The following is a 56,378-nucleotide window of genomic DNA, read 5'->3' as shown; positions in this document are numbered from 1 at the left end:
TTTGTTGGGCTGTTCTTCTTTTCATATGTCGAAAAAGCGCGGAAAGGCGCAAAAAGGTATTTTCAGGCAAAAGAAAAAAATCAGGGGTTGACTTTTTGTGATATGGCGAGTACAATTACTTTTAGCTATTGATGCTTTAAACCAATAAATCGTTTGCGGCCGATCAGCGTACCGCAAAAGGAGGAGAATATGAAACAATTCAGAAAAATGATCGCAGTGGTTCTGACGGTTGCGATGGCGGCTTCTTTGGGCGCGTGCGGGAACGGCGGCGCGGCTTCTTCATCCGCTGCGGCTTCTGCGGCCAATTCTGCCGAAGGCGGAAAGATGATCAATATCGGTGTGGCTCAGCTGCTGACTCACCCGGCGATGGATGCTTCTTTGAAGGGCTTTAAGGATGGCCTCGCCTCTCAGGGCTTTGAGGAAGGCAAAAACGTTACTTATGATATTCAAAACGCGCAGGGTGAGCAGTCGAACTGCATCACTATCGCGAATACTTTCGCGAATAAAAAGCCCGATCTGATCCTCGCAATCGCGACTCCGGCGGCGCAGGCCGTGGCGAAAGTAATTACAGATACCCCGGTGATGATTACGGCGGTGACAGATCCGGCGGATGCAAAGCTCGTGGCCAGCAATGAAAAGCCCGGCGGAAATGTTTCCGGCACCAGCGACAAAACGCCGGTGAAGGAGCAGATCGAAATGCTCAAGGAAATCGTGCCCGACGTACAGACGGTCGGCATCATGTATACCTCCAGCGAAACAAACAGCCAGCTGCAGGCCAAATGGGCCAAGGCAGCCTGCGAGGAGCTGGGCCTGAAGTATCAGGAGTTCACCATTTCGAACACGAATGAGATTCAGCAGGTCGCGCAGTCGATGGTCGGCAAGGTGCAGGCGGTTTACATCCCCACCGACAACATTCTGGCTTCCGGCATGAAGAACGTGGCTGCGGTCACCAATTCCGCAAAGCTGCCCCTGATCGTTGCTGAGGTCGGCCCGGTACAGAACGGCGGTCTTTGCACCGTGGGCATCAACTACGAAAAGCTCGGCTACCAGACCGGCCTGATGGCCGCGAAGGTGCTCAAGGGCGAGGCGAAGCCCGCCGACATGGCGATCGAATACCAGACCGAATACACCATTTCTTACAACAGCGCGGTTGCAAAGCAGCTGGGAATTACTCTCCCCGAGAGGATCCTCAAGGGCGAAGATGTAGCGGCGGCAAAATAATAAAGAAAAATCCGGTGCTTGTTGCCGGGTCAAGGCAGGCGGAACGCATTCCGCCTGCCTTTTTTTGTCTGTCTCATTGATGAAAAGCAGAGAAAATGCGAGGTTTCGCCTCCTTTGCGGAAGAAAGCGAGAAATCGGTACTTGACATTTTTTTCGGGGCAGAGTAAAATACAGCTATTGATTTGATGCTTTAAAACAATGAACGCTTCACTTAGATAAAGCGTCTTTGAGGAGGACGAATATGAAAATAAAAAACAAAATCGCCGCGACAGCGTTGGCTGCGGTGATGGCGATGTCTGTCACAGCCTGCGGGAATGCAGGCAGCGCCTCGTCTGCGGCTGCGGAGAATTCCGCTGCGGGCGGCAAAACGATCAGCGTCGGCGTGGCACAGCTGGTGACCCATCCTTCTCTGGATGCTTCGCTGAAAGGCTTTCAGCAGGCATTGACGGATGCGGGCTATGTGGAAGGACAAAACGTTATCTATGATGTGCAGAACGCGCAGGGCGAACAGGCCAACTGTGTGACAATCGCAAATACTTTGGCGAATAAAAAGCCGGATCTGATTCTGGCGATCGGTACTCCCGCCGCGCAGGCCGTGGCGAAGGTCATCACCGATACCCCGATTCTGATTACCGCCATCACTGATCCTGCGGATGCAAAGCTGGTGGCCAGCAATGAAAAGCCCGGCGGAAATGTTTCCGGCACCAGCGACAAAACGCCGGTGAAGGAACAGCTCGAAATGCTCAAAACGCTCGTCCCCGAACTGGAGACGGTGGGCTTTTTGTACAGCTCCAGCGAAACAAACAGCAAGCTGCAGATCGAGTGGGCCAAGGCGGCCTGCGACGAGCTTGGCCTGAAGTATAAGGATTTTACCGCTTCGAACTCCAACGAGGTGCAGCAGGTCACGCAGTCCATGGTTGGTAAGGTGCAGGGCGTGTATATTCCCACCGATAACCTGATGGCTTCGAACATGAAAAACGTGACTTCCGTCACCTCTGCAAACAAACTGCCGGTGGTGCCGGGCGCGATCGGTATGGTAACTGACGGCGGAACCTGCACGGTGGGCCTCAATTACGAAAAGCTTGGCTATCAGACCGGCCAAATGGCGATTAAGGTGCTGAAAGGCGAGGCAAAAGTTGGCGATATGCCCATCGAGTACCAGGATCAGCTGGATGTTTACTACAACAGCGAAGCGGCTGCCAAAATGGGCATGGTGCTTCCGGATTCCATCACCAAGAACGGTCAGGACGCCTTGGCTTCCGCCGCTTCTTCCCAGAAATAAAGGGTTGCAATCTCCCTTAAATTCGTTTACAATAATTAATTGAATGTTCCCGTGTTTTGCCTGCGCAAAATGCGGAGTTCAGGCGGTGGGGCGGCTCACCGCCTGAAACTGTTATTAATACACGGAATAGAGGAACGATATGGAGCTAATGAATTTACTGGGGGCCGTTCACGGCGCGGTGGCCCAGGGTGTTTTGTGGGGAATTATGACGCTCGGCGTTTACATTACCTTCCGGATTCTGGACTTTCCGGATCTGACGGTTGACGGTTCGTTCGCTACCGGCGGCGCGATTTCCGCCATTCTGACCGAGAGCGGGATGAACCCTTTTCTTACGTTGATTTTTTCGCTGATGGGCGGTATGCTCTGCGGATTTATTACCGGCTTTTTGAATACGAAAATGAAAATCCCGGGAATCCTCGCGGGGATTTTAACCATGACGGCGCTGTATTCGATCAATCTGCGCGTCATGCACGACAGGGCCAACGTCCCCCTGCTCGGTGTGGATACGGTGGACGTGCAGGTGGGTGGCTGGCTGCCCATGCTCTCCCGCTATAACGCGCAGCTTCTGCTGGGCGGCGTGGTCGCGGTTGCGATGATCTTCCTGCTTTACTGGTTTTTTGGAACCGAGCTGGGCAGTGCCATCCGGGCGACCGGCAACAATCCCCATATGGTGCGCTCGCTTGGTGTGAATACCGACACCATGGTCATTCTGGCTCTGGTGCTGTCAAACGGTCTTGTCGGCCTCTCCGGCGCTTTGGTGGCGCAGGTGCAGGGCTTCGGCGATGTGAGCATGGGCATCGGCACCATCGTAATCGGCCTTGCTTCCGTTATTATCGGCGAAGTGCTTCTGGGGCGCATCATGGGCTTCTTGCCGCGCCTGATCGCCATGATCGCTGGCTCGGTGGTTTACCGCATCATCATTGCCGTGGTTCTGTTCTACGGCCTGAAATCGCAGGATATGAAGCTGCTGTCCTCCATCGTGGTGGCGCTGGCACTGTTTACGCCTACCATGAGCAGAATGTTCCAGGATTCTATGGCTCGCCGCGCGGCGAACAGCCCGGGCAGAATGGTGCCCGACAAGGCTTTTGAGGACGCGATCGACGATTCGGACAAGGATCCTGACGAGCCGAACCAACAGGGTTAAGGAGGAATGGCAATGCTGAAACTGACAAATGTATGCCGTACCTTCAATAAGGGCACGGTCAATGAAAAAAGGGCGCTGGTCAATCTGAACCTTCACCTGAAGCCGGGCGATTTCGCCACGATCATTGGCGGAAACGGCGCGGGCAAAAGTACCCTGCTGAACCTGATCGCCGGGGTGTTCCCCTGTGACGGCGGCAAAATTGAGCTGGATGGGCAGGATATCACTTTCCTGCCGGAATTTAAACGCGCAAAGCTGCTGGGCCGTGTGTTTCAGGACCCGATGCGCGGCACGGCGGGCAGCATGTGGATTGAAGAGAACCTTGCGCTGGCCAACCGCCGCGGCCAAAGCCGCACGCTGCGCTGGGGCATTACGAAAGAGGAAAGAGCCGCCTACCGCGAACAGCTGAAGGTGCTGGAGCTTGGTCTGGAGGATCGCCTGAACAGTAAGGTGGGCCTGCTTTCCGGCGGTCAGCGTCAGGCGCTGACGCTTTTGATGGCGACGCTGCAAAAGCCGAAGCTGCTGCTGCTCGACGAGCACACCGCTGCGCTGGACCCCAAAACGGCGGCGACAGTTCTGCGCCTGACCGATGAGTTTATCAAGCGCGACAATTTGACCGCGCTGATGGTCACGCACAATATGAAGGACGCTCTGGCCTACGGCAACCGTATCATCATGATGAACGAGGGCCGTATCCTGTTCGATATTGAGGGCGAGGAAAAGAAAAACCTGACGGTGGAGGAGCTGCTCAAACGGTTCCAGTCTGCGCAGGGTGATGCGCTGGTGAACGACCGGATGCTGCTTTCCTGACCAATCTTTTCGCTTGTTTTTCAAAAAGGCTTGCTTTGCAGGCCTTTTTTTCTGTATGATGGAGAATATGAGGGGAGAGGGAAGCACAATGACAAAACTATTGCTTGGTACTATTTTTCTGTTTCTGGATTACAGCCTTCCGTTTGGGAATGGCGTGCTGGGGCTGCTGCCGGATTTTGTAGGGTACGCGCTGCTCTGGTTCGGCGCAAAGGAACTGGATTCGTACGGCGACCGATTTGAGGACACCCGCCTGTATTCGCTGATTCTGTTGCCTGTCACCGGCATCATTTACGTGCTGGACGCGCTGGGTGTGACGAATTTACTGGGGGTGTATGGTCTGCTGGCGCTGCGGGTTCTGATGACCTGCGCCGCACTGTTTGTTTCGTACTGTCTGATTTTTGCGATTAATCAGGTGGAGGTAAAGCTGCGCCGCCCGATGGATACGGTACAGCTGATGGATTCCTGGAGGGTTTCGGCTCTGTTTTTGGCGATGGCCTATGTTATGCTGCTGGTGTCATTCCTGGCCAGATTCAGTTCTATGGTGTTGCTGGCGGCAGGACTTTATTATGTTATCTGCTTTGCGAGGTCTTGGCTGAAGTACCTAAAAAAGTAATCGGACAGAAAAAAGCCCGTTCCGGCTGAAAGCCGGAACGGGCTTTTTGATTGTTCGTGGAGAGGCATTGCTCTGCCGCGCTCGGTTTATTGAATCGAGATTTCAGAAGAACTCGGCAGAGCCTTTGCGTTCTTCTTGGGCAAGGAAAGTGTTAAAATACCGTTTTCGTATCTTGCGCTGACTTCTTCGGGCCTTACATCACCGACATAGAAGCTGCGTGAGCAGGAGCCGCTGTAACGCTCCTGGCGGATATACTGGCCATCCTTATCTTTTTCTTCTTTGCTCATACCCTTTGAAGCGCTGATGGTCAGGTAATGATTGCTGAGATCCACATGGATTTCATCCTTCTGGAAACCGGGCAGGTCTACCGCCAGCTCATACGCCTGAGGCAGCTCCTTCACATCGGTTTTCATCAGATTCTGGCCGCGTCTGCCATACAGCGGGTTACGGCCGCCGAAGAGGCTTTTTTCAAACGGGTCTTCAAAAAAGTTATCAAATAGATTTTCACCAAAAAGGCTGGGCAACATAAATCATTCCTCCTATCAAATTCTGATCTTCATGCCCACTTAGAAGCTCTTGATTAGGATCTTCTTTCTTGGTACGTCTATACTATAATACGCAGAATTAGCACTGTCAACACGAGAGTGCTAATTTTAACAGAAAGTTTAATCTTCATGCGAAGAAAAGTCATATTTGGGCAGGCTTGCTCCTCAGGCAGGGCCGGGCCCTTCCTTTCTTGCGAAAAGAAAGGAAGCAAAGACTCGCCAAGGCTCCTCCCTTGGAAGGTCTTTGCCTACTTTCGCCCTTTCGCGAAAATAGGTGCTCGCCCCGGCACGAAGGGCAAGCACCGCACAACCAGAAATTCCCGTGCGGGAACCATATAGAAAAACGGTTCTCCCACAAAAATAAAATTGTGAAATAAAATCGCCCGGGGCAAGCTCTGTTGGAGAAGAACGAAATTCGTCAGCGGTTGCCGCCTGCATATTTGCCTGCATGGATATCCAACACCATACGGGCGGGGCCGGCCAGAGCGTCTTCCCGCCGGCAGCGCCATTTTTCGTGGGTGAGCCCCTCTACGGTGTTGCCGTCCTCAATCACATCTCCGCTGCGGTACAGGTAGGCGGCCAGATTATACAGGTAACCCGCCATATCGTTGGGGTCCAAATCCTTACAATGACATTGCAGGTCCGGCAGGCCGATGGGCGTGAGGCCGAGCGTGTCGAATACCATTTCGTCCGAGCTGTTGACGTTGAAGAAGCGTACATTTACACCGCCGTCTAAAAAATGAAGCTCTTTTGATTGCCAGCGGGTGTTCAGAAAATCCTCGCGCGTGGTAAGTCGCTGGCTGTGGGGCCAATAGATGCCGATGCACGCGGGGAACAGCTCCAGAATCAGGTCGGCATACTCCGCCATAATTTGAAAGCGCTCCATGACCGGCAGGTTTGCGGCAAGCATGTTGCTGGCCATAATGGAGTATCGGCACCGCGCAAGCCATTCCTCTTTATCGGGCAGGTCCCAGAATTGCGCGGTGATCTGTTCGTTCCACAGCTCTTGGTCAAATTTGTTCGCTCCATATAGAACCAGCTGGGAGGGAACGCTTTTCTCCTCCTTTGCGTAGTAGGCAGGATGCTCCCACAGGGCAGCCCCCAGCAGCTCACCGGGCTGCGCGGGCATCTTGGGATTTTCTGCGATCAGTTCCACCTCGCCGAAGGTTCGGGTGAGCGCGCCGCGGAATTCCTCCAAAGACGGCATCGTAACAGGAGCCTCAAAAAGCGGCATGAAAAAATAAACGGAATGCCAGTGGTCTACAAATGAATCGGTGCGGTTTTCCATGGGAATGTCAATCCTCTCTATATTTCTCATTCAGGGCGAGGGCGGTTTTCTGTTTTTCCTTATCTTTTAACAACAATTTCATTCTGTCCGTCCCTCGCTCATGGAGTAAAGTTCTGACACATACACCTGATTTGTTGACGATATCAAGGCCAATATCTTGTGATAAAATCTCTTCGAGGAACTTCATGCCTTCTTCTGTGTGTCGTTTCAGAAGCTCCAGGCAAAGGGAGAGCAGAGCGGAGTCTCCATATTTTTTATCCACATGGTTTAAATCAGCGCTGTGTTTGATTAATAACCGGGCGACTGGAATAGCGGCATCAAAATTGATATTTGCGGCGAGATAATGTAACTCATTGCAGCCGTCTTTCGAAATAATATTTATTTTCGCTCCTTCATCAAGCAGATATTTGGCGATGTCAAATTTTCTGCCGATCAATGCCTTCTGCAATAAACTGATTCCGTTCGCATCAGTCTGCTCAAGAACGTCACCTAAGCTTTGAGTCTGCATACTGAGTTTCTGATTTAAATCATCCAGTGAGCCAAATTGGGTGATGGTTCCATAATCTGCTTTCTGTAGATTCATAATTCAACTCCTGCGGCTTTTATGGCAAGGCAAAAGCCGCTCCTCAGGCGGGGGCGGCTTCGGAAGCTTTGTGGTTATTTTTTTTGCAAAATTTCTACGATTTCACCCTGGAAAATGTGGTGGTAATCCTTCTCGGGGTACCACTGGCCGTCGAGGGCAGGATCGATAAACCCGGCAGGGTCAAGCTTCTGGCAGTGCAGCTTGCGGCAGATCAGCACCAGCTTTGCTTCTTGAAAATACGGTGCTTTCGCGTCAAAGGCAGGGGTCAGCCCGCTCTCCTTTGCCTTGTCTACGTCGCGGCCTGAATGAGCGCCGCAGTAGGCCAGCGCTTTTTTGTAGGAGTCCTCGAAAAAGTTCAGGGCATAATATTCCTGTTCATTCACAAATTCCAGAGTGTACCGCTGCGGGCGAATATAGACACTGGCTACGTTTTTGCCCCAGAATACTCCCAGGGCTCCCCAGCTGGCGGTCATCATGTTATATTTCTGCTCGGTCCCTGCGGAAATCAGCATCCATTCTTTGCCGATCAGGGTGAAGGGGTTGATCGACAGGTCTTCCGGCTTGATTTTCTCCAACATTATCGTAACCTCCATTTTTGATTCGTTTCATTTTTATCATACCCACCATATGGAAAAAATGCAAGCGGATTTTGCGGTGCACGAGCCTGACATGGGAATTATTCATTCTATCCAAACGGGGCAAGCTTTTGGGTCAATCTTTGTCGCGAATGGATAAATTGAATAATTATGCAAAATGGGGTTGATTTTTTGAACTTAAAGCGTATAATTAAACACAAGACTTAGCGTGGAAAAAAGATTGATGAAAAAGGAGTGCTACTTATGGCAAAGCAAATCAAGAAAATTGTGCTGGCGTATTCCGGCGGCTTAGATACATCTGTCATCATCCCCTGGCTGAAGGAAAATTATGAGGACTGCGAGATCATCGCGGTGGCCGCGGATGTTGGTCAGGGCGACGGCGAGCTGGCCGGTCTGGAAGAAAAGGCGAGAAAAACCGGCGCTTCCAAGCTGTATATTGCAGACCTGAAAAAGACCTTTGTCGAGGATTACATCTGGCCGACCCTGAAGGCGAATGCGGTTTACGAGAGCAAATATCTGCTGGGCACTTCTTTTGCAAGACCCATCATCGCAAAGCGGCTCGTCGAGATCGCCAAGGCTGAGGGCGCGGACGCCATCTGCCACGGCTGCACCGGCAAGGGCAATGATCAGGTTCGGTTTGAGCTGACCATCAAGGCGCTGGCCCCTGAAATGACTGTTATCGCTCCGTGGAGAGTATGGGACATCAAATCCAGAGAAGAAGAGATCGAGTATGCGGAATCCCACAATATTCCGCTGAGCTTTACGAAGGAAACCAGCTATTCCAAGGATAAGAACCTGTGGCATCTGTCGCACGAGGGTCTTGATCTGGAAAACCCGGCAAATGAGCCGCACTACAATAAAGAAGGCTTTTTGGAGCTGGGCGTTTCGCCCGAGCAGGCCCCCGATGAGCCGACCTATATCACCCTTTCGTTTGAAAAGGGTGTGCCCACAAAGCTCAATGGCGAGGCGCTCGACGGCGTTGCGCTGATCGGGAAGCTGAACGAGCTGGGCGGCAAGAACGGCATCGGCATTGTCGATCTGGTGGAAAACCGGCTGGTCGGCATGAAATCCCGCGGTGTGTATGAAACTCCCGGCGGCGCGATCCTGTACCACGCGCACAACAAGCTGGAGGAGATCACGCTCGACAAAGAAACGTATCATTACAAGCAGGGAATCAGCTTGAAGTTTGCTGATATCGTGTACAACGGCCAGTGGTTCACTCCGCTGCGTCAGGCGCTTTCCGCCTTTGTGGACAGCACCCAGCAGTATGTGACCGGCGATGTGAAGCTCAAGCTGTACAAGGGCAACATCATCGATGCCGGCGTAACCTCTCCCTACTCCCTGTATGACGAAGAAGTCGCCACGTTCAGCGAGGATCAGGTTTACAACCAGGCGGATGCCACAGGCTTTATCAACCTGTTCGGTCTGCCGCTGAAGGTGATGGCGCAGAAGAGAAAATCATAATCCTGCCGGCTTCGGCGTGGGATTTGGCGGGAGGCGGACAACATTTTGTTCGCCCCCGTCTGCTTTTCAGAACAAAATGACGGAGGCAATCACATGAAGCTTTGGACAGGACGGTTCCAAAAAGAAGTTGACCCGAAAACAAATGATTTTAACTCTTCCATTTCCTTCGACAGCCGAATGGCGAAAGAAGATATCGAAGGCAGCATCGCCCATGCAACCATGCTGGGCACATGCGGCGTGATCGAGCAGCACGAGGCGGATGTCATCTGTGACGGCCTCATGGACATCTGGCAGGACATTGAGAGCGGCAAGCTTGCGATCGACCCGAATGCGGAGGATATTCACACCTTCGTGGAGGGCGAGCTGACTGCCCGCGTGGGCGACGCGGGCAAGCGCCTGCACACCGCCCGCAGCCGCAATGATCAGGTGGCGCTCGATCTGCGCTGCTACCTGAAAAAGGAATGCGGCGTGCTGCAGGCGCAGCTTCAGCAGCTGATCGAGGTGCTGTGCCGCAAGGCGATTTTGCACAGCGAGGACGTAATGCCCGGTTATACGCACATGCAGCGGGCGCAGCCGATCACCTTTGGGCACCACCTGATGGCCTATGCGGAGATGTTCCTGCGCGACGTAGAGCGCATCGGCGACGCGTACAAACGCATGGATGTGTTGCCGCTTGGCTCCGGCGCTCTGGCGGGGACGACTTACCCCTTAAACCGTGAGATGACTGCCCGTCTGCTGGGCTTTTCGGGCGTAAGCCAGAACAGTCTGGACGGTGTTGCCGACCGCGATTTCTGTGTAGAGCTGGCCGCGGCCGTGTCGCTCGCGATGGTGCACCTTTCCCGCTTTTCAGAGGAGATCATCCTCTGGTGCTCGTGGGAATTCAAGTTTGTAGAGCTGGATGACGCATTTTCTACCGGCTCAAGCATCATGCCGCAGAAGAAAAACCCGGATATTGCTGAACTGGTGCGCGGTAAATCGGGCCGTGTATTCGGCGATTTGATGACGCTGCTGACGATGCTCAAGGGTCTTCCCCTTGCGTACAACAAGGATATGCAGGAGGATAAGGAAGCCATTTTCGACGCCGTGGACACCCTAAAGCTTTGCCTGACGCCGTTCATCCCGATGATTGAAACGATGAAGGTGCTGCCGCAGAATATGCGCGCGGCGGCGGCCAGGGGCTTTATCAACGCGACAGACTGCGCGGATTATCTGGTGGGCAAGGGCCTGCCGTTCCGCGATGCCTATAAAATTACAGGCGCTCTGGTGGCCCAGTGCATCGCCGGGGGCGAGACGCTGGAGACCCTGCCCCTTTCGGAATACCAGAAAGCGTGCCCCGCGTTTGACGATGGCGTATATCAGGCCATTTCGCTTGAAACTTGTGTGGCAGGGCGAAAGGTAACAGGTGCGCCCGCCCCCGAAAATGTGCGGGCACAGGCGGAGCGGGTACTGAAGCTTTTGGAACAGGCAGGCTGAGCCTGCACGCACGTCGCGGGCGGGTTAAACCCGCTGATACGTTGTGGATCAGTTCGTAAAAAGAAAGTGTTCGTTTCCACGCGGAAACAATTTTGAGAAAAGTTGCTGAAAGAAAATCTGCGGGCCAACGAGAGCGCTCTGAAAATGCCCGCCGACGGACGAAAGCACGAAGCTGTTGATTTGCAATTGCCAGGAGAGTGGGCGTTTTCATTGGAGCGCCTTGCAGACAGCTTTTGTCTGCGCAATCAGGGGATGTTCCCCAAAACGGATTCCAAAGGTGTCCTTTGGCGAGCCTTTGCCTACTTTTGCCTCGCGGCGAAAGTAGGTGCCCGCCCCGGCATGAGGGGCAGGGCTGCGCCAGCAGAATTCCTACGCGGGAGAACTCGCAGAAAAAATTCGCTTTTAATAACAAAAAACAAGCCCGCTCCGGCATGAGGGCAAGGTTGCGCCAGCAGACAGGCTGGGCTTGCGGTCACATTGCGGGGAAGCCGCATCACATAAAGAAAAGCTCGTTCTATAAAATGCAAAGGTATCTGCTTTCTACAACAGAAAAATATAAAAAATAAAAAGAAATACCCATGAGGAGGAATGAAACATGATCAAAGCGGGAGTCATCGGCGCCACAGGTTATGCGGGGGCTGAACTCGTTCGTTTGCTGTTGGCCCACCCACAGGCGGAGCTTGCGGCTATCAGTTCAGTCAGCTTTACCGGGCAGGCACTCAGCGAGGTGTACCCGGCGTACCTTGGCCGATGTGACATGACCTGTACCGATCAGGAAGAGGTCATTGAAAAAAGCGATATGATTTTCGCCGCGCTCCCTCATGGGCTTTCCCAGGAGCTGGCGCAGCAGTGTCACGATAAGGGCCGTGCGTTTATTGACTTGGGCGCGGATTTCCGTCTGGAGGATGAGGCGGAATATACCGAGTGGTACGGCGGCGGTTTTTTGAGTAAGGAACTGCACAGCGAGGCGGCCTATGGCCTGCCGGAGCTGTTCCGCGAGAACATCAAAGGCAAGCGCCTGGTCGCGAACCCCGGCTGCTACACCACGGCGGTGCCGCTGGCGCTGGCCCCGGCGGTGAAAAATGGGCTGGTAGAGCTTTCGGGTATTATCGCGGACTGTAAGTCCGGTGTGACGGGCGCGGGCCGCAAGCCTGCCCAAAACACACACTATCCCGAGCTCAATGAGGGCTTTTCTGCCTATAAGGTAGCAAATCACCGTCACACTCCCGAAATGGAGCAGACCTTGTCGCACGTGGCGGGAGAAAAAATCCACTTGACCTTTGTGCCGCATCTGCTGCCGATCAACCGCGGCATTCTGGCTACCTGCTATGCTTCCCTCAAACCGGGGGTCACACAGGAGCAGCTCCGCGAGGCGTATGAAGAGGCGTATGCAAACGAACCGTTTCTCCGTCTTTTGCCAAAGGGCATGAGCGCGGATATCAAGAACGTGCGGTATTCGAACTTCTGCGATGTATCGCTGTTTACAGACCCGCGCTGCGGGCAGCTGGTTGCGATTTCGGCCATCGACAATATGGTCAAGGGCGCGGCCGGGCAGGCGGTGCAGAACATGAATCTGATTTTTGGCTTAGAAGAAACCGCCGGGCTCTTGATGATGCCCCCGGCATTTTAACACGGCAGAGCAGGAAAGGGGAAATCCAACATGAGTTTTGAATGGATTGAGGGCGGCGTAACAGCGGCCAAAGGGTTTTTGGCGGGCGGCGTTTACTGCGGTATCCGCAAAAATAAAACCAAGAGCGACCTCGCGATGATTTACAGCGAAACCCCCTGCTCGGCAGCGGGAGCGTACACCCAGAACCTTGTAAAAGGCGCGCCGGTGGTCGTCACAAAGAAAAATCTGGAAAACGGCATGGCGCAGGCAGTGATCTGCAACAGCGGCAACGCCAACACCTGCAACGCCGACGGCGAGGAAAAGGCAATGGAGATGTGCCGGATCACCGGAGAGGCACTCGGCATTCCGGCAGAGAATGTGATCGTCGCCTCCACGGGCGTGATCGGGCAGATTCTGCCGATCGAGCCGATCATATCCGGTGTGCCGGAGCTGGTCAAAACGCTTTCTCCCACGGGTTCCGATGCGGCGGCAGAGGCGATCATGACGACCGACCTCGCGAAGAAGCAGGTCGCGCTGAAAGTAACAGGCGCAGGAGTGGAATTTGTGATCGGCGGTATCGCGAAAGGCTCCGGTATGATTCATCCAAACATGGCGACAATGCTCGGCTTTCTGACGACCGACGCACAGATTGCCCCGGAGGTGCTCGCAAAAGCCCTGAGTCTTGCGGTGAACGATACTTTCAACATGGTGAGTGTGGACGGCGATACCTCTACGAACGACATGGTGTCGATTCTGGCCTCCGGAAAAGCGGAAAGCGCGAAGATCGAAGCGGATGGAGAAACCTTTGCGCTGTTTGCGCAGGGCTTGAAAGAAATCTGCACCGCGCTGGCCCGGATGATCGCGAAGGATGGCGAGGGCGCGACAAAGCTTCTGGTCTGCCATGTGGAGGGCGGCAAGGATGAAGCCGCCGCAAAGGCCGCCGCGAAGAGTGTGATTTGTTCCAGCCTGGTCAAGGCCGCTATGTTCGGCGCGGACGCCAACTGGGGGCGCGTGCTGTGCGCGATCGGCTATGCCGGTGTGCCGGTGGACATCGCGAAAGTGGACCTCGATTTCGAGTCCAAGGCGGGAACCATTGCGGTATGCCGCAACGGTGCGGGTATTGAATTCGACGAGGATGTGGCGAAGAAGATTCTGGTAGAGGATGAAATCAACATCAATGTGATGCTGCACGACGGCGATGCTGCGGCCACGGCCTACGGCTGCGATTTGACCTACGATTACGTCAAGATCAACGGAGATTACCGCTCCTGACCAAACGGAGGGCGGAATAAGGATGTGAACAGATGAAAATTTCGAACAGTGACAGAGCGCAGGTGCTGGTTCGGGCGTTGCCCTACATTCAAACGCACAAAGGCAAAACCGTGGTGGTCAAATACGGCGGCAACGCCATGGTGAACGAAGACCTGAAAGCGGCCGTGATGAGCGATATCGTGCTGATGCAGCTGGTGGGCATCCATGTGGTGCTGGTACATGGCGGCGGACCCGAAATCAGCGCGATGCTGAAAAAGATCGGCAAGGAAAGCCGGTTCGTCAACGGAATGCGCTACACCGACGAAGAAACGGTAGATATTGTGCAGATGGTGCTGGCCGGAAAGGTCAATAAGGACCTGGTACAGCTGCTTGAGCGCAACAACGGCCGCGCGGTGGGCCTGTGCGGGCTCGACGGCGGCATGATCAAGGTGCAGAAGCTGCAGGCCGAAGAAGACCTTGGCTTTGTGGGTGACATCACCCATGTGAACACCTCCGTGATCACCGACGTGACCGAGGCGGGCTATGTTCCGGTCATCGCGACGGTCGGCGCGGATGAAAACGGGACGGCGTATAACATCAACGCGGATGTGGCGGCGTCGCGTATCGCGGCGGCGCTGGGCGCGGAAAAGCTGATCCTGATGACGGACATCCGCGGTCTGCTGCGCGACAAAAACGACGAAGAAACCCTCATCCCTCAGGTGAACGTCAGCGACGTGCCGCGCCTGAAAAAAGAGGGCATCATCAGCGGCGGCATGATTCCGAAGATCGACTGCTGCGTGGAGGCGGTGCGGCGCGGTGTTCCCAGAGCGCATATCATCGACGGGCGCACGCCCCATTCCATATTGATCGAGCTGTTCTCCGATGAGGGGATCGGCACTATGTTTTATTAACGGATAGGAGGGAAATGAAATGCTGTTTCAAGAGGTGCAGAACCAGGAAAAGGAATACCTGATGTCTACCTACAACCGCTTTCCGGTTGCGCTGGCGAGCGGCTCGGGTGCCAAGGCTGTGGATACCGAGGGCAAAGAGTACATCGATTTTGGCAGCGGCATCGGCGTCAATTCGCTCGGCTACTGTGATCCGCAGTGGGTCAAAGCTGTTTCGGAGCAGGCTGCGACGCTGCAGCACATCTCAAACTTATACTACAGCCCCGTCAGCATTCAGCTCGGCGAGAAGCTGTGTGGGGCCAGCGGGTTTTCCAAGGCGTTCTTTGCAAACTCCGGCGCGGAAGCAAACGAAGGCGCGATCAAGCTGGCAAGAAAATACAGCAGCGACAAATACGGCGAGGGACGCGGTACGGTCATCACGCTGATTCAGTCGTTTCACGGCCGCACAATCACTACACTGACTGCGACCGGACAAGAGAAGCACCACCAGTATTTCACTCCCTTTACCCCGGGCTTCGCGTATGCGAAAGCGAATGATCTCGAAAGCGTCAAAGCGCTGGCAGACAAAACCGTGTGTGCCGTGATGCTGGAGATGATTCAGGGCGAGGGCGGTGTGCTGCCGCTCGGCAAGGAGTTCGTACAGGGCGTAGCCGCGTTCTGCAAAGAAAACGACATTCTTCTGCTGGTGGACGAGGTGCAGACGGGCATTGCCCGTACCGGCAGCTTCTTCAGCTTTGAGCAGTACGATATTCAGCCCGACGTGGTTTCGTGCGCCAAGGGCCTGGGCGGCGGCCTGCCGATCGGCGCGGTGCTCTGCACCGAGGCGCTGAAGGACGTACTCGGCCCCGGACACCACGGGACGACCTTCGGCGGAAATCCGGTTTGCGCGGCGGGTGGTCTGGCCGTGCTCGAGCGCGTAACCGCTCCCGGCTTCCTGGAGGAGGTTCAGAAAAAGGGCGCCTACCTGCGGGAACGCCTGCTGGCCATGCCCCAGATTGCCGGAGTGCGCGGCATGGGTATGATGCTGGGCGCATCGCTCAAACAGGGTGAGGCAGGCGTCATTGCAAAAGCGTGTGTGAAGAACGGGCTGCTGATCCTGACGGCACACGACGTACTGCGGCTGCTGCCTCCGCTCACGATTTCTTACGAAGAAATCGACAAGGGCATGCAAATCCTGCAAAAGACTCTCGAGGAGGAGCTTTCATGAAACACTTGCTGAAAATGCTTGATCTGTCTGCAGAGGAGATTACAGACATCCTCAACACGGCGGATCAACTAAAATATGAAAAGAAACACAATATTCCGCACCCGCGCCTTGCAGGCAAAACGCTGGGGATGATCTTCCAGAAGGCGTCTACCAGAACGCGCGTGTCGTTTGAAACCGGCATGTACCAGCTTGGCGGGTACCCGCTGTTCCTTTCGTCCAGCGATTTGCAGATCGGCCGCGGCGAGCCGGTGCAGGATACTGCCCGCGTGCTGTCGCGGTACCTCGACGGCATCATGATCCGCACCTATGAACAGTCTGAGGTGGAGGCTCTGGCGGAGTACGGCTCGATCCCGGTCATTAACGGCCTGACGGATTTTGCCCACCCCTGCCAGGTGCTGGCAGACCTGATGACGATCCGCGAGGCGCGCGGCCAGCTCGACGGCCTGAAGATGTGCTTTATTGGCGACGGAAACAACATGCTCAATTCGCTGGCAGTCGGCGGCCTCAAGATGGGGATGAAGGTTTCGGCGGCGTGCCCCAAGGGCTACGAGCCGGACGCGCGGGTGCTGGAATTCGCGAAGGGCAACCCGAATTTCTTCCTGACCGATAAGCCCGAAGAGGCGATCGCGGGAGCGGATGTTGTGATTACCGATGTCTGGTCTTCGATGGGTATGGAAGCGGAGAAAGAGAAGCGCCAGCGCGATTTTGCCGGGTACCAGATCAATTCGGAAAACCTGAAGCTGGCCGCGCCGGAGGCAATGGTCCTGCACTGCCTGCCCGCCCACCGCGGCGAAGAGATCACCGAAGAGGTGTTCGAAGCGCACGCAGATGAAATCTTTGAGGAAGCCGAGAACCGTCTGCACGCGCAGAAGGCGGTCTTAGTAAAGCTCTTGGGGTGATTTTGAACCTGCCGCCGCCCTGTGCGTTATGAATCAATCGAAAAAAGCGCCGTTCCTTTTGAGGAACGGCGCTTTTTGCAGGCTGGGCCCACACCATACATTGAGAGGGAGGAAATCATCAAACAGATTCAGTGGGTCAAAGCCCCTTTTTCATCAAAAGCAAGCGGTATTCAGAATGGCCAACAATAACTGGTTCTTCCGAATACTGTGTAAACTCTTTCTTTTTATAAAAGGCAATGGCCGGTAGATTCTTTTCCAACACGCCCAGTGTTAAGACTTTTTTACCGTGAGACGCAGCAAGCGTTTCCGCCTTCTTCATAAATTTTGAACCTGCTCCTCTGCCTTTAAAATGATTCAGAATATATAGCCTGTCGATCTCCAAAGCGTTTTGCTCCAGGATGTATTTCATATAGCCCACGGCTGAGCCGTCTTCCTCCAAAAACAAAAAATGGTTCGCGCCGTCTTCCAGCTCTTTTTTCAGATTTTCGCTGCTGTACTTGCTCATTACATACACTTCCACGTCGCTTCGATCAAGCAAATGATGAAATGCATCTGAGTATGCAGTCCGGCTTATCGTTTGCAGTTCCGTAAGATCAGCAATATCACAGCTTCTAAAACACTCCATTTATGATTCCTCCTGGTGAAACAGTGTCCTTTCATATTTTCAGTATATAACAAAATATTGGAAAAGAACAGAATTCCTCCTACAGAAAAAGATACAGTTGCTTTCGGCAAATTGCTCCGCGACATGTGTGCGGGTTTAACCCATGTGGTTACGGGATTGTTTCTTTACAGGAAATGGAAGGGACTGCTATAATCTAGACAAAACGGGCGGGTGGAACCCGCGGAAGAATGGAACCCTTTTAGGAACAGAAAGGAGCCGATCCCCGTGAGAACCAGAAGAAACCATCCGGTAGCTGTTTCAGCCGTTATGCTGGCAGCGGCAGCTTCCCTGCTGTTTACCGCCTGCTCTGCCGGCAGCGCCAGCCCTAAGACTGCTGCCGCTCAGAACATGGACTCGGTGGCCTCATCGGTCACAACCGCCGCAAAATCACAGGAGAACGCCGGCGTGGAGGGCGGCGGAACCGATCTTGGTGCCGCGCAGAAGGCGCTTTCCAACCAGAAGATCATAGAGCGGCTGAGTTACCGTATCGAAACGCTGGAGTTTGACCAATCGATTCAAACGCTGCAAGCGCTCACAGAGCAGCTTGGCGGCTACATTCAAGAATCCGGTGTGGACGGCGACGGTGCGCTGCAGAAAAATGACAGCCGCACGGCGCATTATGTACTGCGGATTCCACAGGAAAAGCTGAAGGTGTGGAAAGAAAAGTCCGGCACGATCGGTTCGGTGCTGAACGTTTCCAGCAGCAGCGAAAATATTACGGAAAGCTACTACGACACCGAGGCGCATTTGAGCGCTCTGAACACCCAGAGGGACCGCCTTCTGGAGCTGATGAAGAAGGCCGATAAAATGGCCGATATTGTGGAGCTGGAGAAGGCTCTGGCCGATGTGACCTACCAGATCGAACAGCTGACCGGCACCCTGCGCCAGTATGATTCGCTGGTGAATTACAGCACGGTTACGGTCGACCTGTTTGAAGTGAGCAAGGCGACGATTATCGACAAAACGCCCGTAACGCTCGGCGAAAAGATCTCGTACCAGTTCCGGCAGTCTCTGCGCTGGATGGGTGACGCGGGTGAGGGTGCGCTCGTCGTGGTGATCGGCGGTCTGCCGATCCTGCTGCTGCTTGCCGTCGTGGGCGGTATTGTCTGGCTGGTTGTGCGCCGGAAAAAGCGCCGTGCAAAACTTTCCGTTCCGGTGAACGGTGTGGATGACCCCGGCAATCCTCCGCAGCTTCCGCCGCAGGAATAAAACGAAATGATAACGGGGCTTACGGTCTCCATCCGAAACGGATGAGAGCGGCAAGCCCCGTTTTTATTCTTGCAATTCAGCGGCTACTGCGTCAGCACGCCGTTGTCTGAGAACAGCAGGATCAGAATATCGCGTTCAAATCCCTCGTTGGCGTCGATATAGACCAGCACCTGTTCCTTCTTTTCATCCTTGCTTTCACATAAAAATTCGTAGGTGGTCACTTCGTTGTATCCGGGGGTCGGGATAATGGCCAGCCGGCCCTCTTTTACCGTGAGGTAAGGGCTGACGTTCTTCTGCGCCTCGGCCATGGTCAGCGCTACCTTAGGCACCGCGCGGTTCGTATGGTTCATCACGTAGCCGGTCGCATCCACCTCGACAATTTCGCCGTTGTCCATCGCGACGGATACCTTGATCAGGTCGGGATAATACACCGTGCCTTGTATGGCGTACGCAAAGTTGATGGTGCATTTGCCGTCGTGCATGAAGTAATAGCTTTCTTTCATGCCGGTATAGCCGCGGGAATCCAGAAATTCCTTGGCTTTTTTCAGTGCCGCCTCGTAATTCAGGTTGTCGGTGCCGATGTCACGCGGATTCATCAGCCGCACAGGGATCCCGCCTGCCTTGGTGATGGATACGCGGATGTCGCCGTATAAAAAGTTGTACGCGGGCAGGCCGCCCTCGTTGTCTGTGGTGTGGGTCAGCTTCGACTGATCTACATTCAGGAATTTGGCCGCCAGTACCTGCGCGTTGCCCTGCGGCACCTCGGCCTTCCCTTCAATCAGTTTTGGCTTCTGTTGGCCGATATGGTCGGAGAACGGGCCATCATAAATCAGCTGGGGGTAATCCTCGAAATCCTTGGCGACGGATTCCAGCTTATCGCTGAACACCGGCTGCGATGCTCTCAGGCCCTTGACAAGAGATTCCGTTTCGCCGATTTTCAGGTCACCGGCAGAAAGCTCATCCTCTACCTGCGAAAGTCCCTGACGCAGCTTGGTTGCATATCCGCCAAGGCTTTGAATCTGTTCGTATTCATCCGTGCTGATTTTTTGCCCGGCGCTGATTTTGGCGGAAAGGGAAGTGGAGAAATCCCCTACCTGCGCCAGAAATTTGCTCATGTTGTCAAATTCGTCGCCCTTTAAAGGCAGGGCCGAAAGAGCGGCCTTCGCGCCGCTGGAATCGCGCATCAAACGCGCGGCCACGCCGTTCTGCTGCGTGGAAGTATTGGCATAAACCGCCTTGGTGAGCGTTGTTTCCAGGCTCGACACATAATCGCCCAAATCGCTGAGCGAACGACGGTAGCTGTATTCCAGGTCCGTGCGGTACCGGTTTGCAGTCCACCAGCCGCCGATGGCGGTGCCGGTCAGCAGCAGTACCAGCGCGGCGGCTACGCTGCCGATTTGAATTTTTCTTCTGCGGGTCATTTTCGTTCCCTCCGTTTCAGTATTTATTTTGAGCGAAGCGGCTCCAAATATGCGGACTTTGTGAAAGGTTTCGATAAGGCTCGCAGATAACAACCGATTTTGACAAATTGTAAACTTTTTTTATAAAAATGAGTTGACATAGAAAGCGCGTTTGCTATACTGAATAGGAATTCATTTCACGGGGGACAAGCCTGTTTTTCGTGTGCCGCAAAATGTGCCGCCGCATGCCGAACTACTTTTCACAGGTATGATTTTATGGTATAATTAAAAACTGAGTACTATCAGGTGATACAACGAAACAGAGCGGAGCGGTGAAATGGTAATCATGGGCATAGACCCGGGGTATGCGATCGTGGGATACGGCGTGGTAAGCGCGCGTTCGGGCAAATACCGCCCGATGGAATACGGCGCGATCACAACGCAGGCGGGCGAGGTGTTTGAAGACCGCCTGGTGTCGATCTACGATTCGATGTGCGCGGTTCTGGCGCACAACCGGCCGGATGCAGTCTCCATAGAAAAGCTGTATTTTACAAACAATAAAACAACCGCGATCGGCGTTGCGGAGGCCCGCGGAGTCATTCTGCTGGCGGTGCGCAAGGTCGGAGTACCGATATTTGAATATACGCCGCTTCAGGTAAAGCAGGCAGTAACAGGCTACGGACAGGCGAAAAAGCCGCAGGTGATGGAAATGACGCGAAAGCTTTTGTGCCTGACGGAGCTACCGAAGCCGGACGACACCGCGGATGCGCTTGCAATGGCGATCTGCCACGGACAGGCGGCAGGCTCGCCTTTGCGCCGCGCCATGCTGTCGGGAGGAATCAGATAAATGTTTTACAGTGTATCGGGCATCTTAATTCATGCAGAACCAAACCTTGCCGTGGTGGAATGCGGCGGCGTTGGCTTTAAGTGTTTTACCTCCATGAACACGCAGCGCTCTTTGCCGCAGATCGGCGAGAAGGTCCGTTTGTTCACGTACCTGAGCGTGCGTGAAGACGCACTCGATTTGTTCGGATTTTACACGATGACGGAGCTCAATTGCTTTAAAATGCTCACATCTGTCAGCGGTGTGGGCGCGAAGGTGGGCGTTTCGATTTTGTCGGAGCTTTCTCCGGAACAGGTTGCGCTCGCAGTGGCCTCGGGCGACAGCAAGGCGCTGTCCCGCGCCAGCGGCGTGGGCCCGAAGCTCGCGCAGCGCATCGCGCTGGAGCTCAAGGATAAAGTGAAAAAGATGGGTGTGGCAACCGTTTCTGCCGGGGACACCGCTGTGAATCCCGCGATCGGCAACGCGGCCGGTGCGGTCAGCGCACTGGCAGTGCTGGGCTGGTCGCCTACGGAGGCCGCACAGATCGTCGGCCGGTTCGACAGCAGCCTCCCTGTGGAGGAGCTGATCCGGCTGTCGCTGAAATCGATGGGAGGAGGACGATAAGACATGGAATTTTCCTTTGAAAACGAGCTGGATCTGGAAAACCGTGTCGTCGCCCCTGACTATAATCCCGAGGACGCGGAGGTAGAGAACCCCCTGCGCCCGCGCCAGCTTTCGGAATACATCGGCCAGCAGAAGGTCAAGGAAAATCTGGCGGTGTTCATGGAGGCGGCCAAACAGAGAAAAGAAACGCTGGACCATGTTTTGCTGTACGGCCCGCCGGGCCTTGGCAAGACAACGCTTGCGGGTATCATCGCGAATGAGATGGGCGTGGGGGTGCGCATCACCTCTGGCCCGGCGATTGAGAAGCCGGGCGATCTGGCGGCGATTTTGACGAACCTTTCCCCCGGCGACGTGCTGTTTATTGATGAGATTCACCGTCTGTCGCGCAGTGTGGAAGAAATTTTGTACCCTGCGATGGAGGATTTCGCGCTCGACATCATCACCGGGAAGGGGCAAATGGCGGCTTCTTACCACCTGCCGCTGCCGCCGTTTACGCTGGTGGGTGCGACAACACGTGCGGGGCAGCTTTCGGCGCCCCTGCGCGACCGCTTTGGCGTTGTGTTGCGGCTGGAGCTGTATTCGCCGGAGGAGCTTGCGCAGATCGTCACCCGCAGCGCCGGGATTCTCGGCATCCCCATTGAGCCGGAGGGCGCTCTGGAGCTGGCGTCCCGCTCCCGCGGCACGCCGCGTATCGCCAACCGCCTGCTGCGCCGTGTGCGCGATTTCGCGCAGGTGATCAGCGATGGGGTCATTACGGTTCAGGCGGCGCGGCGCGCGCTTGAAAGGCTTGAGGTGGATGAAATCGGCCTTGACGCGAACGACCGCCGCATGCTGCGCACGATGATCGAGTATTACCGGGGCGGCCCGGTGGGGCTGGATACGCTTGCCGCCGCCATCGGGGAGGAATCCGTTACGCTCGAGGATGTTTACGAGCCTTATCTCATTCAAATCGGCTTTTTGAGCCGTACACCGCGCGGGCGCTGTGTGACGCGGTCGGCGTATTTACATTTGGGCCTCACCCCGCCGGAGGATCTGACGGGTGCGCAGCAAAAGCTGTTTTAACGCGGGGCAATGACTAAGATTTGATCTGCCTTTTGGAAAGTGGCATTATTATAAAAACGATCGAATGATCGATGGGAGACGCAACATGGGAAGATTGTTTGGAACCGACGGCGCCAGAGGCGTCGCAAACGCAGATTTAACGTGTGAGCTGGCGATGAATATCGGCCGCGCCGCAGCGATGGTATTGGGTAAAGGCGGCAAGCGCCATCCGAAAATCCTGATCGGCAAGGACACGCGCATTTCCTCCGACATGCTTGAAAGCGCGCTGGCCGCGGGCCTTTGCAGCATCGGCGCGAATGTGGTGCATCTGGGCGTAGTGCCTACCCCTACGGTGGCCTACCTGGTGAAAAAGTATGGGGCCGACGCGGGTGTGATGATCTCCGCTTCGCACAACCCCTGCGAATTCAACGGCATCAAGATTTTCAGCAGCACCGGCTATAAGCTGCCCGACGCGCTTGAGGAGCAGATCGAGGCGATCGTGCTCGATCACGAGGAAAAGCCCCAGTTCCCCACCGGCGGCGAGGTCGGCTCTATTTCCGCCGCGCCCCAGGCACTGCGGGATTACATGGATCATGTGAAGAGTACGGTGCCGGAAAACGCCCTCAAAGGCCTGCGCGTTGCGCTGGACTGCGCGAACGGCTCCTCCGCGATGACCGCGCAGACGCTGTTTACCGAGCTGGGCGCGGAGTGCCACATGCTCTCCGACGCGCCGAACGGCGTGAACATCAACGACAACTGCGGCTCTACCCATATGGAGACGCTGATGCAATACGTGAAGGCGAATCATATGGACGCCGGTCTGGCGTTCGACGGCGACGCCGACCGCTGCCTTGCTGTGGATGAGCAGGGCCAACTGGTGGACGGCGATTTCCTGATGGCGATCTGCGCGCTCGACCTGAAATCGCAGGGCCGTCTGGCGAAAAGCGCCGCGGTCGGCACGATCATGACGAACATGGGCTTTATCCGTTTCTGCGAAGAAAACGGCATCAAGTTTGCGGCCACAAAGGTGGGCGACCGCTATGTGCTGGAAGAGATGCTGCAGGAGGGCTATAATTTCGGCGGCGAGCAGAGCGGGCATATCATTTTCCTCGACCACGCCACCACGGGCGATGGTCAAATGACCGGCGTACAGCTGCTGACGATCCTCAATCGCCGCAGGGCGCATTTGTCGAGCCTGGCGACGCTGATGGCCCGCTACCCGCAGGTGATGGTCAACGTGACTGTCAGCCGCGAGGGCAAGCTGCGCTTTTACACGGATGCCGAGGTCAATGAGGCGATTGAGCGCGCCAAGGCGCGTCTGGGCGCCAAAGGCCGCGTTGTGGTGCGTCCCTCCGGTACGGAGCCGCTGCTGCGCGTGATGATCGAAGGCGAAAATCACGACGAAATCAGCGCGCTGGCGCACGAGGTAGCCGATGTGGTGCGTGAGCGCCTGGCATAACGGAGGATTCATTTGAGAGCTGCAGACTGGAACGATTACGAATTGCTCGATGCTTCCGATGGGGAGCGGCTCGAGCGCTGGGGCGAGGTCATTCTGATCCGCCCCGACCCACAGATTATCTGGAAAACACCGCGCGAGCACCCGATGTGGAAGCGCGCCCACGCGCGCTACCTGCGCTCGAACACGGGTGGCGGGCGCTGGGAGGAATACCGCACGGTGCCGGGCATGTGGAAAATCAAATACCGCGAGCTGACGTTTCAGCTCAAGACAATGGGCTTTAAGCACACCGGCATTTTCCCCGAGCAGGCGGTCAATTGGGATTTTGTTGGGAAGAAAATCCGGGAGGCCGACCGGCCGGTGAAGGTGCTGAACCTGTTCGGCTACACGGGCGCGGCGACGCTGGCGTGTGCCTCAGCCGGTGCGGAGGTATGTCACGTGGATGCCTCCAAGGGCATGGTGGCATGGGCCAGGGAAAACGCGGCGGCCTCTGGCCTTTCGGACAAGCCCGTTCGCTGGCTGGTGGATGACTGCGTCAAGTTCGTGCAGCGCGAGCAGCGACGAGGCAATACCTACGACGGCATCATCATGGACCCGCCCTCCTATGGGCGCGGACCGGGCGGCGAGGTGTGGAAGCTCGAGGAGCAGCTGTACCCGCTGGTGCAGCTCTGCGTGCCGCTGCTTTCGAAAGATGCCCTGTTTTTTGTGTTGAATTCTTACACCACTGGGCTGTCCCCTTCAGTGATGGCATATTTGTTGGGAACCCTATTACAAACGCAGTTCGGCGGCTCCGTTTCGGCGGATGAAATCGGGCTCCCAGTTACACAGAGCGGTCTGGTGCTGCCCTGCGGCAATACGGCCATTTGGGCAGGTTAAACCTGCACATGCGTCGCGGAACGGCAAGCAGAGAAAACTATCTGTTCTCACGCGGAAACAACTTTGTGACAAGCTGCCGAAAGCACCTCTGCGAACCAACGAGAGCGCTCTGAAAATGATCGCTGGCAGGCTGAGCCTGCACGCGTGTCGCGGAACGGCAAGCAGAGATAACTATCTGTTCTCACGCGGAAACAACCTTGTGATAAGCTGCTGAAAGCACCTCTGCGAGCCAACGAGAGCGCTTTGAAAATGGCCGCCGCCGGACGGAAGCGGAGAGTTGCTTTTCTGCACTGATTAGGCGAGTGGGCATTTTCAATGAAACGCCTTTCCAGAGGCTGTCGTTTGCAATGTTAGGGACTGTTAGACAAGCGGATTCCAAAGGTGTCCTTTGGCGAATCTTTGCTTCCTTTCTTTTCGCAAGAAAGGAAGGGCCGGCCCCGGCCTGAGGGGCAAGCGGAAATCCTGCGGTTGGCCGCAAAAAGACCTTTTGCACATGGCAGAACAAGAAGCTATCTTCCCTGTTACGAGGGGCAAGCTAAGAAATTGATTGCGAGAAAAGAAGGCATGTCCTTCTTCAATGGAGCAAATATGGAATATCTCAAGGCGGAACATGTGTCGTTTTTTTACGATGCGGTGGAAGAAGGGGAGCAGGCGCAGCAGGTGCTGCGCGATGTTTCCATGAAAATCAGGAAGGGCGAGTTCGTCGCCCTTTTGGGGCATAACGGTTCAGGGAAATCCACCATGGCCAAGCACTTTAATGCCATGCTGCTGCCCAGCGGGGGGCGGGTGTATGTGGACGGAATGGACACGATGAACGAAAACCTAAAATATGAAATTCGCCGGCGCGTGGGGCTGGTGCTGCAAAATCCCGACAATCAGCTGGTGGCCAGCATTGTGGAGGAGGATGTGGCGTTCGGGCCGGAAAATCTGGGCATCCCTCCGGCGGAAATCCGCCAGCGGGTAGACGCGGCGCTGGAAGCCGTGGGAATGTCGGAATACGCTTCGCACTCCGCGCACAAGCTTTCCGGCGGGCAGAAGCAGCGCGTCGCCATCGCGGGAATCATCGCCATGCAGCCGGACTGCATCGTGCTCGACGAGCCGACCGCCATGCTCGACCCCCGCGGCCGCACAGAGGTTATGGAGACCATCCGCCGGTTAAACCGCGAGCGCGGCATCACGGTGGTGCTCATCACTCATTACATGGACGAGGCCGTGCAGGCCGACCGGGTGATCGTGATGGACAGCGGCGAAATTCTGCTGGAGGGCGCGCCCCGCGAGGTGTTCTCTCATGTGGAGCTGCTACGGCAGCACAGTCTGGACGTACCGCAGGCCACGGAGCTGCTGTACCGGCTGGGCAAGGCCGGCTGTACCGTGCCTGAGGGTGTTTTGAACGAAGAGGAATGTGTGGCCGCCCTGGAGCTGCTGCTGAACGAATAAACTTTTTGCACCGCTTAGAGTGCTGCAAGAAATTCGTTGATCCGCGAAACGGAGGAACAAAACGGCATGGTCATATTGGAAACAAAAGAGTTAACATACCGGTACGGTGTGGGCACCCCACTGGAGCAGGTTGCGGTGGACAACGTAAATATCTCGATTCGCCGGGGCGAGTTTCTGGGTGTGATCGGTCACACCGGCTCGGGAAAATCGACGCTGATTCAGCAGCTCAACGGCCTGATGCGCCCGACCTCGGGACAGGTGCTATTAAACGGGAACGACATCTGGGCCGAACCTAAGAAAATCCGCGCGGTGCGTTTTCAGATAGGGCTGGTGTTCCAGTACCCCGAATACCAGCTGTTTGAGGAAACCGTGTTCCGCGACATTTGCTTTGGCCCGCGCAACATGGGGCTTTCGGAGGAAGAGATTAAGGAACGCGCGCTCGGCGCGGCGGAGTTCGTCGGCCTTAAAACGGAGCTGTTGGAAAAATCCCCATTCGAGCTTTCGGGCGGTGAGAAGCGCCGCGCGGCGATTGCCGGCGTGGTCGCCATGGACCCCGAGGTGCTGATTCTGGACGAGCCCGCCGCGGGACTGGACCCGCAGGGACGCGACCAGCTGCTTGACCAAATCCGCAGCTACCATCAGCAGCGCGGCAACACGGTGCTTCTGGTATCGCACAGCATGGAGGATATTGCCCGCGTGGCAGACCGCGCGCTGGTGATGAACCGCGGAAAAGCCGCGATGCTCGACACCGTGCAGCAGGTCTTTTCACGCCGCAGCGAGCTTGAAAACATGGGCCTGCGCGTGCCGCAGATCACAAAAATCATGAGTCTGCTGCGTGCCAAGGGCTACCCCGTAAACGAGGGCGCGCTCACAGTGGACGAGGCGCTGCGCGATTTGCTGCCGCTGCTGCGGGAAAGGGGGTGCGTGCGATGATCCGGGATATTACGCTCGGCCAGTATTTTCCGGGGAAATCCCTTGTTCACCGCATGGATGCCCGCGTAAAGATCGTACTGACCTTTGTCTTTATCATTTTCATTTTTATCGCGAATAATCTGCCCGCCATGCTGCTGATGGTGGGAATGGTGCTGAGCGCCATGCTGCTTTCGGGCATTTCAGTGCGCCAGTATCTCAAAAGCCTCAAGGCCGTGATCATTGTAGTGGCGCTTACATCGGTGCTGAACCTGTTTTACGGCAGCGGCGATATTCTGGTGCAGTGGGGCTTTTTAACCATTCGTACCGGCGGTGTGATCAACTGCATATTTATCGCGGTGCGCATTATCAGCCTCATCCTGTTCAGCTCGGTGCTGACGTTCACGACATCCCCGACCGATCTGACCGACGCGCTCGAGCGCATTATGAAGCCGCTGAAGGTCTTTCACGTGAAGGTGCACGAGATCGCGATGATGATGACGATCGCGCTTCGCTTTGTGCCGACGCTGCTGGAGGAAACCGATAAGATCATGAGCGCGCAGAAGGCGCGCGGAGCCGATATGGAGAGCGGCGGGGCCATCCAGCGGGCCAAAGCGCTGATCCCGATTCTGATCCCGCTGTTTGTGTCGTCGTTCCGCCGCGCTTATGAGCTGGCGATGGCGATGGAGTGCCGCTGCTACCGCGGCGGCGAGGGCCGCACGAAAATGAAGAGCCTGCATATGACAACTCTGGATGGGTGGGCGATTGCGGTCTCTTCCGCCGCGTGCGTTGGTGTGGCGCTTTGCGTGATGCTGCTGCCCAGCCTGTTTTAACGGGAGGGAGGCGCCATGCGGAACATTCTTTTCAACATCAGCTATGACGGGTCTGCCTACCACGGGTGGCAGGTGCAGAACAACGCCATTTCGGTGCAGGAGGTCTTTCAGCAGGCGATGCTTCAGGTAGTGGGCTGTGTGCCGGACGTAAAGGCCTGCAGCCGAACCGATACCGGCGTGCATGCCCGGCAGTTCTGCATCAGTGCGAAGATCGAACGAAACATCCCGTGCGAGCGGCTTACGCCCGCGATGAATCATTTTCTGCCGCCGGATGTCGCGGTGCTTTCCTGCCGCGAAGTGCCGATGGACTTTCACGCACGCTATTCGTGCCGGGGCAAGGAGTACGTCTACCAGATCTGGAACGCCCCGGTACGCGACCCGTTTTTGTATGGTTACGCCCTGCACTACTGGTACCCCATGGATTTGGAGAAGCTCAACCGCGCGGCCGCGCATTATTTAGGCACGCACGATTTTACCTCGTTCTGCACGATCGACGCGCGCGACGCCGGCAATATGGTTCGCACCGTTACCAAGGCCGAGGTGAGCCGCGAGGGAGACATGGTACGCTTTACCGTGGCAGCGAACGGCTTTTTGTACCACATGGTACGCATTATGGCGGGCACGCTGCTGCGCGTGGCCCAGGGAAAATTCGAGCCGGAGCAGATTCCGCAGATTCTGGAGCAACGCAACCGCCACATAGCGGGGCCGACAGCTCCGCCCGGCGGTCTGTACCTGAACCGTGTTTTTTACGATGAGGAAGTGATGGGATGACCCGAAAAACCAGGGGAAAGCGCTTTGTAGACGACGAGAGCGATCTGGAGGAGCTGGGCCGCGAGGGAAATCCGAATGCCCGGGAACGCCGGGAGAGAGTCGTATTCCCGCAGATGCCCCGCTGGCTGTACCGCGTGATTCTGATTCTGCTGATTTCGGTGGCGGGCCTGCTCGTGTGGTTCAACCGCGACAACCTGTCACCGCAGAATATCGGCGGATGGATTCAGTCGAAGGTGGTGGGCATGGGTATGGGCGACGGCTACCCTGCCGCGCTCGACAACGGCCGCAACGTGGCGCCCGGCAATTTTTTTGCCGCGGACAAAAATGTGGCAGTGGTCAGCGATACCTCGGTCACCGTGCTCAATTCCACCGCCAAGGAGCTGGTGCGCCGCCAGCACAGCTTTTCAAATCCCGTGGCAAAGGTCTGGGGCCAGCGCGTGCTGGTGTATAATCTGGGCGGCACGGGCTATCAGGTGGAGAGTATCTCCAAGGCGGGGGAACGCCGTATTGCGGACGCGGAAATTCTCGCCGGCGCGATTGCCGGCAACGGACGTGTGGCTCTGGCGACGGAAAGCCAGGGGTACTACTCCCGCATGACGGTATACGGGGAAAACGGCAAGGCGTTTTATACTTACGATTTTTCGGAATATTACATTACCCATATTGCTTTGAACCGAAGCGGTACGAGAGCCGCCGTGGCCGGGGTGGCCGCAAAAAACGGCGCGATGGTCTCCGTGGTGTACCTATTCGATTTCGGCAGCCCGAAGCCGGTGTCGCAGCTTGTGTATCAGGACAATCTGGTGCTTTCGCTCGACTACGGGCAGAACGGCGTCATTGTTGCGGTGGGCGACCAGCTCACGAGCATTATTTCAGAAAACGGCGGGAAAACGGATTACAGCTACGGCTCGCAGAGCTATCTCGGCAGCGCGGTCGACAACGGCCGTACGGCGCTTCTGCTTTCCCCTTACGCCAACGCGGATTCCGCCAGCCTGGTGCTGCTCGATGTGAAGGGCAAGCAGGCGGCTTCGGTGCCGCTGGGGCAGAACGCAGGGGGAGTATCGCTGTACGGCGATACCGCCGCGGTGCTGCTTACTGATGAAACGATTCGCGCCTACACCGCGTCCGGCGGCGCGCTGAAGGGCACATGCAGCGCAGGAAAAGATGCCCGCGCGCTCACGCTGCGGGACGAAAGCTCTGTGTATGTTCTGGGCTTCAGCGAAATCCGCCTGGAGCATTTTGCCGCGCAGGAGGGGCAGAATACGGCACAGAACGCCGCTGGGGGCGCAGCCTCCGGTTCCTGAACGAACGGCGCTTTCCCCCGGCCTTTGGCAGGGGAGAAGGAGCCGTTTTTTGCTCTTTTCAGCCAAAGGAATATTTACACTTTGTTTTTTTTCTCACCTTGCCGTAATATTTGCTTTGTGATATATTATTAGAGAGTAATTTCACTCCAAAAGCGGCTTTGCATCAAAATGGGAATTCTCCCCTGCCGAAGGCAGAGGAAGAATGCAATCGCTTTTTGAAAGAGGAAGGTCAGAAGAGAAAAGGCTCGCTCGGCGGGTTTTAAAATTTGGGAGGTTACCTGTGAGTTTCATTGATTTAATACTGATTGCGATCCTCACCTGGTTCACGATTGTAGGCTGTGAAAAAGGGTTAATCCGTTCTCTGGCCGGGTTTGTCGGCTATGTGATCGCCTCGATTGCGGCGGCTGTGATCGGCCGTATGGCGGCGGGCGCTTTGTACCAAAATTTTATTTACGACAATCTGGTGGGGAAAATTACAGAGACCCTGCAAAGTACGGCGGGTCAGGGAGCGGAGCAAAAGGTACAGGCTCTTCAGGATTCTCTGCCGGCCTTTCTTCGAACCGGCCTTTCCGGCGACGGCTTTTTGTCGGCGCTTGACAGCTCGATCGAAAAGGCCGCGCCGCAGATTGCAAATTTGCTGTCCCCCTCGGTCATCGGTTTTACACGGCTGGTGATTACGGTGGTTTTATTTTCCGCACTCTATTTTGTCGTACGTATTCTGGTGCGCATGATCGGTTCGGCGTTCCGCCTGCCGATTCTTCGCCAGATCGACATGATGGCCGGCGGCGTAGTCGGCTTCTTCAGCGGCTGCGCAATCGTGCTGCTGCTCTGCATGCTGCTGCAGCTCGCCCTGCCCATGATGAAGGACGGACTGTTCGGCGTTACGCAGGAAGGGCTCAAGTCCTCATGGGTTTACCAGACACTTTATGAAAAAAGCCCGGTTAATTTCCTATTCCCTGAGGAATAATGGGGGATAGCCCAGAGGCAGATGGGAGTGGAGAAATGAGGGACATCAATAAGAATATCACGGTTCCGAATGCGCTTTCTGTTTTTCGGATTCTGCTGATTCCGCCATTTGTATTGTATTTTTTGGCGCAGCAGTGGCGCGCTGCCGGAGTCGTGCTGGTGGTATCCGGCCTGACGGATCTGGTGGACGGTTATATTGCCCGCCATTTTAACCAGATCACCGAGCTGGGCAAGCTGCTCGACCCGCTGGCGGATAAGCTGACGCAGGCTGCCGTGGCGGTTTGCATGGCCATTGCGGAGCCGGTTCTGGTACCGTTTCTGGCGGTGTTCGTCATCAAAGAGACATTGATGATCATAGCGGCCTGTGTGCTGCTCAAACGAAAAAAACGCCCCACGGCCGCAAAGTGGTACGGCAAAGTGGCCACAACGATGTTTTACGTTTCGTTTGCGGTTATTTATGTGCTGAAAGGCTTTTTTGAATACGAAAACTTTTACCTTACCATTACGCTGTTATCGGCAACCGTCGGAATGATGGTTTACGCCTTTCTTCGATATTTTAAGATTTTCTGGACGACGCTTCACTCAGAGGACCCCAAGGATATAGTTGACCTGGAGCTGAAGGCCAGACGCACCATTTCCCGCAAGCAGGGATGACGGTGCGGGTTTGCCCCAATTTCGCCGCAGGGCAGCACCTCCAAAATCACCCGTAGCGGCAGCGGAGGAAAGAATTCACAAGATGATTTGTTCAAGATGCAAAAAACGCCCGGCCGTTGTGTTTGTTGCCTCCAGTGCAGACGCAAAGGATGCCAGAGGATATTGCCTCAAATGTGCCAGAGAGATGGGGATTCAGCCTGTAAAGGACATGATGAACCAGATGGGCATTACAGAGGATCAGTTGGAGACAATGGAAGATCAGCTCGATGAGATGATGGGTGGACTGGCGGAGACCTCCGGCGATGGCGACAGTGACGGCGATGGCTTTGTGCCCGGCGGCGCGGCTACGTTCCCGCTCATTCAAAGCATGTTCGGCGGCAATAAGGCCGCCCCGGAATCCACCGGGGAAACGACCCAGACCGCGGAGCACAAAAAACCCGAAAGCAAGAAGAAACGCCGCAATATCGACACGTACTGCACCGATCTGACGAAGCGGGCCAGAAACCACGAGATCGACCGCATTGTGGGCCGCGACCAGGAGATCGCCCGCGTGATTCAGATTCTGTGCCGCAGAACAAAGAATAATCCCTGTCTGATCGGCGAGCCCGGCGTCGGCAAAACCGCGATCGCGGAGGGACTTGCCATTCGCATTGCGGAAGGCAATGTGCCTGCCCGCCTTCGCAAGAAAGAAATCCACCTGCTCGACCTTACCGCGCTGGTGGCCGGCACACAGTTCCGCGGCCAGTTTGAAAGCCGCATCAAGGGGCTGGTGGATGAGGTCAAGGCCGACGGCGACGTGATTCTGTTCGTCGACGAGGTGCATAATCTGGTTGGTACCGGCGACGCCGAGGGTTCCATGAACGCCGCCAATATTTTAAAGCCCGCTCTTTCCCGCGGCGAAATTCAGGTGATCGGCGCGACCACCTTTACCGAGTACCGCAAGTACATTGAAAAGGACAGCGCACTCGAGAGGCGCTTTCAGCCCGTGAAGATCGGCGAGCCGTCCGTAGAGCAGACGACGCAGGTCCTGCTGGGCATCAAGAGCTATTACGAGGACTTTCACCGCGTACATGTGCCGGATGATGTCATCCGCCGTGCGGTGATCCTTTCCGAACGATATATCAACGACCGCTTTTTGCCCGACAAGGCGATCGACCTGCTGGATGAAGCGTGCGCCAGTGCTGCGCTTCGCAACCAGAAGATGGCGGACTATGATGCCGCTGTGTTCCGTCTGGATTCCCTGCGCCAGCAGGAAACCGACCTGACTGCCGACGGGGTGGATCCGGACTATGAAAAGCTGGCACAGGTGCGCTACGAAATCGCCAGCTTGGAGGAAAAGACCCATCAGCTGATGCCCGAAGCGCTCGGCGCGGATGTTGGGGTCGAGGATTTGGCCCATGTGATCGAGCTGTGGACGGGAATCCCCGCCAGCCGCGTGCAGGAAAGCGAGCTGAAGAAGCTTGCGGGGCTTGAAGAGCTTCTCAACAAAAAGGTGATCGGGCAGGAGGAAGCCGTTTCCGCCGTGGCTGCGGCCATCCGCCGCAGCAGGGTGCAGATCAGCCCGCGCCGCCGCCCGGCTTCGTTCATCTTCGTCGGCCCGACCGGCGTGGGAAAAACCGAGTTGGCCAAGGTGATTTCGAAAGAGCTGTTCGACACGCCTGAAACGCTCATTCGGCTCGATATGTCCGAGTTTATGGAGAAGCACTCCGTTTCGCGCATCATCGGCTCGCCGCCCGGCTATGTGGGCTACGACGAGGCAGGCCAGGTGACCGAGAAGGTTCGCCGCCGCCCGTATTCCGTGCTGTTATTTGACGAAATCGAAAAGGCGCATCCTGACGTGATGAATATTCTGCTCCAGATTCTGGACGAAGGACGGATCACCGACGCGCAGGGACGCACTGTCAATTTCGAGAACACGATCATTGTGATGACTTCGAACGCGGGCAGCGAAAAACGCGAGGGTGCGCTCGGCTTTGCCAAGACGGACGCCGACGTGAGCCGCGAAAAAACGATGAAGGCGCTTTCCGAATTCCTGCGGCCCGAATTCTTGAGCCGTGTGGATGAAGTGATCGTATTCCGCTCGCTGAACGCGGAGGATTACAAGAAGATCGCCGCGCTGATGCTCGGCGAATATACCGCAGCCCTCACGGAGCGTGGGATTCGGTTTGCTTACGACGAAAAGGCCGTGAAGTGGCTGGCGGAGCATGCCGTTGGCGGTAAGAGCGGCGCGCGTGACCTGCGCAATCTGATCCGCCGCAAGGTGGAAGACCGCATCACGGCAGAGATTGTGGAGCACAGCGATTCGTCCTTGTCGGGAATTGCCGTAACGGAAGAAAATGACGAAATAAAATTGCAAATAATTTGATGCTTATCTTGACAATTTGTCTTGGAGCGTGTTATAATTCATAACGTCGCTTTGATTGCGGGTGTAGTTCAGTGGTAGAACTCCAGCCTTCCAAGCTGGTCGTGTGGGTTCGATTCCCATCACCCGCTCCAAGACATTCGCGCCAATAGCTCAGCAGGATAGAGCAACTGCCTTCTAAGCAGTAGGCCAGGGGTTCGAATCCCTTTTGGCGCGCCATATATGGTGGATGTAGCTTAGCTGGTTAAAGCGCCAGTTTGTGGCACTGGAGATCGTGGGTTCGAATCCCATCTTCCACCCCACTAAAGAAGGCGAGGCAAAGATGAAAATTTTTGCCTCGTTCTTATTACCATTTTTAATCTGTAATGGGCTGTAGCCAAGCGGTAAGGCAACGGACTTTGACTCCGTCATTGCGATGGTTCGAATCCATCCAGCCCAGCCACCAGCCAGAAGCTGGACACAAGTTGCGCACTCACGTTTTGTGGGTGCGTTTTGTTTTGTACCCGGGAACAGGCTATATACAAATAGGCAGTTACTCCATTGAAAAGATCGTCGGTTTTTGCCGACGATCTTTTGCTTTTCTGGTCTATATGTGAGCCTTCTATTTGAGTAATTCGTCGTATGATGTTCCGAGTACATCACGAATTCCGCGAAGCTGTGTTGCGTAGATATGTTGTATCCCCCGCTCGATTTTTACGAGAGTTTCCCGCGTCATCTCAACGTTGGAAAGTTGAAGTTGACGGATCAGTTCTGTTTGACCGATCTTCTTTTTTAGTCTGATCTCTCTGATGTTTCGGCCGATATGAATTTCATCCTGCTTGATCTTTTGATTGCTCATCATTATGCCCTCCACATTGAACTGGTTTTAGTCCATTTATCTTGATTGTAGAAGAAACAAATGATATAATGGGACTAATTTGGGTCCAGTTAAAATGAGTGAGGTGAATATGCTTGAAAAAGGTTACCATAATGATGGATGATTTTTTATACCAATTTTATAAAAAGATCGGAGAAAATGCCGGCGGTATAAAGCCGGAGCAAGTGATAGTGGATTCCCTGTTCAAACTCGCAGGTGAGTTATCGGTGAATGCTCTAAATGAGAAAGATCATCTGAAGTCAAAGAGATAAAATCGCCACTAACTCTAAAAAAGAGTCTGAACATAGTTTGCGTTCAGACTCTTTTTTGCAGACGTTTTTATAATAGAAATATAAAAATGCTGATTTTTTCGGCTCCGAAGCTCATGCGGCGAATTCCATCGCATGAGCTTCCTCTCTGTTATTGTATGGATCAAAATAGTTTAGCGATTCCGGCTTTTGTTTTCTTATGAAATTCGTTAACGGTTCAAAAGCCACACGCCAAGAGTTAAATAGCCCGCCAGACTGCCCCAGAGAAAGTAGGGAATCTGTAGAAAGCCCGCGGATTTTCGACAGGCAAAGAACAGGAAGATCATTGCCTCAATGACAGACCACAGGCACGAAATCCAAATAACGGACCAAAAGAAAGCCTGCAGGCGGAAAAACAGAAATGGCCAGAAAAAATTCATCAATAGCTGAACGGCATATAAGATCAACGACGGTTTTCTGTACTTGCTGTCTGAAACAAAGACCAGATAGGCGGAAATTCCCATCAGCGCATACAGAATGGGCCAAACCACGGGGAACATCCATCCGGGAGGAGCAAAAGGCGGCTGATTCAGGGTTCGGTACAGCGCGATGCCGTCTCTGGTAAATAATCCGGCCAGGAATCCTGTTCCCATGCTGATGATGATACTTATGATCAGCGCTTTCCATTGGATCGATTTTCTTGAATACATGGATGTTGTTCCTTTCCCGCTTGATACAGCCTTTTCAGACTATTATGGCACAAAACAAAAATCAAATTCCATCTCGGTTCAATCTGTCTAAAAAGCCAAAACAAAAAAGCGATTCTTTTTTTCCACTGCGTTCTATGATATACTGATTTTTATCGATATAGAAAAACCAAAAACCTGTAGTGTAAATCGGCGCGCTTCCCGAACAGTGCCGTTTGCTATCACAGGGATGGGAAAGGGGATTATGAAGATGATATTCCGAAATGGGGAGCGTTCCGACAGTGTGGAGTTGATTGAAATGCGAGTGGAATACCTGAAAGAAGATTGGGGAACTCTGACGGAGGAACAGGAAACGGCGATCAGAAAACAACTGCCGGATTACATGGAACGTCATCTGGGAGGGAATCTGACCGCCTATGTGGCTGAAGAAAACGGGCGTTTGGCTGGTACGGTGCTGATGATGGTTGTGGAAAAGCTCGCGGGGCCGTCTGCGATCAACGGCAAAACCGGAACTCTGATGAACGTTTATGTTCGCCCTGAGTACCGTAAGCTGGGTCTGGGTGCGAAGTTGGTCACCATGGCGCTGGAGGATGCTCGGCGGAAAGAACTGTGCCATGTCGACCTTCATGCAACGGTGCAGGGGAAGAAATTGTATGAATACCTTGGGTTCCAAAAGTCGGAATCGCACTATACCCCTATGGTGTTCGAGCTGTAAGAAGAGCACACCGGATGCTGCGTGAAAGAGAGGCGTTTGCTGCCGCCCGTTTGTTTCAGGGACTCTTTCGCGCGGCTTTTTGCGGCCTTTATAAAAATGATGGCAGACGGTTGACACGGCGGTAAGGATGTAGTAATATAGAACATGCTAATTCATATATGATTACTACGATATAAATGGAACTCTTTTCCGGGAACGCCGTATCATAGAAAAAGTATCTCAAAATATTTTTTCAAAGATTTGATATGACATATGAGGAAGGAATCAGATTTTGGATTTTGAGTTTATCAGACAAAATGTGCCCATGTATCAGACGGCGGCTCTGCTGACACTGCGAATCGCGCTGTGGGGCGTTTTATTTTCGTTTTTGCTTGGGCTGTTCTGCAGCCTGATTCAATATTATAAAGTACCCGTGCTGCGCCGGATCGTCGGCGTATACATCGAACTTTCACGCAATACGCCGCTGCTGGTTCAGCTGTTTTTTCTGTATTTCGGCCTGCCAAAGCTGGGCGTTGTCATCAGCTCTGAAAGCTGTGCCGTGATCGGGCTGGCGTTTCTGGGCGGCAGCTATATGGCAGAGGCATTTCGCAGCGGACTCGAATCTGTGGAGAAGGGCCAGCTGGAGGCCGGGCTCAGCATTGGGCTGGAGCATTCGCAGATCATCCGCTATGTGGTGCTGCCGCAGGCGCTCTCCGTTTCGGTTCCGGCGCTGTGCGCGAACGTGATTTTTTTGATCAAGGAGACATCAGTGTTCAGCGTGGTGGCTCTGGCAGATTTGATGTATGTTGCGAAGGATTTGATTGGCCTGTACTACAAGACGGATGAGGCGCTGTTTTTGCTCGTGACCTCGTATCTCATCATTCTGCTGCCGATTTCGATTGCCTCTTCGCTTTTGGAAAGGAGGCTGCGCTATGCAGGATTTGGGAATTAGCATTCTGCTCGACGGGCGCAATCTTATCCGATTGCTCGAGGGCCTTTGGGTCACGGTGCGCATTGCGCTGCTTTCCGTGGCGATATCGATGGCGCTGGGCGTTCTGCTCGGCATGGTGATGACGCTGAAAAATCCGATTACGAAGGCACTTTCGCGTGTGTACCTTGAAACGGTGCGCATTATGCCGCAGCTGGTGCTGCTGTTCCTGGTGTATTTCGGCGTGACGAAAACATTTGGAATCCATCTTTCGGGCGAGGTCTCCGCGATCATCGTGTTCGTGTTCTGGGGAACGGCAGAGATGGGCGACCTGGTGCGCGGCGCGCTGATTTCGATCCCGAAGCACCAGTACGAAAGCGGCCGGGCGCTCGGCCTGACCGGCGTGCAGATTTACCGTTACATTATTATCCCGCAAACAATCCGGCGGCTGCTGCCGCTTGCAATCAACCTGGCCACCCGTATGGTCAAAACCACCTCTTTGATCGTGCTGATCGGTGTGGTAGAGGTGCTCAAGGTAGGTCAGCAGATCATAGAGGCAAACCGTTACACGGCGCCCAGCGCGGCTTTGTGGATTTACGGTGCGATTTTCTTCCTGTATTTTCTGGTGTGTTTCCCCATTTCGCGTCTGGCGGGAAGACTGGAAAAAAGATGGCAGGACTAAGAGGAGTGCAACAGATGGAGAAAACAGATGCTTTGCTGGAAATTCGGCATCTTAAAAAGGATTACGGTTCCGCCGATGTGCTGCGGGATGTTTCGCTGACAGTCAGCCGCGGCGAGGTCGTTGTGGTGATCGGGCCCTCCGGCTGCGGCAAAAGCACCCTGCTGCGATGTATCAACGGGCTGGAGCCCATCCAGTCCGGTGAGATTTTGCTCGGCGGGCAGGTGCTGACAGACGGCACCGCCAAGTGGAGCCAGGTACGGCAGAAAATCGGCATGGTATTTCAGAGCTACGAGCTGTTTCCCCATATGACGGTGATGGAAAATGTTTTGCTCGGTCCCCTCAAAGTACAGGGGCGGAAGAGAGAAGAAGCCGAAAAAATGGCGGAAACCTTGTTGGAACGTGTGGGCCTTCTGGAGAAGAAGAGTTCCTTTCCTCGTCAGCTTTCGGGCGGGCAGAAGCAGAGAGTCGCGATTGTGCGCGCTCTGATGATGCAGCCGGAAATCATGCTGTTTGACGAAGTGACGGCGGCCCTCGACCCCGAAATGGTGCGCGAGGTGCTCGACGTGATGCTGGAGCTTGCAAAGGGCGGGATGACCATGGTGATCGTCACGCACGAGATGCAGTTTGCCAGGGCGATCGCCGACCGTGTGATCTTTATGGACGCCGGTGAGATCGTGGAATCCGGGGAGCCGGAAGAGTTCTTTACGAAGCCGAAAACAGAACGGCTTCAGCGTTTTTTAAATATTTTTACTTTTGAGTAACTGGAAAGAGGGATTATTGATGAAAAACAGAATCAAAGCTTTATCGCTCGCACTCGCATTGACATTGTCCGTTGGCCTGCTTGCGGGCTGCTCTTCGAACAACGCGGCCTCCTCCGGCACGGATGCTTCTTCCGCCGCGCAGGGCACCGGCAGCAGCACGGCCCGCTCCGTGGCTGAAATCAAGAAGAGCGGCAAGGTTGTCATCGGCGTATTCAGCGACAAAAACCCCTTCGGCTATGTGGATGCAAACGGCAAGTATCAGGGCTATGACGTTTACTTTGCGGAGCGCATCGCAAAGGATCTGGGCGTTGAGCCGGAATATGTTTCTCTGGAGCCCGCCAGCCGTGTGGAATACCTGAAAACCGGCAAGGTTGACATTGTGCTTGCCAACTTTACTGTAACCAAAGATCGTGCTGAGGCGGTCGATTTTGCACTGCCCTACATGAAGGTCGCTTTGGGCGTTGTCAGCCCCGAAAAGAACCTGATCACCGATGTGAAGCAGCTCGCCGGCAAAAAGCTGATCGTTGCGAAGGGAACGACCGCAGAGACTTACTTTACTGCTAACCATCCCGAGATCAATCTGGTGAAGTTTGACCAGTATACCGAAACCTATAACGCCCTGCTCGACGGGCGCGGCGATGCGTTCTCCACCGACAATACGGAGGTTCTGGCCTGGGCGCTGCAGAATCCCGGCTTTAAGGTTGGCATTGAGAGTCTCGGCGACGTCGACACCATTGCTCCTGCCGTACAGAAGGGCAACAAGGAGCTGCTCGACTGGCTGAATGAGGAAATCAAGACGCTGGGCAAAGAGAACTTCTTCCACAAGGACTTTGAAGAGACCCTGAAGCCCGTTTACGGCGATGCGGTTGCTCCTGAGAACCTGGTGGTTGAGGGCGGAGAAGTGAAATAAGCTTCTATTCTAAACAAATAGTTCAGGTGACCTGCGGCGAAGTGTTTCTTCGGCGCAGGTTCTTTTTATCCTGCTTTTGCCGGCGCAGATTCAATTCGCCGGGCGAAGCCAGCCCTGCGCGGGTGGGATCGATTGGCGGAAAATACATCATAATTGCTTATGAATCAAAGAACGTCAGATTTGAGGATGTACCTGAAAACACATAAAAGCTTAAAAAAGCCAGATTATATGATTCTAAAACACTAAAATGAAAGGAATTTGACAAGAAAGTGGAGTGGGAACCTTGATTCATCAAGAATACAATAATAATCAATTTTTGCTGATGATAAGGGGATAGACGAATATAAGACGCGCCGAGATTGGAATGAAAAAGCTTCTGTGCTAAAATAGGCGGGTGTTAGTAACATCTGTCGCGGGCACGGCCCGCTGGGAAAAAGGGGAGTTTTTATGGATAAATTCAGATCCTGGACAGGAACGTTCCTGCTGGCCATATTGGCGGGGATCAGCATCGGTATCGGCTGTGTGATATATATGACACAGGAAAATGCGGTGATAGGGTCCTTTCTGTTTTCGGTTGGGTTGATGACGGTTTTGGTATTCCGGTGGAATCTGTTTACCGGGAAAATGGCGTATATTTCATACCGCGATCCGCAGAAGGTGCTCTGGCTGATTTTGATCTGGCTTGGGAACCTGCTGGGAACCTTTTTGTTGAGTGTGGTCATGTCCGTCACGCGCCAGGGGGCGAAGCTGCACGAAAAGGCGGTGCATCTGGCGGAGATCAAGCTGGGCGACAATCTGCTCAGCCTGTTTATCCTGGGAATTTTCTGCGGCCTTTTGATGTATGTGGCGGTGGAGGGCTACCGCAGCAATCCGCACCCCGTGGGAAAATACCTGGGGATCATTTTCAGCGTGATGGTCTTTATCCTCAGCGGCTTTGAGCACTGCGTCGCCGATATGTTCTATTTTTGGATGGCTGGCGTGCTGGGGGATGGACTTCTCAGCCTGGTGGTGATCACGCTTGGCAATGTGGTCGGCGGGGCCGGCTGCGCCGCGCTGCACCGTTTGAGCGGCCGGCTGATTGAAGAGCCGGAGCCGGCCAAGGCGGAATAGCCGCCCCTTGCATTTGCGGGAGCAAACTGCTATACTCAATTTAACAAAATTTTCCACCGGGTAAGCACCTCCGGTGGAAAAAATGAAAAGCCATGCGTTTTCAGAGTGTTGCCATAAGAATACAAGTCAGGGTACCGAGCATAAAACTCTGGTACCCTGAAATATTCTTACGATAAAAAACACTGGTGTTCGCGCACGGCTTTTTTCATAACAAGAATTAGCGGTCTCTCGCCGCTGTTGACGAGGGAGCCAAGTGTTTGACCAGGAGAGGAGAGAGAGTTTATGGATCGCCCGGTATCGCTTTTGGCCGGAGCCCCCGACCATCATCCGGATTTTTCGTATTTTACAGATCAGGAGCTTTCCTTTGCGCAGGCATTTCACCGCTCGATGCCTCAGTATGAGGAAACGCCATTGGTCTCTCTGCGCGGTTTGGCGCAAAGACTGGGAGTCAAAAATATTTTTGTGAAGGATGAATCCAAACGATTTGGATTGAACGCGTTTAAGGGGCTTGGGGCTTCTTTTGCGATCGCCCGGCTTTTGTGGGAGGATTTGGGCTACACCGGCGCGCCGGATTACGCTGTTCTGACAACGCCGGAGGCCAGAGAACGGGCGCGTGATCGCATCTTTGTGACTGCGACCGACGGAAACCATGGCAAAAGCGTGGCGTGGGCAGCTTCTGTGTTTGGCTGCCGGGCCAGAGTATATATGCCGAAGGGCTCAAAGGAAAGCCGCGTACAGGCGATCCGTGCAATCAACGACACGCCGGTTGAGGTTACCGAACTGAATTATGACGACGCGGTGCGTCTTGCGGCGAAGTGGGCCAAAGAGAACGGTCAGACTCTGGTGCAGGATACCGGAACAGCGGAGTACGCGAAAATCCCGCGCGATATCGCGCTGGGGTATACCACCATGGCATCGGAAGCGCTGGAGCAAATGCGGGTTCAGGGTGAAGCAGCACCGACTCACGTGTTCCTGCAGGCGGGCGTCGGCTCTATGGCGGGAGGCGTTCTCGCTTATCTGGAGCAAAAACTGACCGCAAATCCTCCGTATACTGTCATTGTGGAGCCAGATACGGTGGCCTGCATTTTTGAATCGGTGAAAACCGGCGGCGGCAATCCCGTCGCGATCGGCGGGAACCCGGAAACGATCATGGCGGGCCTGAACTGCGGCGAGCCGAATCCGCTCACCTGGCCGGTGCTGCGCGATTTTGCGTCGTGCTATGCCGCCTGCCCCGACTGGGTGACCGAGCTTGGCATGCGCACACTGGCGTATCCGCATAACGGGGACGGGAAGGTGATCTCCGGGGAATCGGGCGCCGTGGGGCTCGGTTTGCTCGTGCATTTGTGCCTTGCTCCAGAAATGCACGCCGAACGTCAGCGCATGGGTCTGGATGAAAATGCGACCGTTTTGCTGTTCAGTACCGAGGGCAACACAGACCCCGAGGCTTACCGCAGAATTGTGGAAGCAGCGGGCAGTAAATAAGAATCATTCTTTGGCGCGGCCTTTTGCGGCCGCGCCATTTTCTGATTTAGAACGTTACTCTGTCGATTTCAGAAAGTTTTTTAACAAATAATCTGCTCCAAGCTTGAAATTTCATCAAAATTTGTGTAAAATATATTGGACAATATCAATTCGATATGCTTGATTGATCCAGAGTCATCTGGAAAACTGATAAAGTGAGGGAGCATCATGTCAAATAGACTGTTTCAGGGAGTTATTCACCAAATGCGCGACGCGATTGACAGAACGATCGGCGTCATTGACGAGACCTCGGTTATTATTGCCTGCAGCGAGCTGGGTCGTATCGGTGAAGTGAACGAAAGCATTACTCCGGACACCATTGCTTCGCCCAATCCCTTTGTGGTAGGAGGATATACCTACAAGTCTTTTGGCAGCCGCCCCCGCCCGGAATACGCTGTATTCGTTTCGGGCAGCGACAGCGAAGCGATGAAGTATGTAAACCTGCTCTCGATTTCGCTGAGCAGCATCAAACAGTATTACGACGAGAAATACGACCGCAGCAATTTCATCAAGAACGTGATTCTCGACAACATACTGCCCGGGGATATTTACCTCAAGGCCCGCGAGCTGCACTTCAATTCGGATGTAAGCCGCGTGTGTATGCTGATTAAGATTTCGAACAAATCCGATATTTCGGCCTACGATGTGATTCAGAACCTGTTCCCCGACAAGAACAAGGATTTCATTATCAACATCAACGAAACGGATATCGCGCTGATCAAAGAGATCCGCACCGGCATTGAGCCGAAGGATCTGGATAAGCTGGCCAGCTCGATTGTAGACACGCTTTCGAGCGAATTCTACACCCACTGCGTTGTGGGTATCGGCACCATTGTTGTCGGCATTAAAGATCTGGCGCGCTCCTTCAAGGAAGCGCAGGTCGCGCTTGAGGTTGGCAAGGTGTTCGACACCGAAAAATCCATCGTCAGCTACGACAATCTGGGCATTGCCCGTTTGATCTATCAGCTGCCCACCACCTTATGTGAAATGTTCCTCAAGGAGGTATTCAAGCGCGGCTCGATCGAATCGCTTGACCATGAGACACTGTTCACGATTCAGCGCTTCTTCGAAAACAACCTGAACGTTTCCGAAACGTCGCGCAAGCTGTTCGTTCACCGCAACACGCTCGTTTATCGCTTGGAAAAAATCAAAAAAATCACCGGGCTGGATCTGCGCGAGTTCGAGGACGCGATTGTGTTTAAGGTAGCTCTGATGGTCAAGAAATATCTTTCCTCGAATCCGGTAAAATTTTGACGGAAAAGAATAAAAATATTACAGAAAAATTACAAATTTATTCTTTTAGAGAACAATAAATCTTTCGCCCATTGGTATTATGTAAACATACCAATGGGTGTTGATTTTTAGGGAGAAATCGTGCCGTTTTCTGGAGGCGTTTTGGTGCGCCCGGCGGCATTTCGCACGGGGAAATTTATTTTTTGGAGCGATGACATTGATAGAATTTGTAGATGTTTTTAAAACATATGGGAATGGTACAGAAGCGCTCCGGGGCGTGAATCTGAAAGTGGAAAAAGGCGAATTCGTTTTTATTGTGGGTTCTTCCGGGGCGGGCAAAAGCACCTTTTTAAAGCTGATTACCTGTGAGGAAGCTCCGAACAGCGGCGAGATCATCGTCAACGGCAGAAAGCTTTCTACCGTGAAGAGAAGGGACATCCCCTATGTGCGCCGCACGATGGGAATGGTGTTCCAGGATTTTCGCCTGATCGATAAAATGACGGTGTTTGACAACGTGGCGTTTGCCATGCACGTGGTGGGAGCTTCTCAAAGAGAGATCAAAAAGCGTGTGCCGTACATATTGAACCTTGTGGGGCTGAAAGAAAAAATCAATTGCCGCCCGAAAGAGCTCTCCGGTGGAGAGCAGCAGAGGGTGGGGCTTGCGCGCGCGCTGGTGAACAACCCCAGCATGATTATTGCGGACGAGCCTACCGGCAACATTGACCCGGCCCTTTCGTTTGAAATCGTGGGCCTTTTAAGTGAAATCAACCGCAGGGGCACCACCGTGCTGATGGTCACGCACGAACACCGGCTCGTGAAGCATTTTCGCCGCCGCGTGGTGGAAATTCACGACGGGCTGGTTGTGGCCGACAGCTGCAATCTTGCTTTGGAGGTACCCGATGAGAATTAGCAGTGTCAAGTATTTACTGAAGGAGGGCGTCAAGAACGTCTGGGTCAACCGCATGATGGCCTTTGCCTCCATTGGCGTTCTGGTGGCATGCCTGCTGATGACGGGAGCGGCCACGCTGTTTTCGATGAACCTGAACATGGCCATGCAGACGCTGCAAAACGATAACTCCGTTACCGTGTACATGGCGAATGATCTGCCCACACTCAAATCGGTGCAGGTGGGCGAGGAGATCAAAAAGCTCGACAATGTGGAAGACTGCGAGTTTGTTCCAAAGGGTGAGGCGCTGGAGGCGCTGATGAAATCCATGGGCGACGACGGCAGCGTGTTCAGCAGCCTTTTAGGCGATGACAATCCCCTGAACGATGTGTTCAAGGTAAAGATGAAAGACCTTTCCCAGTATCAGGAAACCGCAAAGAAGATCAGCTCGCTGGAAGGGGTCTATAAGGTCCGCGATTATTCCGATGTGGCTGCAAAGCTGACAAGCCTTGACCGTCTTGTGACAACGGCCGGCTTCTGGATCGTGCTGATCCTGAGCCTGGTTTCGGTGTTCATCCTTTCCAACACCATTCGGATTACGATGTTCTCGCGCCGATTGGAGATCAGCGTGATGAAATCCGTGGGTGCGACGAACAGCTTCGTTCGAGTGCCGTTCGTTGTGGAGGGAATTCTGATCGGGCTGTTTTCGGGCCTTTTGGCCAGCGGCCTGCTGGCGCTGATCTACGATAAAACCCTGAAAACCATTACGGGCATTGTCCCCTTTTTCCAGCCGCTGCCGCTCGGGAATGTGATGGGACAGATCGTATTGTTGTTTATTGCCGCGGGCGCCCTGTTCGGCGCGTTGGGCGGCGGTATTTCCATCGGTAAATATCTGAAGGGAGGAAATTCCATTGGCTGGTAAAGGCAGGCGTTCGATTCTGGCACTTGCGCTGGCGGTGATTGTCGTTTTTTCATGTGTTCCGCCGGGGGTGCAGGCCAGCTCCACGATCAATCAGCTGCAGCAAAAGCAGAGCCAGCTGAAAAAGCAGCAGGAGGCTACTGCGGCCAAGCTCAAACAGCTGAAGGCAGACAAGGCCAAGCAGCAGGAGTATAAGAACACGCTGGATACTCAGGTGCAGACCGTGCAGAGCCAGATCGACACGCTGAACGATCAGGTGGCCGCGCTGGATGCGGACATCAAAGAGAAAGAATCGCAAATTGCGGAAAAGCAGAAGAGCATCGACGCCAACATTGAGCAGCTCAAGCAGCGCGTGCGCGCCATTTATCTGCTGGGGGAATCCTCTCAGCTTGAAATGATCCTCGGTGCGCAGGATGTGATGGATTTTCTCGATAAAACCGAGCTGGTGCGCTCCATTTCGCAGCATGACCAGCAGGTGATTCAGACGCTGAAAACCGATATGGCCTCGATCAAAACGCAGAAAGAGCAGATCGAACAGAACCGGCAGAGCGTGGCGCAGGCCAAAAAGGAACTGGACACCAAAAACTCGGAGCTCTCGGGCCTGCTGGCGGAAAGCTCGCGTGTTTTGACAGAGATTTCGGCCAATGTGGTCAGCACCAATTCGGAAAATAACCGCCTGGCTGCCGAACGCAAAAAGGTGGATGCCGAGGTCGACCAGTGGTACAAGGATTATTACGCCAGCATTAAGGATAATAATAAGGACAATCAGGCCAGCGGCGGCTACGTCAGCAAGGGGCAGTTTACCTGGCCGCTTCCAGGTTATACTAAGATCACTGCCTACTGGGGCGATAACCGCGGACACAAAGGCATCGACATCGCCGGCTCCGGCGTTTACGGCAAGCCGATCGTTGCGGCGGATAACGGCAAGGTCATCCTTGCGGTTCAAAGCGGCTGGGGCGGCGGCTACGGCCTTTGCGCGTACATCGACCACGGCGGCGGATATTCCACCCGCTACGGACATATGAGCAAAATCATTGTAAAGACCGGCGACGTGGTCAAAAAGGGACAGACCATCGGTTATGTGGGCAGCACCGGCGATTCCACCGGGCCGCACCTGCATTTTGAGATCCGCGTGAACGGTGTTGCGCAGAACCCGATGAAATGGTTCAGCTAAACGAAAACAGGCGGTTGATTTCTTCCCCGGCCTTTGGCCGGGGAAGAAATCGCTGTTTCCACGCCCAAGGCGGGGGACGGAATCGCCGTGTTTAGGGAAGATCACGTTGAAAGCGATTGGACGATAACAAAAAGATAGAGGGAAGCATATGAGCAAAAAAGTGTCGCTCGGCGCGGCAGCAGCGATGTCTTTGGTGGCAGCCGCCATTACGGTTTCTCTGACGTATACCTTTGCGATGGGGCGCTTTAATGAAAAAGTGGCCGATGTGAACGAACGCCAGGCCATGTATACAAAGCTGAGTGAAATCGACCAGAAGGTACGGCAGGATTATATCGGAAAAATTGGGGAAACTGAGCTGAACGACGGCATTGCAGCCGGTTATATGGCTGGGCTGGGCGATTCCGGTGCGAAATATCTTTCCGCGGAAAAATATAAGAACTATCTCAGCTCCACCTCTAAAAAGGCGGTGGGCGTCGGCATTCGCACCATTCAGGACGCCGACGGAAACATGGAAGTCATTGAAGTGCTGCCCAACTCGCCGGCCAGCAAGGCCGGCCTGCAAAAGGGCGATGTGATTCTTTCGCTCGACGGCAAAGAGGTGATCCGCCTGAGCTACGGCGAGGCCGTGAACAAGCTCGACGGCACCGTGGGTACTACGGTAAAACTCGGCCTGCTGCGCAAGACGACGGCAGACGGCAAAACCACGACCAACAAGATGGATGTGACCGTCACCCGCGCCGAATACCAGCGCGTAACGGTCTCTTCGTCCGTCATCAACGGCAACGTCGGCTATATTGCGATCTCGGAATTCCAGAGTTCTACAAAGGATCAGTTTGTTTCGGCGATCAATACCCTCACTGAGAAAAAGGTGGCGGGGCTTGTGATCGACCTGCGCAACAACTCCGGCGGCAGCGAAGAGGTGATGGCCTCCGTGCTCGACGAGTTCCTGCCGGCAGTGAGCCTGGTGAGCTATGCGGACAGAAACGGCAAGATCACGGTGGAGTACAGCTCGAAATCCGGCGAGATCAACCTGCCGATCAGCGTGGTGGTAGGCTCCAGCACGTATGGCGCGGCGGAAATTTTTGCTGCGGATATCAAGGACTATAAAAAGGGAAAACTGATTGGTGAAAAAACTGCGGGCCACGGCACCAAGGAGGACATGATCCCCTTGTCGGACGGTTCGGCAATTCAGCTTTCCGTTGGCAATTACACCCGCATTGACGGAAAGACCTTCAACGGTGTCGGTGTGGATGTCGACATGGCGATTGAGATGACCCAGGAGCAGAAGGATCTGCTGCTGCGCCGCTCGCTCACCACGCTGGAGGATCCGCAGATTCAGGCGGCTGTCACCGCTTTGGTGACGCAGGGCGCGGACGTGCAGCAGATTCCGGGCACCGACAGCGGCAACCTGGAAGACGGTGCTTCCAGCGCAGCGTCCGGCTCGCCGTCTTCCGCGGCGGCCTCCAAATAGGCGTTGACAGACGCATACTTGTTCACTATAATAGATGTATTGCGAAGTATAGTCAGACAAAGCATGACGATTCTTCCCTCGCGGGGGAAGAATCGAGCCCTTTTTATGTTGTATGGCTATAGATTCACTCTGAAAAAGGTGGTAAACAGCTGATGGCAAAGCAGGTCATTTTAACCCAGGAGGGACTTGAAGCCCTCGAGCAGGAGTTGGAATATTTAAAATCGGTAAAACGAAAAGAAGTTGCCGAAAAAATCAAGGTAGCTTTGTCTTTCGGAGATTTGTCCGAAAACAGCGAATATGATGAAGCGAAAAACGATCAGGCGATCATGGAAGCACGCATCGCCGACATTGAGGTGATGCTCAAAAACGTGGTCGTGATCGATGAAGATGAGCTGGGCAACGAAAATATCCACATTGGCTCCAAGGTGGAGGTTCGTGTCACTCCTGAGGGAAGAGACTCATCGATCAAGGAATATAAAATTGTCGGTTCCAACGAAGCGAATCCCTTGCAGGGAAAAATTTCGGATGAATCCGCGGTCGGCAAGGCCCTACTGGGCCACGGCGTGGGCGACAAGGTTGAGGTGGAGGTTCCGGCCGGAATCATCCATTACGAGATTCTTGCGATTTCGAAATAACGGATTCCGAAAAGAACGAAACGGCGCGGGGCGGGAGTGAAAATTTTCACCCTGCCCCGTTTTTGCACAAGAATGTGAATCTGCGATCACAAAGTGAAACACCGTTGTGTTTGCGGCTTTATGGAACGCGGGTTTATATCAGAAGACCGCCGTGCGGCGGAGGAATACAGAAAACAGGGAGAGTAGGATAGTGATGAGCGATAAGACAAAGGAGCCTGTGGAGCAGGAGCAGCAGGACATCAGCGAGCTGCTTCAGATTCGCCGGGACAAGCTGACTGCACTGCAGCAGGCGGGCAAGGACCCGTTTGAAATTACGGTCTGCGACCGCAACGCGTTCGCGCAGGATATTCGCGACCGGTTCGAAGAGATTGAGGGCCAGGATGTTGTGATTGCCGGCCGCATCATGAGCTGGCGCGACATGGGCAAGGCCAGCTTTATGGATATTCAGGACCGCACGGGCAGAATCCAGGTCTACCTGAAAATAGACGACATTGGTGAGGAAGCTTATCATGGCCTGCAGAACTGGGACATTGGCGACCTTGCGAGCGTTTCCGGCTTTGTGTTCCGCACCCGCAGAGGCGAAATTTCCGTCCATGCGAAGAGTATCACGCTGTTGGGAAAATCCCTGCTGCCGCTGCCGGATAAATTCCACGGCCTGAAAGATACCGACCTGCGGTACCGCCAGCGCTATGTGGATTTGATCGTAAATCCCGAGGTGAAGAGCACCTTTGAAAAGCGCAGCCGTGTGATCGCGACGATCCGCCGCATTCTGGACGAACGCGGCTACGTGGAGGTGGAGACCCCCGTTCTGAACCTGATCCCCGGCGGCGCGGCGGCCCGCCCGTTCATCACCCACCACAACACGCTCGACCTCGATTTGTACCTGCGCATTGCGCCGGAGCTGTATTTAAAGCGCCTGATCGTCGGCGGGATGGAAAAGGTATACGAGATTGGCCGTCTGTTCCGAAATGAGGGAATGGACGTAAAGCACAACCCTGAATTTACAACCATCGAGCTGTATGAGGCGTATACCGATTACCACGGCATGATGGATTTGACTGAGCGCCTCATCAATGCCTGCGCCAAAGAGGTGTGCGGCACGGAGGAGATCACCTATCAGGGTGAGGAAGTCAGCCTGAAGCTGCCGTTCTGCCGCATGACGATGAACGACGCGATCAAGCAGTACACCGGCGTGGATTTCCTGTCGTTCAAGGGCGATACGGTCCGCGCGCTGGAAGAGGCGAAGAAGTTCCACTTTGAAACAAAGGCCACCGACTCCTGGGGCGATATTATGAATCTGTTCTTTGAGGAGAAGGTAGAGGGCGAGCTGGTACAGCCGACCTTCATTTACGATTACCCGGTAGAGGTTTCTCCGCTGACAAAGCGCAAGAAGGATGTGCCGGAGCTGGTGGAACGCTTTGAGCTGTTCGCCACCCGCCGCGAATTCGCAAATGCGTATTCCGAGCTGAACGACCCGGTTGATCAGCGCGAACGCTTTATGCGCCAGATGCAGCTCAGAGAGGCCGGCGATGAAGAGGCGAATATGATCGATGAGGATTTCCTCACCGCTCTGGAATACGGTATGCCCCCCACGGGCGGCATGGGCATGGGCATCGACCGCCTGGTGATGCTTTTGACTGACAGCGCGTCGATCCGCGACGTGCTTTTGTTCCCGACTATGAAACCCAGGGAGTGAGATTCACTTGGCAAGGGACCGGTATCTGTGGAACGCGGGGGAAGAGACCATCCACCAGGACGGTGAGACGGCACATCCCCAAACCCCCAAGGGAAAATGGGAGAATTTTTGGTACTACCATAAATTTCACCTGCTGATCGGGCTGATCGTCATCGCTCTGATTTACAGCTTTGTGTATGAGCTGACGACAAAGGAAGAACCGGATTACCAGATCGGTGTTCTGACGGAAACCAAGTTTTCGGACGAGGCCGCCGCCGTGCTGGAGCAAAAGATTGCCCAGTACGGGGAGGATCTGAACGGGGATGGCCGCGTGATCGTGCGCGTGAATCCCTATTTCATCGTCATGGAGGAAGGGAAGGAAGTCAGCGATCCCTCTTTACAGATGGCGAGTGTGGCCAAGTTCCTGTCGGATTTGGAAACAGGCGACAGCATGATCTTTCTGACAGATGACACGAGCTTTCAGGGGCACCAGAAATCCCGGGAGATGTTCTCGAATCTGGACGGTACTGTGCCGGAAGTCGGAGCGGGGCAGAACGAGACCGCCATGCGGCTGCCCTGGAAGGACGCAAAGCCGTTGTCCACTCTTGTCACCGAAGCGGATTTGAGTATGCTGGACGTTGACAGCCGCCAAAAGGTGATGCAGCAGCTCGACGGGCTGGGCATTTCCCTGCGGGTCTTCAGCGGAACTCCCCTGGAGCAGAATCCGGAGAAGGAATCCTATTACACCGCCAGCCGTACTTTGTTCGACCGGCTGGTGTATGGAAAATAAATTTAGAGTTCTTTCAGTAAAGAACCGTTTCGTTTCTCCGCCGGAGGCGAGGCGATGGAACGACTGTCATTTGCTGATGGATGGAAGATTCATAATCAGGCACTTTTAGGAGGGAAAACACGATGAGAAGCGATTTAATGAAAGAAGGCGCCGCACGTGCCCCGCACCGCTCTTTGCTGTACGCGCTGGGACTGACGGAAAACGAGATGAAACGCCCCTTTATTGCGGTGGTCAATTCCGCCAGCGATTATATCCCGGGCCATCGTCATCTAAAGGACATCAGTGAGGCAGTCAAGGCCGGAATTCGCAACGCGGGCGGTGTTCCGTTTGAGTTTAACACCATCGGCGTCTGCGACGGGCTTTCCATGAACCACAAGGGCATGAAATATTCCCTGTGCTCCCGCGAGCTGATCGCCGACTCCATTGAAGTGATGCTCACTGCGCATCCGCTGGATGCCGTCGTGTTTATCCCCAACTGCGACAAGGTGGTGCCCGGCATGCTGCTGGCTGCCTGCCGCCTGAACCTGCCCAGCATCTTTGTCAGCGGCGGCCCCATGCTGCCGGGCCTGCACAACGGCGTCCGCTTCGGCCTTTCTGAAATGTTTGAGGCCGTGGGCAGCTTTGCCGCCGGCAAGATTGATGAAGCCGAGCTGACTGCGCTGGAAAAATCCGCGTGCCCCACCTGCGGTTCGTGTTCCGGCATGTACACGGCGAACTCCATGAACTGTCTTACTGAGGCGATCGGTCTGGCCCTGCCCGGCAACGGCAGCATCCCGGCCGTGATGTCCGACCGCATTCAGCTGGCGAAAACCGCCGGTGAGCGCATTCTGGAGCTATACCATGAAGACTTGCGCCCGAGCGACATCCTGACGGAAAAATCCTTTGAGAATGCACTCCGCTCCGAAATGGCGCTCGGCTGCTCCACCAACTCGGTGCTGCACCTGACCGCCATCGCCTATGAGCGCGGCGTAAAGCTCGATATTACCGATATTGACCGCATCAGCCGCGACACTCCGCAGCTGTGCAAGCTGAACCCGGCCAGCCAGGTGTTTATCACCGACCTGAATCAGGTAGGCGGCATCCCCGCCGTGATGAAGGAGCTGGCGCGCGGCGGCAAGCTCAACACCGACTGCAAGACCGTTCTCGGTACCGTAGAGGATCGCATCAGCGCCGCGCCCGACGCGGACGGTGAGATCATCCGCAAGCTGGAAGACCCGTTCCGCAAGGACGGCGGCATCGCCGTGCTGCAGGGCAATATCGCTCCTGACGGCGCGGTGGTCAAGCAGGGTGCGGTTGCTCCCGAAATGATGCAGCACACCGGCCCGGCACGCTGCTTTGACTGCGAAGAGGACGCCTCGGAAGCGATCCTCTCCGGCAAGATCAACGCGGGCGACGTTGTCGTGATCCGCTATGAGGGCCCGAAGGGCGGCCCCGGCATGCGCGAGATGCTGACCCCCACCTCTGCCCTGACAGGGATGGGTCTGGGTTCCAGCGTGGCGCTCATCACCGACGGGCGCTTCTCCGGCGCAACGCGCGGCGCGGCGGTCGGCCATGTTTCGCCTGAAGCCGCTGTGGGCGGCCCCATCGCGCTGATCCGCGAGGGAGATATCGTCGATGTGGATATTACAAACCGCGTGCTGAACCTGCATGTGGATGCTGCGGAGCTGGAAAGACGCCGCAAGCAGTGGAAGGCGCCCGAGAAGGAGCTTTCCGGGTACATTAAGCGCTATGCGCAGCACGTGACCTCCGGTTCACGCGGCGCGGTATTTGAAAAATAAAAGATAAAAATAAAAGGAAGATCGTTTCCCCGCGCAGAGGAAACAGTCTTCCTTTTTTATGATTCAAGAAAGAGGTGGAAAAATGCCGCAGATTCAAAAAATGGTTCAGCATGGGGAGGGTGGATACGCAATGTATCGGGTTCCCGGGCTGATTGTGACAACAAGAGGCACGCTGCTTGTCTATTACGAGGGACGGCAGGAGGATTTGCAGCGGCGAACCCTGTTGTGCAGAAGAAGTGAGGATGGCGGAAAAACGTTTGCCCCTCAGCAGATTTTAAAGGACAGCGAGAACGGCCGAATGGTACATAATCCGCTGATGCTGACCGCTCCGGATGGAAGAATCTTATTCTTCTGGATGGAGGATTACAAGCGTCTTTTTGTTCAGGAAAGCTTTGATGATGGAAAAAGCTTTGGATCTTGCCGGGAACTCACTTGCCTGGTGGAGCAGTGGAAGCCGGTGTACCCGTGGAATGTATTTGCGGTGGCGCCTGGCCATGCAATTTGTACCCAAAACGGGCAGCTTGTGGTGCCTCTGTGGATGAGCCGGGGGGTCAACGCGCACCGCCCCGCGTGCTTTGCCTGCCTGTACAGCGATAATAACGGTCTTATCTGGCAAAGGGGAGACATAGTAGACGGCTCACCGGAGATCACCGACCCCACGGAGGCCAGTGTGACAGAATGTTCTGACGGGACCCTGCTGGCGACAATGCGCCATGGAACCCTCGGTGTGCGGCAGCGCGCGTTTGTACGCGGTACAGCAGACTGCTGGCAAAAAGCGCAGCTGAACCCCGGCCTTCCCGACCCGGTCTGTGCCGGGGCGCTGGCGCGTCTGGAGGATGGCAGACTGCTGTTTTCCAACTGCGCCTATGGGGATGCTCCGGCCGTTGAACTGGAAAAATCGGGGGATACCATCCAATGGAGCCGCGACGCCCGGCAGAATCTGACCCTCCGATTCAGCGCGGACGACGGCGGAACCTGGTCTGGCGGCGTACTGATCGAACAGCAGGCGGGCTATTCCGATCTGGCGGTATCTGTGGATCAGCAAATGATATTTTGCTTTTTTGAGAGCGGGTGGATTGACGGCGACTGTATTTATAATGAATCCCTGGCCCTGGCGCGAATTGCGGTTGAGGAGCTGAGTTAGCCGATTTATAGTGCATAACAAAAAGGCTGTTATTCAAAGTGATTTGTTCACGGCGAAGAACGGCCTTTTTTGTTTCGTTCGATTGCCGTAAGGATGATTTCAGAAATTCCTTCCGGGGCGGGCCGCTCTTCCATCTGGAGCCATTCGGACAGGATGTTCCAAAGTGCGCCCGCACTGGCCAGCAGAGCAATTTTCTTTTCCAATGGGGTTTGATAAATGCCCTGATCACCGCGCACCATGTCGTGAATAACAGGCAGGATCAGGTTGAATTGCTCCAGCAGATAATAAAGAAGATGATTTTTTTGCAGCAGTCTTAAAAAATCAATATGCTTCTCGCAAAAGGTAAAAAAGATATCGATGATCTCTTTCAGCGAATAAGAGGTGCTTTTGTCAAAACAAGAGACATATTCGTTGGAGATAGTCAAAAAGTATTGCTCCAGCAATTCTTCCTTTGAATTGAAAATACGGTAAAATGTCCTTCTGGATAATTGCGCGTGTTCGGCGATTTCGGTTACGGTGATTTCGCTGTATTCCTTTTTGCTCATTAAGTCTAATAAAGATTGAATCAGCCACTGCCGGGATTGCTCGGCAATGGGATTTTTCAGTGGGTTCATGACTTTCTCCCCTTTCCTTGTCACACTTTTTGAAACATGTAGCACTTGTGCCGAAACGATTGACGTTGGTGCTTGAAATCATTATACTGAAAACAAACAAGTGTCGCAAGTGTGACAGTTAAGAAGGGGGACGATAACTTGTTTACCATAAATGCGATCGTCTGGTTGTTTCCGGTCCTGTTTATGCTGCACGATTTTGAGGAAATTATTGTTGTGGAGGCCTGGAAAAATCGCTATCAGGCACAGCGGATAGCGGCAAAAATGAAAAAGCCACCCTTTGAGGATTTAAGGAGCACCGCGTCCTTTTCGATTGCCGTTGCAATCGAGTTCATCGTGATTTGCGCAATTTCTTTGCTGTCTGTCCTGATGAACTGGTACCTGCTGTGGTATGGTCTGTTTTTCGGCTTTACTGTGCATTTACTTGTGCATGGCGTTTTATGCCTGCGTTTTCGGCATTATGTACCCGGCATTGTGACATCAATTCCGTTTTTTCCGATTTGCGTTTATTTGCTGTATGTGTCGAGCACACTTTTTCCGTTCACCGGAATGGAAATTTCCCTTTTCTGTGTACTGGGCGTGGTTGCGATGTTGCTGATAGTGATTGGCCTGCACCGGGCGATGGGGGCTTTCGAAAGGCTGGTAACGGCGTTTGCCAGAGAACGATAGTGATTTCAAAAGACTGCCCTCTGCCAAAAGGGAAGCAGGATTTTGCGAATAGTTACCCCCCGGCAAAGCCGGGGGTTCTTCATATGCGGGCAAAGCCCTGTTTTTCTGGCGGCGCCTCAAGGCGCTGGTACGGTCTGCCACTTGCAAGGGTTTGTTACTTGCTACCCGTAAACGGGTCGACGTACTCTTTGAGCGTCATCTGATCTTCAATCTGGTCTTCTGCCAGCTGATTTTTGATATACTCGGCAATTGCTTTGTCATTCTTTCCTGCCGTGTCTACAAAATATCCTCTGCACCAGAATGTCCGGTTCCCATACTTGTATTTTAAATTTGCATGTCTCTCAAAGATCAACAGTGTGCTCTTTCCTTTGAGAAATCCCACGAATCCTGAAACACTTATCTTCGGTGGTATCTTTACCAGCATGTGGATATGATCCAGACACACCTCTGCTTGTATAATTTCTACTCCTTTCCAATTACACAACTCCCTCAATATTTTTCCTATTTCCACTCGCATATTTCCATATGCTACTTTCCTACGGTACTTGGGTGCAAATACGATATGGTATTTGCAATTCCAGCTCGTATGGTTTAAACTATCTATGTCGTTCGTCTTCATGCGAATGTCCTCCTTTTGATATGTCTTGCTGCAGTTGGCAGACCGCAGCTTCATTATATCAAAAGGAGTTTTTTTACTATACTCACCGCTAAAGCTTTTTTGAACTCCCCGGCATAGCCGGGGGTTTTCGTATTACAAAAA

Annotated in this window: 56 protein-coding genes and 4 tRNA genes (1 of these 60 running past the window's edge); 50 read left to right on the top strand and 10 right to left on the bottom strand. The window is 54.3% G+C overall.

The annotated features are described in order from the left end of the window. The 6 genes from HMPREF1141_RS03005 to HMPREF1141_RS02980 form a co-directional block, all read left to right on the top strand. Nucleotides 1-132 carry the 3' portion of a hypothetical protein gene (locus tag HMPREF1141_RS03005; protein WP_035316475.1) on the top strand. Its footprint begins 63 nt before the window's first position, so the window shows 132 of its 195 coding nt (coding positions 64-195); its start codon lies off the left edge, out of view; it ends in the stop codon at nucleotides 130-132. A gap of 57 nt (nucleotides 133-189) precedes the next feature. Then, the gene (locus HMPREF1141_RS03000) at nucleotides 190-1,221 is read left to right on the top strand and encodes an ABC transporter substrate-binding protein (RefSeq protein ID WP_009060918.1); all 1,032 of its coding nucleotides are present in this window, start codon (nucleotides 190-192) and stop codon (nucleotides 1,219-1,221) included. A 241-nt stretch (nucleotides 1,222-1,462) separates the two neighbouring features. Continuing rightward, nucleotides 1,463-2,503 (top strand): ABC transporter substrate-binding protein, encoded by a 1,041-nt coding sequence (locus HMPREF1141_RS02995; RefSeq protein WP_009060889.1) that lies wholly within the window; start codon nucleotides 1,463-1,465, stop codon nucleotides 2,501-2,503. Between the two features lie 139 nt (nucleotides 2,504-2,642). Then, nucleotides 2,643-3,647 (top strand): ABC transporter permease, encoded by a 1,005-nt coding sequence (locus tag HMPREF1141_RS02990; protein WP_009060845.1) that lies wholly within the window; start codon nucleotides 2,643-2,645, stop codon nucleotides 3,645-3,647. A gap of 12 nt (nucleotides 3,648-3,659) precedes the next feature. Further along, complete coding sequence (locus HMPREF1141_RS02985; RefSeq protein ID WP_009060864.1) at nucleotides 3,660-4,454, top strand: ATP-binding cassette domain-containing protein; 795 nt, start codon at nucleotides 3,660-3,662, stop codon at nucleotides 4,452-4,454. 88 nt (nucleotides 4,455-4,542) lie between these two features. Beyond that, on the top strand, nucleotides 4,543-5,067 hold the full coding sequence (locus HMPREF1141_RS02980) for a hypothetical protein (protein ID WP_035316472.1): 525 nt from the start codon (nucleotides 4,543-4,545) through the stop codon (nucleotides 5,065-5,067). Nucleotides 5,068-5,153: 86 nt separating this feature from the next. Here the strand turns inward: HMPREF1141_RS02980 and HMPREF1141_RS02975 are convergent, their stop codons facing one another. From HMPREF1141_RS02975 to HMPREF1141_RS02960, 4 genes are all read right to left on the bottom strand, one after another. Beyond that, complete coding sequence (locus HMPREF1141_RS02975) at nucleotides 5,154-5,594, bottom strand: Hsp20/alpha crystallin family protein (protein WP_009060842.1); 441 nt, start codon at nucleotides 5,592-5,594, stop codon at nucleotides 5,154-5,156. Nucleotides 5,595-6,030: 436 nt separating this feature from the next. Next, complete coding sequence (locus tag HMPREF1141_RS02970) at nucleotides 6,031-6,900, bottom strand: DUF4261 domain-containing protein (protein WP_009060875.1); 870 nt, start codon at nucleotides 6,898-6,900, stop codon at nucleotides 6,031-6,033. Nucleotides 6,901-6,907: 7 nt separating this feature from the next. Then, entirely contained in the window at nucleotides 6,908-7,483 is a 576-nt protein-coding gene (locus HMPREF1141_RS02965) for an ankyrin repeat domain-containing protein (protein ID WP_009060917.1), read from the bottom strand. Between the two features lie 74 nt (nucleotides 7,484-7,557). Then, the gene (locus HMPREF1141_RS02960; protein WP_009060821.1) at nucleotides 7,558-8,061 is read right to left on the bottom strand and encodes a flavin reductase; all 504 of its coding nucleotides are present in this window, start codon (nucleotides 8,059-8,061) and stop codon (nucleotides 7,558-7,560) included. A gap of 261 nt (nucleotides 8,062-8,322) precedes the next feature. Here HMPREF1141_RS02960 and HMPREF1141_RS02955 point away from each other — a divergent pair, with 261 nt between their 5' ends. The 7 genes from HMPREF1141_RS02955 to argF all read left to right on the top strand — a co-directional run bounded on the left by HMPREF1141_RS02955 (nucleotide 8,323) and on the right by argF (nucleotide 16,890). Then, nucleotides 8,323-9,543, top strand: a complete 1,221-nt coding sequence (locus HMPREF1141_RS02955) for an argininosuccinate synthase (protein WP_009060816.1) — start codon at nucleotides 8,323-8,325, stop codon at nucleotides 9,541-9,543. A 93-nt stretch (nucleotides 9,544-9,636) separates the two neighbouring features. After that, on the top strand, nucleotides 9,637-11,016 hold the full coding sequence (gene argH / locus HMPREF1141_RS02950) for an argininosuccinate lyase (protein ID WP_009060809.1): 1,380 nt from the start codon (nucleotides 9,637-9,639) through the stop codon (nucleotides 11,014-11,016). Nucleotides 11,017-11,611: 595 nt separating this feature from the next. Then, entirely contained in the window at nucleotides 11,612-12,646 is a 1,035-nt protein-coding gene (gene argC / locus HMPREF1141_RS02940) for an N-acetyl-gamma-glutamyl-phosphate reductase (RefSeq protein ID WP_009060830.1), read from the top strand. Nucleotides 12,647-12,676: 30 nt separating this feature from the next. Beyond that, nucleotides 12,677-13,897 (top strand): bifunctional glutamate N-acetyltransferase/amino-acid acetyltransferase ArgJ, encoded by a 1,221-nt coding sequence (gene argJ / locus HMPREF1141_RS02935; protein WP_009060855.1) that lies wholly within the window; start codon nucleotides 12,677-12,679, stop codon nucleotides 13,895-13,897. Nucleotides 13,898-13,929: 32 nt separating this feature from the next. After that, nucleotides 13,930-14,787 (top strand): acetylglutamate kinase, encoded by an 858-nt coding sequence (argB, locus tag HMPREF1141_RS02930; RefSeq protein WP_009060880.1) that lies wholly within the window; start codon nucleotides 13,930-13,932, stop codon nucleotides 14,785-14,787. A 19-nt stretch (nucleotides 14,788-14,806) separates the two neighbouring features. Then, nucleotides 14,807-15,991, top strand: coding sequence for an aspartate aminotransferase family protein (locus tag HMPREF1141_RS02925; RefSeq protein WP_009060847.1), 1,185 nt, complete (start codon nucleotides 14,807-14,809; stop codon nucleotides 15,989-15,991). Then, the gene (gene argF / locus HMPREF1141_RS02920) at nucleotides 15,988-16,890 is read left to right on the top strand and encodes an ornithine carbamoyltransferase (protein WP_009060912.1); all 903 of its coding nucleotides are present in this window, start codon (nucleotides 15,988-15,990) and stop codon (nucleotides 16,888-16,890) included. The genes HMPREF1141_RS02925 and argF overlap by 4 nt, the downstream gene beginning before the upstream one ends. 136 nt (nucleotides 16,891-17,026) lie before the next feature. On the opposite strand, the gene HMPREF1141_RS02915 is transcribed toward argF, so the two are convergent. After that, nucleotides 17,027-17,515: a GNAT family N-acetyltransferase gene (locus HMPREF1141_RS02915; RefSeq protein WP_035316471.1), complete on the bottom strand. Its 489-nt coding sequence runs from the start codon at nucleotides 17,513-17,515 to the stop codon at nucleotides 17,027-17,029. Nucleotides 17,516-17,779: 264 nt separating this feature from the next. Between HMPREF1141_RS02915 and HMPREF1141_RS02910 the strand changes: the two genes are divergently transcribed. Continuing rightward, nucleotides 17,780-18,763 carry a DUF4349 domain-containing protein gene (locus tag HMPREF1141_RS02910; protein WP_009060822.1) on the top strand — a complete coding sequence of 328 codons (984 nt, stop codon included), beginning with the start codon at nucleotides 17,780-17,782 and terminating at the stop codon, nucleotides 18,761-18,763. An 83-nt stretch (nucleotides 18,764-18,846) separates the two neighbouring features. On the opposite strand, the gene ypeB is transcribed toward HMPREF1141_RS02910, so the two are convergent. Continuing rightward, complete coding sequence (gene ypeB / locus HMPREF1141_RS02905; protein WP_009060925.1) at nucleotides 18,847-20,184, bottom strand: germination protein YpeB; 1,338 nt, start codon at nucleotides 20,182-20,184, stop codon at nucleotides 18,847-18,849. 316 nt (nucleotides 20,185-20,500) lie between these two features. Here ypeB and ruvC point away from each other — a divergent pair, with 316 nt between their 5' ends. The 17 genes from ruvC (at nucleotide 20,501) to HMPREF1141_RS02820 (ending at nucleotide 34,658) form a co-directional block, all read left to right on the top strand. After that, entirely contained in the window at nucleotides 20,501-21,010 is a 510-nt protein-coding gene (ruvC, locus tag HMPREF1141_RS02900) for a crossover junction endodeoxyribonuclease RuvC (protein ID WP_009060867.1), read from the top strand. Then, nucleotides 21,011-21,610: a Holliday junction branch migration protein RuvA gene (ruvA, locus tag HMPREF1141_RS02895; RefSeq protein ID WP_009060881.1), complete on the top strand. Its 600-nt coding sequence runs from the start codon at nucleotides 21,011-21,013 to the stop codon at nucleotides 21,608-21,610. It abuts the gene before it with no gap. A gap of 3 nt (nucleotides 21,611-21,613) precedes the next feature. After that, complete coding sequence (ruvB, locus tag HMPREF1141_RS02890; protein ID WP_009060916.1) at nucleotides 21,614-22,672, top strand: Holliday junction branch migration DNA helicase RuvB; 1,059 nt, start codon at nucleotides 21,614-21,616, stop codon at nucleotides 22,670-22,672. An 85-nt stretch (nucleotides 22,673-22,757) separates the two neighbouring features. Further along, nucleotides 22,758-24,110 (top strand): phosphoglucosamine mutase, encoded by a 1,353-nt coding sequence (glmM, locus tag HMPREF1141_RS02885; RefSeq protein ID WP_009060904.1) that lies wholly within the window; start codon nucleotides 22,758-22,760, stop codon nucleotides 24,108-24,110. 12 nt (nucleotides 24,111-24,122) lie between these two features. Then, on the top strand, nucleotides 24,123-24,983 hold the full coding sequence (locus HMPREF1141_RS02880) for a class I SAM-dependent methyltransferase (protein ID WP_009060862.1): 861 nt from the start codon (nucleotides 24,123-24,125) through the stop codon (nucleotides 24,981-24,983). A gap of 588 nt (nucleotides 24,984-25,571) precedes the next feature. After that, nucleotides 25,572-26,420 carry an energy-coupling factor transporter ATPase gene (locus HMPREF1141_RS02875; protein WP_081487970.1) on the top strand — a complete coding sequence of 283 codons (849 nt, stop codon included), beginning with the start codon at nucleotides 25,572-25,574 and terminating at the stop codon, nucleotides 26,418-26,420. Between the two features lie 66 nt (nucleotides 26,421-26,486). Then, nucleotides 26,487-27,353 carry an energy-coupling factor transporter ATPase gene (locus tag HMPREF1141_RS02870; RefSeq protein ID WP_035316480.1) on the top strand — a complete coding sequence of 289 codons (867 nt, stop codon included), beginning with the start codon at nucleotides 26,487-26,489 and terminating at the stop codon, nucleotides 27,351-27,353. Further along, entirely contained in the window at nucleotides 27,350-28,162 is an 813-nt protein-coding gene (locus HMPREF1141_RS02865; RefSeq protein ID WP_009060838.1) for an energy-coupling factor transporter transmembrane component T, read from the top strand. The genes HMPREF1141_RS02870 and HMPREF1141_RS02865 overlap by 4 nt, the downstream gene beginning before the upstream one ends. A gap of 15 nt (nucleotides 28,163-28,177) precedes the next feature. After that, nucleotides 28,178-28,933, top strand: coding sequence for a tRNA pseudouridine(38-40) synthase TruA (gene truA, locus HMPREF1141_RS02860; protein WP_009060829.1), 756 nt, complete (start codon nucleotides 28,178-28,180; stop codon nucleotides 28,931-28,933). Then, complete coding sequence (locus HMPREF1141_RS02855) at nucleotides 28,930-30,234, top strand: DUF5711 family protein (protein WP_009060798.1); 1,305 nt, start codon at nucleotides 28,930-28,932, stop codon at nucleotides 30,232-30,234. Before truA ends, HMPREF1141_RS02855 begins: the two co-directional genes overlap by 4 nt. Before the next feature lie 280 nt (nucleotides 30,235-30,514). Next, nucleotides 30,515-31,201 (top strand): CvpA family protein, encoded by a 687-nt coding sequence (locus tag HMPREF1141_RS02850; protein ID WP_009060828.1) that lies wholly within the window; start codon nucleotides 30,515-30,517, stop codon nucleotides 31,199-31,201. Between the two features lie 35 nt (nucleotides 31,202-31,236). After that, nucleotides 31,237-31,854 carry a CDP-alcohol phosphatidyltransferase family protein gene (locus HMPREF1141_RS02845; RefSeq protein ID WP_009060813.1) on the top strand — a complete coding sequence of 206 codons (618 nt, stop codon included), beginning with the start codon at nucleotides 31,237-31,239 and terminating at the stop codon, nucleotides 31,852-31,854. A gap of 82 nt (nucleotides 31,855-31,936) precedes the next feature. Beyond that, complete coding sequence (locus HMPREF1141_RS02840) at nucleotides 31,937-34,219, top strand: ATP-dependent Clp protease ATP-binding subunit (protein WP_009060871.1); 2,283 nt, start codon at nucleotides 31,937-31,939, stop codon at nucleotides 34,217-34,219. 57 nt (nucleotides 34,220-34,276) lie between these two features. Continuing rightward, nucleotides 34,277-34,350, top strand: a tRNA-Gly gene (locus HMPREF1141_RS02835). 8 nt (nucleotides 34,351-34,358) lie between these two features. Further along, a tRNA-Arg gene (locus tag HMPREF1141_RS02830) sits at nucleotides 34,359-34,435 on the top strand. A 6-nt stretch (nucleotides 34,436-34,441) separates the two neighbouring features. Beyond that, a tRNA-His gene (locus HMPREF1141_RS02825) sits at nucleotides 34,442-34,518 on the top strand. Nucleotides 34,519-34,582: 64 nt separating this feature from the next. Then, nucleotides 34,583-34,658, top strand: a tRNA-Gln gene (locus tag HMPREF1141_RS02820). 159 nt (nucleotides 34,659-34,817) lie between these two features. Here HMPREF1141_RS02820 and HMPREF1141_RS02815 read toward each other — a convergent pair. Further along, nucleotides 34,818-35,054: a helix-turn-helix transcriptional regulator gene (locus tag HMPREF1141_RS02815; protein WP_035316467.1), complete on the bottom strand. Its 237-nt coding sequence runs from the start codon at nucleotides 35,052-35,054 to the stop codon at nucleotides 34,818-34,820. Between the two features lie 113 nt (nucleotides 35,055-35,167). Between HMPREF1141_RS02815 and HMPREF1141_RS17260 the strand changes: the two genes are divergently transcribed. Further along, nucleotides 35,168-35,344 carry a hypothetical protein gene (locus tag HMPREF1141_RS17260; RefSeq protein WP_155863460.1) on the top strand — a complete coding sequence of 59 codons (177 nt, stop codon included), beginning with the start codon at nucleotides 35,168-35,170 and terminating at the stop codon, nucleotides 35,342-35,344. A 206-nt stretch (nucleotides 35,345-35,550) separates the two neighbouring features. Here the strand turns inward: HMPREF1141_RS17260 and HMPREF1141_RS02810 are convergent, their stop codons facing one another. After that, the gene (locus HMPREF1141_RS02810) at nucleotides 35,551-36,030 is read right to left on the bottom strand and encodes a TspO/MBR family protein (RefSeq protein WP_035316464.1); all 480 of its coding nucleotides are present in this window, start codon (nucleotides 36,028-36,030) and stop codon (nucleotides 35,551-35,553) included. Between the two features lie 247 nt (nucleotides 36,031-36,277). Here HMPREF1141_RS02810 and HMPREF1141_RS02805 point away from each other — a divergent pair, with 247 nt between their 5' ends. From HMPREF1141_RS02805 to HMPREF1141_RS02725, 17 genes are all read left to right on the top strand, one after another. Then, nucleotides 36,278-36,742: a GNAT family N-acetyltransferase gene (locus HMPREF1141_RS02805; RefSeq protein ID WP_155863458.1), complete on the top strand. Its 465-nt coding sequence runs from the start codon at nucleotides 36,278-36,280 to the stop codon at nucleotides 36,740-36,742. A 271-nt stretch (nucleotides 36,743-37,013) separates the two neighbouring features. Next, nucleotides 37,014-37,673: an amino acid ABC transporter permease gene (locus HMPREF1141_RS02800; RefSeq protein ID WP_009060863.1), complete on the top strand. Its 660-nt coding sequence runs from the start codon at nucleotides 37,014-37,016 to the stop codon at nucleotides 37,671-37,673. Continuing rightward, nucleotides 37,654-38,331: an amino acid ABC transporter permease gene (locus tag HMPREF1141_RS02795; protein WP_009060891.1), complete on the top strand. Its 678-nt coding sequence runs from the start codon at nucleotides 37,654-37,656 to the stop codon at nucleotides 38,329-38,331. Before HMPREF1141_RS02800 ends, HMPREF1141_RS02795 begins: the two co-directional genes overlap by 20 nt. A gap of 14 nt (nucleotides 38,332-38,345) precedes the next feature. Next, nucleotides 38,346-39,092 carry an amino acid ABC transporter ATP-binding protein gene (locus tag HMPREF1141_RS02790; protein ID WP_009060824.1) on the top strand — a complete coding sequence of 249 codons (747 nt, stop codon included), beginning with the start codon at nucleotides 38,346-38,348 and terminating at the stop codon, nucleotides 39,090-39,092. Nucleotides 39,093-39,111: 19 nt separating this feature from the next. Then, a complete protein-coding gene (locus HMPREF1141_RS02785) occupies nucleotides 39,112-40,002 on the top strand; it encodes a cysteine ABC transporter substrate-binding protein (RefSeq protein WP_009060877.1) in 891 nt (296 codons plus the stop codon). A gap of 447 nt (nucleotides 40,003-40,449) precedes the next feature. Beyond that, nucleotides 40,450-41,112, top strand: coding sequence for a formate/nitrite transporter family protein (locus HMPREF1141_RS02780; protein ID WP_009060844.1), 663 nt, complete (start codon nucleotides 40,450-40,452; stop codon nucleotides 41,110-41,112). 282 nt (nucleotides 41,113-41,394) lie between these two features. Continuing rightward, entirely contained in the window at nucleotides 41,395-42,594 is a 1,200-nt protein-coding gene (locus HMPREF1141_RS02775) for a diaminopropionate ammonia-lyase (RefSeq protein ID WP_009060906.1), read from the top strand. Nucleotides 42,595-42,801: 207 nt separating this feature from the next. Continuing rightward, nucleotides 42,802-43,887, top strand: coding sequence for a helix-turn-helix domain-containing protein (locus HMPREF1141_RS02770; protein ID WP_027103879.1), 1,086 nt, complete (start codon nucleotides 42,802-42,804; stop codon nucleotides 43,885-43,887). A gap of 196 nt (nucleotides 43,888-44,083) precedes the next feature. After that, on the top strand, nucleotides 44,084-44,776 hold the full coding sequence (gene ftsE / locus HMPREF1141_RS02765; protein ID WP_009060820.1) for a cell division ATP-binding protein FtsE: 693 nt from the start codon (nucleotides 44,084-44,086) through the stop codon (nucleotides 44,774-44,776). Beyond that, nucleotides 44,766-45,674: a permease-like cell division protein FtsX gene (gene ftsX, locus HMPREF1141_RS02760; protein ID WP_009060836.1), complete on the top strand. Its 909-nt coding sequence runs from the start codon at nucleotides 44,766-44,768 to the stop codon at nucleotides 45,672-45,674. The genes ftsE and ftsX overlap by 11 nt, the downstream gene beginning before the upstream one ends. Next, nucleotides 45,664-46,845 (top strand): M23 family metallopeptidase, encoded by a 1,182-nt coding sequence (locus HMPREF1141_RS17755; protein ID WP_009060832.1) that lies wholly within the window; start codon nucleotides 45,664-45,666, stop codon nucleotides 46,843-46,845. Before ftsX ends, HMPREF1141_RS17755 begins: the two co-directional genes overlap by 11 nt. Before the next feature lie 148 nt (nucleotides 46,846-46,993). Then, a complete protein-coding gene (locus HMPREF1141_RS02750) occupies nucleotides 46,994-48,316 on the top strand; it encodes a S41 family peptidase (protein WP_009060887.1) in 1,323 nt (440 codons plus the stop codon). Between the two features lie 152 nt (nucleotides 48,317-48,468). Continuing rightward, a complete protein-coding gene (gene greA / locus HMPREF1141_RS02745) occupies nucleotides 48,469-48,951 on the top strand; it encodes a transcription elongation factor GreA (protein WP_009060885.1) in 483 nt (160 codons plus the stop codon). A 193-nt stretch (nucleotides 48,952-49,144) separates the two neighbouring features. Continuing rightward, nucleotides 49,145-50,647 carry a lysine--tRNA ligase gene (gene lysS, locus HMPREF1141_RS02740; RefSeq protein ID WP_035316462.1) on the top strand — a complete coding sequence of 501 codons (1,503 nt, stop codon included), beginning with the start codon at nucleotides 49,145-49,147 and terminating at the stop codon, nucleotides 50,645-50,647. A 7-nt stretch (nucleotides 50,648-50,654) separates the two neighbouring features. After that, nucleotides 50,655-51,416: a hypothetical protein gene (locus HMPREF1141_RS02735; protein ID WP_009060908.1), complete on the top strand. Its 762-nt coding sequence runs from the start codon at nucleotides 50,655-50,657 to the stop codon at nucleotides 51,414-51,416. A gap of 122 nt (nucleotides 51,417-51,538) precedes the next feature. Continuing rightward, complete coding sequence (gene ilvD, locus HMPREF1141_RS02730) at nucleotides 51,539-53,194, top strand: dihydroxy-acid dehydratase (protein WP_009060893.1); 1,656 nt, start codon at nucleotides 51,539-51,541, stop codon at nucleotides 53,192-53,194. Between the two features lie 82 nt (nucleotides 53,195-53,276). Next, on the top strand, nucleotides 53,277-54,338 hold the full coding sequence (locus tag HMPREF1141_RS02725; protein ID WP_009060920.1) for a sialidase family protein: 1,062 nt from the start codon (nucleotides 53,277-53,279) through the stop codon (nucleotides 54,336-54,338). A 47-nt stretch (nucleotides 54,339-54,385) separates the two neighbouring features. On the opposite strand, the gene HMPREF1141_RS02720 is transcribed toward HMPREF1141_RS02725, so the two are convergent. Then, nucleotides 54,386-54,952: a TetR/AcrR family transcriptional regulator gene (locus HMPREF1141_RS02720; RefSeq protein ID WP_009060806.1), complete on the bottom strand. Its 567-nt coding sequence runs from the start codon at nucleotides 54,950-54,952 to the stop codon at nucleotides 54,386-54,388. Between the two features lie 138 nt (nucleotides 54,953-55,090). Between HMPREF1141_RS02720 and HMPREF1141_RS02715 the strand changes: the two genes are divergently transcribed. Continuing rightward, a complete protein-coding gene (locus HMPREF1141_RS02715) occupies nucleotides 55,091-55,618 on the top strand; it encodes an HXXEE domain-containing protein (RefSeq protein ID WP_009060873.1) in 528 nt (175 codons plus the stop codon). A gap of 154 nt (nucleotides 55,619-55,772) precedes the next feature. Here the strand turns inward: HMPREF1141_RS02715 and tnpA are convergent, their stop codons facing one another. Further along, a complete protein-coding gene (tnpA, locus tag HMPREF1141_RS02710; protein ID WP_035316352.1) occupies nucleotides 55,773-56,237 on the bottom strand; it encodes an IS200/IS605 family transposase in 465 nt (154 codons plus the stop codon). Nucleotides 56,238-56,378: the final 141 nt, after the last annotated feature.

This window comes from Clostridium sp. MSTE9 (genome assembly GCF_000277625.1).
Lineage (GTDB): Bacteria > Bacillota > Clostridia > Oscillospirales > Acutalibacteraceae > Faecalispora > Faecalispora jeddahensis.
The sequence above is the reverse complement of the archived record's forward strand: the minus strand, read 5'-3'. Positions and strand labels throughout refer to the sequence as shown.

Coding starts and splice junctions, on each gene's coding strand:
- HMPREF1141_RS02965 (WP_009060917.1), bottom strand. CDS start 7,483: ATGAATCTACAGAAAGCAGATTATGGAACCATCACCCAATTTGGCTCA.
- ilvD (WP_009060893.1), top strand. CDS start 51,539: ATGAGAAGCGATTTAATGAAAGAAGGCGCCGCACGTGCCCCGCACCGC.
- HMPREF1141_RS02970 (WP_009060875.1), bottom strand. CDS start 6,900: ATGGAAAACCGCACCGATTCATTTGTAGACCACTGGCATTCCGTTTAT.
- argC (WP_009060830.1), top strand. CDS start 11,612: ATGATCAAAGCGGGAGTCATCGGCGCCACAGGTTATGCGGGGGCTGAA.
- lysS (WP_035316462.1), top strand. CDS start 49,145: ATGAGCGATAAGACAAAGGAGCCTGTGGAGCAGGAGCAGCAGGACATC.
- HMPREF1141_RS02985 (WP_009060864.1), top strand. CDS start 3,660: ATGCTGAAACTGACAAATGTATGCCGTACCTTCAATAAGGGCACGGTC.
- HMPREF1141_RS02995 (WP_009060889.1), top strand. CDS start 1,463: ATGAAAATAAAAAACAAAATCGCCGCGACAGCGTTGGCTGCGGTGATG.
- HMPREF1141_RS02815 (WP_035316467.1), bottom strand. CDS start 35,054: ATGAGCAATCAAAAGATCAAGCAGGATGAAATTCATATCGGCCGAAAC.
- HMPREF1141_RS02955 (WP_009060816.1), top strand. CDS start 8,323: ATGGCAAAGCAAATCAAGAAAATTGTGCTGGCGTATTCCGGCGGCTTA.
- HMPREF1141_RS02805 (WP_155863458.1), top strand. CDS start 36,278: ATGATATTCCGAAATGGGGAGCGTTCCGACAGTGTGGAGTTGATTGAA.
- ruvC (WP_009060867.1), top strand. CDS start 20,501: ATGGTAATCATGGGCATAGACCCGGGGTATGCGATCGTGGGATACGGC.
- tnpA (WP_035316352.1), bottom strand. CDS start 56,237: ATGAAGACGAACGACATAGATAGTTTAAACCATACGAGCTGGAATTGC.
- argJ (WP_009060855.1), top strand. CDS start 12,677: ATGAGTTTTGAATGGATTGAGGGCGGCGTAACAGCGGCCAAAGGGTTT.
- HMPREF1141_RS02925 (WP_009060847.1), top strand. CDS start 14,807: ATGCTGTTTCAAGAGGTGCAGAACCAGGAAAAGGAATACCTGATGTCT.
- argH (WP_009060809.1), top strand. CDS start 9,637: ATGAAGCTTTGGACAGGACGGTTCCAAAAAGAAGTTGACCCGAAAACA.
- HMPREF1141_RS02750 (WP_009060887.1), top strand. CDS start 46,994: ATGAGCAAAAAAGTGTCGCTCGGCGCGGCAGCAGCGATGTCTTTGGTG.
- HMPREF1141_RS02870 (WP_035316480.1), top strand. CDS start 26,487: ATGGTCATATTGGAAACAAAAGAGTTAACATACCGGTACGGTGTGGGC.
- HMPREF1141_RS02840 (WP_009060871.1), top strand. CDS start 31,937: ATGATTTGTTCAAGATGCAAAAAACGCCCGGCCGTTGTGTTTGTTGCC.
- HMPREF1141_RS02915 (WP_035316471.1), bottom strand. CDS start 17,515: ATGGAGTGTTTTAGAAGCTGTGATATTGCTGATCTTACGGAACTGCAA.
- HMPREF1141_RS02775 (WP_009060906.1), top strand. CDS start 41,395: ATGGATCGCCCGGTATCGCTTTTGGCCGGAGCCCCCGACCATCATCCG.
- HMPREF1141_RS02980 (WP_035316472.1), top strand. CDS start 4,543: ATGACAAAACTATTGCTTGGTACTATTTTTCTGTTTCTGGATTACAGC.
- HMPREF1141_RS02865 (WP_009060838.1), top strand. CDS start 27,350: ATGATCCGGGATATTACGCTCGGCCAGTATTTTCCGGGGAAATCCCTT.
- HMPREF1141_RS02790 (WP_009060824.1), top strand. CDS start 38,346: ATGGAGAAAACAGATGCTTTGCTGGAAATTCGGCATCTTAAAAAGGAT.
- argF (WP_009060912.1), top strand. CDS start 15,988: ATGAAACACTTGCTGAAAATGCTTGATCTGTCTGCAGAGGAGATTACA.
- HMPREF1141_RS02855 (WP_009060798.1), top strand. CDS start 28,930: ATGACCCGAAAAACCAGGGGAAAGCGCTTTGTAGACGACGAGAGCGAT.
- glmM (WP_009060904.1), top strand. CDS start 22,758: ATGGGAAGATTGTTTGGAACCGACGGCGCCAGAGGCGTCGCAAACGCA.
- HMPREF1141_RS02845 (WP_009060813.1), top strand. CDS start 31,237: ATGAGGGACATCAATAAGAATATCACGGTTCCGAATGCGCTTTCTGTT.
- ypeB (WP_009060925.1), bottom strand. CDS start 20,184: ATGACCCGCAGAAGAAAAATTCAAATCGGCAGCGTAGCCGCCGCGCTG.
- HMPREF1141_RS02720 (WP_009060806.1), bottom strand. CDS start 54,952: ATGAACCCACTGAAAAATCCCATTGCCGAGCAATCCCGGCAGTGGCTG.
- HMPREF1141_RS02785 (WP_009060877.1), top strand. CDS start 39,112: ATGAAAAACAGAATCAAAGCTTTATCGCTCGCACTCGCATTGACATTG.
- HMPREF1141_RS02875 (WP_081487970.1), top strand. CDS start 25,572: ATGGAATATCTCAAGGCGGAACATGTGTCGTTTTTTTACGATGCGGTG.
- ftsX (WP_009060836.1), top strand. CDS start 44,766: ATGAGAATTAGCAGTGTCAAGTATTTACTGAAGGAGGGCGTCAAGAAC.
- argB (WP_009060880.1), top strand. CDS start 13,930: ATGAAAATTTCGAACAGTGACAGAGCGCAGGTGCTGGTTCGGGCGTTG.
- truA (WP_009060829.1), top strand. CDS start 28,178: ATGCGGAACATTCTTTTCAACATCAGCTATGACGGGTCTGCCTACCAC.
- HMPREF1141_RS02960 (WP_009060821.1), bottom strand. CDS start 8,061: ATGTTGGAGAAAATCAAGCCGGAAGACCTGTCGATCAACCCCTTCACC.
- HMPREF1141_RS02725 (WP_009060920.1), top strand. CDS start 53,277: ATGCCGCAGATTCAAAAAATGGTTCAGCATGGGGAGGGTGGATACGCA.
- HMPREF1141_RS03000 (WP_009060918.1), top strand. CDS start 190: ATGAAACAATTCAGAAAAATGATCGCAGTGGTTCTGACGGTTGCGATG.
- ruvA (WP_009060881.1), top strand. CDS start 21,011: ATGTTTTACAGTGTATCGGGCATCTTAATTCATGCAGAACCAAACCTT.
- ruvB (WP_009060916.1), top strand. CDS start 21,614: ATGGAATTTTCCTTTGAAAACGAGCTGGATCTGGAAAACCGTGTCGTC.
- HMPREF1141_RS02990 (WP_009060845.1), top strand. CDS start 2,643: ATGGAGCTAATGAATTTACTGGGGGCCGTTCACGGCGCGGTGGCCCAG.
- HMPREF1141_RS02975 (WP_009060842.1), bottom strand. CDS start 5,594: ATGTTGCCCAGCCTTTTTGGTGAAAATCTATTTGATAACTTTTTTGAA.
- HMPREF1141_RS02780 (WP_009060844.1), top strand. CDS start 40,450: ATGGATAAATTCAGATCCTGGACAGGAACGTTCCTGCTGGCCATATTG.
- HMPREF1141_RS02795 (WP_009060891.1), top strand. CDS start 37,654: ATGCAGGATTTGGGAATTAGCATTCTGCTCGACGGGCGCAATCTTATC.
- HMPREF1141_RS02770 (WP_027103879.1), top strand. CDS start 42,802: ATGTCAAATAGACTGTTTCAGGGAGTTATTCACCAAATGCGCGACGCG.
- HMPREF1141_RS02810 (WP_035316464.1), bottom strand. CDS start 36,030: ATGTATTCAAGAAAATCGATCCAATGGAAAGCGCTGATCATAAGTATC.
- greA (WP_009060885.1), top strand. CDS start 48,469: ATGGCAAAGCAGGTCATTTTAACCCAGGAGGGACTTGAAGCCCTCGAG.